This is a genomic window from Pseudophaeobacter sp., from assembly GCF_048267565.1.
Classification (GTDB): domain Bacteria; phylum Pseudomonadota; class Alphaproteobacteria; order Rhodobacterales; family Rhodobacteraceae; genus Pseudophaeobacter; species Pseudophaeobacter profundi.
Genome location: NZ_JBLWXG010000001.1, coordinates 1,080,426 through 1,136,753, shown reverse-complemented (window position 1 = coordinate 1,136,753; position 56,328 = coordinate 1,080,426). Strand labels below are relative to the sequence as shown.

The following is a 56,328-nucleotide window of genomic DNA, read 5'->3' as shown; positions in this document are numbered from 1 at the left end:
ATATCATCATGACGACCGCGCTTTTGGCGATGATCCCGCCAATCTTTGTCGTCATCTCGATGCAAAAGCTCTTTGTGCAGGGCTTGACGGAAACCGATAAATAGGACGCCCTTCAATGGCTGAAATCAAACTGACCGACCTGACCAAATCCTACGGTCCCACTGAAGTGCTGCACCATGTCGAGGGCGAGATCAACGATGGCGAATTCATCGTCATCGTTGGCCCCTCGGGCTGCGGTAAATCCACCCTGCTGCGCATGGTGGCGGGGCTGGAGACCGTCACCTCTGGCGAGATCGCCATTGCGGGGCGCCGGGTGAATGAGCTGGAACCATCCGCGCGTGATATCGCCATGGTGTTCCAGAACTACGCGCTTTATCCGCATATGAGCGTGCGGGAAAACATGGCCTATGGTCTGAAGATCCGCAAACTTTCCAAGGCCGAAATCAACAAACGGGTGGAAGAGGCGGCGGATATTCTGGAAATCCATCAATACCTTGACCGCAAGCCGCGGCAATTGTCTGGCGGTCAGCGCCAGCGGGTGGCTATGGGGCGGGCGATTGTGCGCGACCCGCAGGTGTTCCTGTTTGACGAACCCCTGTCAAACCTGGATGCCAAACTGCGGGTGCAGATGCGGCTGGAAATCCGCAAGCTACAGCAGCGTCTGGGGGTGACCTCGATCTATGTGACCCATGATCAAGTCGAGGCGATGACCCTGGGTGACCGCCTGATGGTGCTGAACGGCGGCTATGTGGAACAGTTCGGCACCCCGATTGAACTCTATGATCGTCCTGCTTCGGTCTTTGTGGCCGGCTTCATTGGCAGCCCGGCGATGAATTTCCTGCCCGCCACCGCCGAAGAAGATGGCCTGTTGCTGCCCTCGGGCATCAAACTTGTCGCGGGCCTGGCGCAGCGCGGGCAGGTTTTGTTGGGTATGCGCCCGGAACACCTGATCCCGGATGCAGCCGGCCCGATTGCGATTGAGGTCGAGATGGTCGAACAGCTGGGGGCAAATACCCTGCTGCACGGCACGCTGAGCGGCACGGATCATGCCATGGTTGCCTCGGTCTCTGGTCATGTCAGCGCCGAAATGGGCACGGTACACCGCTTTGCGGTGACGCCAGAGCTGCTGCATCTGTTCGATCCTGAAACTCAAAAGCGATTGGAGGCCTGATGCGCTATCCCCAGCTTGCGGCTTTTTCGCGTCAGGAGGGCATCATTCGCGTGGTGGGCCACCGGGGCGCGCGCGGGGTCATGCCGGAAAACACCATGGAGGGGTTTGACTTCACCCTGAGCTGCGGCGTGCGCCTGTTGGAATTCGACGTGGTGGTCACCCGCGACACTGTGCCAGTGATCACCCATAATCACCGGCTGACGCGTTCTATTGTGCGCGATGCGGCGGGGCAATGGCTGCGTGGTGATGAACCCAAAGTGGCGGATCTGGACTGGGCAGATCTGGCCCAGTTGGATGTGGGGGGGCTGGATGGCAGCAGTGACTATGGTCAGCACTTTCCGGATCAGGCCTTTCTATACGGCGCGCACATTCCGCGTCTGCGCGATCTTTGCGCGCGGGTTGCCCAGCCGGGATATCAGGATGTACATCTGATGCTTGAGATCAAGTCAGACCCGGCCGAGCTGAAAGACGCGGCAGCGCGCGTCAGGGTAGTGGACGCTGTGGTGCAAGAGGTGCGTGCCTTTGACCTGGCAGAGCGGACTTTGATGCATAGCTTTGACTGGTCGCTCTTGGCGGAATGCGCCCGGCTTGCGCCGGAAATTCCGACCTCTTTCCTGACCCAGTTGCCGCAGAATGTCGCCGATGCCGTCGATGCCGATGAAGACAGTGCCATGCCGGACTGCCCGGATTTGACGGCTCCGGGGATCAGCCCGCCTGATCTGGTTGCCAAGGCGGGCGGGGCGCTGTGGTGTCCCCATTATCTGGATGTGACTGCGGCGGATGTACGCCGTGCGCAGGCGTTAGGGCTGCTTGTCGCTGTCTGGACGGTGAACGAGGTGGCGGATATCGATCGAATGATCGCCCAGGGCGTTGATGCGATCATTTCGGACTATCCCGGCCGTGTACAGCGTAGGCTCTTGGCGCATGGGGTGGGGTGGGGCGCAGGGCCTGCGGTCTGATCCTGCAGCGTTTTGCGGTCTGCATGGGGTATCAAGCACCGCATAACACTTTGAAATCGTTTGCTGCAAATCCGCGTTCGCCAAGGTGGATGTGGTGCGAAACGCTTTAGGCGCGAAACCCCGCCTCGCAAAAGTCGAGCAGCGCTTCGGTCAGGTCCTCGGCTGTTTCGGCCTGGGACAGGTCGGCGATGCGCCAGCGTGAGGTGCACAGAGACAGCATGGCAGAGACCATAAAGACAAAGCAGGCACTGATTTTCTGTGGATCCGCTTTGGGTAAGGTCTCTGCGATCTCTGCCAGGAATACCCTGGCGGTTGGGTCAAAACAGTTCTGGGCGATCTGTTGCCAGCGTGGATCCGACGACACATGCGCAATCAGGCGCCCATAAGCCGACCAGTGGGCACCACCATGCAGGATCTGGTGGATGAAGGGCGCAAGGAAGCAGTGCAGCACCTGGCGCAGGGGCAATGCCACCTCAGCGTCTGATTGGGCCTGTGCTTTTGCAGCTGCCAACGCCTGTAGTCTGAGGTTGGACAGCTCTTCCGCACGCCTGGCCACCACCGTGGCAAACAGCGCTGCTTTGCTGCCGCCGTGATGGCTGACCAGCGCCCCTTGCACCCCGGCAGCGCGCGCGATGTCACGAATCGACGCCCCTTCAAAGCCACGGTCTGCAAAGAGCTGTTCGGCTGCATCAAATATTCGGTCTCGGGTGGCGAGAGAGCGCTGGCTTGGCGCGCGCTTGCGCTGATTTTCGGGTACTTTTTCTGTCATGTCAGAATTACCTTGCCCTATTTTTAACAGTCGTTCAATCTAAATGGGTATCCAGCGGGTACCATTTGGGAGGATGATGAATGACGGCAGGGCCAGAGGCAGCGCAGGGCAGCGCTGTCAGAGCAAAATATGCGCTGATCGGGGCCGGGCCAATGGGGCTGGCCATGGCCAAGGTGCTGAAGCAACAAGGCATTCCCTTTCAGGGATTTGAACTGCATTCAGATGTGGGTGGCCTGTGGGACATCACGGCACCGCGCTCTACCATGTATGACAGCGCGCATCTGATTTCGTCCAAGACAATGACAGAGTTTGCCGATTTCCCGATGGATGAGGGAGTGGCCGAATACCCGTCGCACCGCGAAATGCGCCGATATTTCCGCGATTTCGCCCGGCATTTTGATCTCTATCAGCATTATGCGTTTTCCTGCGAAGTGCTGTCCTGTGTTCCGCTTGGGGCTTCGGGGGCGGGCTGGCGCCTGACCTGGCGCGATGGAACTGGGGCAGAACATAGCGATGTTTTCGCCGGTGTTCTGATCGCCAATGGCACCCTGGCCGAACCCAATACCGTGCAGTTCAAGGGCGACTTCAGCGGTACACAGATCCATTCTGCCCAGTATCGTGATCCGCGCCAGTTTGCCGATAAACGGGTGCTGATCGTCGGCGCAGGCAATTCCGGCTGCGACATTGCTGTCGATGCGATCCACCATGGCAAAAGCTGCGATATCTCTATGCGGCGGGGCTATTACTTTGTGCCCAAGTATGTTTTTGGCAAGCCAGCCGATACTCTTGGCGGTGCCATTCGCCTGCCCATGTGGCTCAAACGTCGGGTGGATGGAATGATCCTGAAATGGTTTGTGGGGGATGCGCAGAAATACGGCTTCCCCAAGCCCGATTATGCCCTCTACGAGAGCCACCCAGTGGTGAATTCGCTGATCCTGTTTCATGCCGGTCATGGCGATCTGACGGTGCGCCCCGATATTGATCGGATCAGCGGCAAGACCGTCTATTTCACCGATGGCAGCCAGGGGGACTATGACATGATCCTGACGGCCACCGGATATTTGCTGCACTATCCCTTTATCGACAGGGAGCTGCTGAACTGGCAGGGGGCGGCACCGCATCTCTATCTCAACTGCATGCACCCAGAACGCGATGACCTGTTTGTGCTGGGCATGGTCGAGGCCTCGGGGCTGGGGTGGCAGGGGCGCCATGAACAGGCCGAGATGGTGGCGCGCTACATCACCGGGATTGGCGATAAGGCACCTGCGGCGCAGCGGTTGCAGGCCACCAAAGCCACCGATTTTGCGCGGGCAACAGGCGGTATGCAGTATCTCAAGCTTGCCCGGATGGCCTATTACGTCGACAAGGCGACCTACCGCAAATCCGTCACCGGCTGGATCTCGGCGTTGACGCAGGGGGGCACATGAAGGATCTTGACGCCGTTGTATTGAATTTCAGCGCCTCTAGCCTGCTGCTGATGAATGCCATTCTGGCGATTGTCATGTTCTCGATCGCCCTGGATCTGAAAACCAGTGATTTTCACCGCCTTCTGCGGGCACCAAAGCCGGTCCTGACCGGGTTGATTGCGCAGTTTCTCCTGCTGCCGGGCCTGACCTATCTGCTTATCCTTGCATTGCAGCCGCAGGCGTCTATTGCGCTGGGGTTGATCCTGGTGGCGGCCTGTCCGGGGGGGAACATCTCTAATTTCATCACCCACAGGGCCGGGGGCAATGCGGCGCTGTCGGTGTCGCTGACGGCCTTTGCCACGGTTGGGGCCATTGTGATCACGCCGCTGAACATTGCCTTTTGGGGGCAGCTATATGCCCCGGCGCAGGCGATCTTGCAGCGGGTGCATATTGATCCGGTGCAGGTGGGTGTCACCGTCTCTTTGATGTTGATCCTGCCGCTGGTGCTGGGCATCGTGCTGAACAATCGCCGTCCTGTCCTGGCCAACCGGGTCAGGCACCCGCTGCAGAACCTGTCGATGCTGATTTTTCTGGCCTTTGTGGTGCTGGCGCTGGCGGCAAACTGGGGGTTTTTTCTGGACTATGCGCAATATGTCGGTGCCCTGGTTGTGGTGCATAATGCCCTTGCTCTGGCGACGGGCTATGGCGCAGCGCGGCTGGCCGGGCTGTCGTCCTATGATCGGCGCGCGATCACCATTGAAACCGGCATCCAGAATTCGGGCCTGGGGCTGGTGTTGATCTTTGGCTTTTTCAACGGGCTGGGTGGCATGGCCGTGGTGGCGGCCCTTTGGGGGATCTGGCATGCTGTCTCTGGCCTATGCCTGGCCCATTTCATATCCCGTACAGAGGCGCAGCTATGACCAAGATTTTGATTACCGGCGCCGCCGGGGATGTGGGCTCGGCCCTGTTGCAGGAACTGGCCGCAAGCCCCTATGAGGTGGTCGCAACGGACCTGTACCGTCCCGCAAACCTCCCAGCGGGCATGCGTTTTGTACCCATGGATATCCGCGCCGGAGCACCGGGCCTGGTTATGGGGGATGAAAAGCCGGATGTGGTGATTCACCTGGCCTCGATTGTGACGCCAACCAGCCGCGCCTTTGCCTATTCGGTGGATGTCGAGGGCACGCGCAATGTGCTGAATGCCTGTCTCTTCCACCGGGTCAAGCGCCTGGTGGTGACGTCTTCGGGGGCGGCCTATGGCTATCACGCCGACAACCCGATGCCCCTGGTCGAAAGCGACGCGCTGCGCGGCAATGCGGAATTCGCCTATGCCGACCACAAGCGCCAGGTCGAAGAGATGCTGGCCAAGGCCCGCACCGAATCCCCAGAGCTGGAGCAGGTGGTGCTGCGGGTGGGAACAGTGCTGGGCGCGGGGATGGAAAACCAGATCACCGCGCTGTTTCACAAACCGCGCCTGTTGGCGCTTTTTCGCAGCGAGAGCCCCTTTGTCTTCATCTGGACACAGGACCTGGCCCGGGTCCTGAAGCGCGCGATCAAAGCTGCCCCGCAGGGGATCTTCAACGTCGCTGGCGATGGAAGCCTGGGCGTTTCCGATCTGGCGCGGGCGTTGAACAAGCCGGTTCTGCGCTTGCCGGCCTGGGGGGTGAAACTGGCGCTGGCGATTGCGCACCCGTTGGGCCTGTCGCGCTATGGCCCGGCGCAGGTGCGCTTTTTGCAATACCGGCCGGTGCTGGACAATACCAAGCTGAAGCGGGATTTTGGCTATGTGCCAGAGCTGACGAGCGCCGAGGTTTTTGCGCTGTGGCAAAAGGCCGCCGGGCTATGAGCGTGCCAGATGGGCCGGGAAAGACTGCTGTCATCACGGGCGGTGCGGGCGGGCTGGGTCTGGCACTGGACGCAGGCCTGCGGGCACGTGGCTGGTCGACGGTGCTGATTGACCTGCCGGGGCCGCAATTGCAGGCGCTGGCCCCATTGCCCAACCGCCGGACCTATGGCTGCGATCTGACTGATCGGGCGCAGCTGCGTCGCCTGTGCCAAGAGATTAGCAGCACCCAGGCGTCGATTGATCTGGTGATCTATAATGCTGGCATCACCTGGATTGGTGCCAGCGCTGATCTCAGCGATGCGGCCCACAGAAAGGTGTTCGACATCAACTATTTTGCCGCCACTGATATGGCGCAGGCGCTACAGGCGGATCTGCGGCGGGCGGGCGGCACCCATCTGGCGATTTCCTCTGTGGCGGGATTTTGCCCGCTGTACCACCGTACCGCCTATGCCGCTAGCAAACACGCGCTAGAGGGGTTTTTCAAATCCCTGCGCTGCGAGGAAAAGCCATTTGGCGTGCGGGTGGTGATTGCTGCGCCCAGCTTTATCGCCACCAACCTTGGCCGCCCAGAGGGCGCAGATGCACAGACGCAGGCAGCAGTGGCAGGCCATAGTGGCATCGCCCGTCCCGGATCCGCAGCGGATGGGATGGACTATATGAGCCCGGAAAGCGCGGCGCAGCATATCCTGACAGGGCTGGACCGGCGGCGCGATTTCCTCCCCGTCGGCCGTGTCGCCCGCCTCTCGGCGTTGCTCAACCGGTTTTTCCCCCGGATTTTTGCGGCGGTGATGACAGGCAGGATCGCGCGGTGACCAACCACAGGCGAGGGGCGCCCCCCCTGGCGGCGCGCTCTTTGCGGCAGGCGAGCTGCGTCTTGCTTTATGTGGACGGGCAGAATACTTCTCATTTTTGTTTAAATTAGACTATTGATTTGGCATTGTACCGGACTTTTGAGGGACACCCGTGATACATTTTGGAGCCCAGTTGCGGGCGGGGCTGATGCGGCGGGCCGACCTGCCAGCCCTTATTTGCAATGATCTTGGCCCGCTGAGCGGCACCACTTGCCTTGCGGCGATGGATCAGGTGCGCGCGGGCCTTGCCGCTGCCGGTCTGCCAGCAGGCAGCCGTATTGCCATCATTGCCCCCCAGCCGCGCCATGCGGCACTTGCCTTTGTGGCCTGCCTGCAGAGCCATGTGGCAGCGCCGCTGAACCCCGACTATACGCGCGATGAATTTCTATTTTACCTCAAGGATCTGCAGCCCGGTCTGGTGCTGCTTGGCGCGGGCGCAACGGCGGCGGCCGAGGCGGCTGTTGCCAGCTGTGGCCTGCCCAGCTTGCGCCTCGGGGATGAGGTGTTTCAAGCCGCGCCACAGGTCACAGCAGCCCAAAAGGTCAGCCAGATCGGGGCGGTGGGTGGCAATCTGCCTGCGCTCTCGGCGGCTGATGCACCTGGGCTGATCCTGCATACCTCTGGCACGACGGCGCGCCCCAAGATGGTGGCCCTGTCCCAGGAAAACCTTGCCAGCTCCAGCGCCAATATCGCAGAGTCGCTGCGGTTGAACGATGAGGATATTTCGCTCTGTGCTATGCCGCTGTTTCACATCCATGGCCTGATGGCCTGTTTGGGGGCGGCGCTTGTGGCGGGGGGCGCTGTAGTTCTGGCCGGGCGGTTCCAGCCAGAGCGCTTTGTCGACTGTCTGCTGCGGCATGGGCCCACCTGGTTTTCGGCCGTGCCGACCCTGCACCTGGCGCTGATGCATCATCTTGATCAGCGCGCCGCGCCGATGGATCATGCCCTGCGCTTTATCCGCTCTTCTTCGGCGCCGCTGCCGCCCTCGGTCATCGCCCGGCTGGAGGGCTATTTTGATGCGCCGGTGATCGAGGCCTATGGCATGACCGAGGCAAGCCATCAGATCGCCAGCAACCCCTTGCCGCCTGCGGTGCGCAAACCCGGCACCGTGGGGCAGGCCTTTGGGACATCTGTTGCCATTCTGGATGACCAGGGCACCGCCTGCGCTGCTGGCGTGGTTGGCAATGTGGTGATAACCGGCGCAGGCGTCACGCCCGGCTATGTCGAAAACCCAAGCGCCAATCTGGAGGCTTTTCAGCCGACGGGTTTCTGGACCGGTGACCTTGGCGCCTTGGATGAGGATGGCTATCTTCGCCTGACCGGGCGGTGCAAGGAAATCGTCAACCGTGGCGGGCAAAAGATCTCTCCGCGCGAAATCGACGAAGCGCTGATTGCTATCCCCGGCATCACTGATGCGGTGGCCTTTGCCCAGCCCCATGCCAGCCTTGGCGAAGATCTGTTGGCGGCGGTCTGTCTGGCGCCGGGCACGGATCTGACAGGCGAAGCGATCCGGTTGCGCCTGTTTGAACGGCTGGTGGATTACAAGGTGCCTAGCCAGATTGCCGTGGTTGATGCGATCCCCGTCGGGGCCACCGGCAAGCGCCAGCGCCTGCAGATGTGGTCTGCCCTGCAGGGGCATTTTTCTGCGCCAATGCGGGCCCCTGTGACGCCTGTTGAAATCATCCTGTGCGAATTTACCGCTGAAATTCTGGGTCAAGAGCGCATAGGCCTGGATGATAACTTCTTTAATTTGGGCGGGAATTCCATTCTGGGTGTTGAACTTTCCGTCACCCTCGGCGACCTGCTTGGCTGCTATATTCCGCCCACTGTGATCTTTCGCCACCCCACCCCGGCAGGCCTGTCCGCATTTGTGCTGGGTCGGCTGAGCGATCAGGATCTGGCACAGCTGGATCAGGTGGTGCGCAGCCTCGCCGAGGTGGACGAGGTCGCAGAGACATGACGGTCGCAATTGACGGGTCCGCGCCTGATCAGCGGGCTGAGGCCGCTGGGAAGCGGGCGGCGCTGTTGCGGACCCGGTTGCAGCAGCGGCAGGCCCCCAGCGGGCATCAAGCCATTGCGCAGGCCTTCCGAAGTGCAGGGATCACCCATGTCTACGCGCTGCCGGGCAACCCGATGTATGCCACCCTTGGCGCCTGTGCCGAAAGCGGGCTTCAGGTCATTGGCTGTCGCAGCCAGTCCGGCGCGCTGAGCGCGGCACTGGCGCATAACTATCGCTGTGGGGCGTTTCGGGCGGTGGCGCTGTGCTCGCCCGCGCCGGGGGTGACCAATTCGATCACCGGCCTGTCTGATGCCAGGGGCAACCACTGGCCCATGGTGTTGATTACGGCCCTGATGGGGAATGCTCCCGATGAAGGCCCCGGCGAGAATGGTGAGCCTGGGCCAGATACCGATGCACATGCCGCCGGGCCGCAGGCCAATTTCCAGGATCTTGATGGCGCTGAGATCGCTGCTGCTAGCTGCAAGGCGGTGGTACGGATCACGGCGCGGGATGGGCTGGCGGCTGGGGTCTTGCAGGCGGTGCAGCTGGCGCAAAGCGTCCCTTGCGGGCCGGTCTTTGTCGAGGTGCGGGCGGGCTTGCTCAATCTTCGCCAAACAGATGTGGCCCCCGTTCCGTTACCTGCTGCCCCGGCTCAATGCGCTTTGCCGCCGGATCCTGCTGTTGTGGCAGGGGTGGCTGCGGCACAAAAACCGCTGCTTGTCCTGGGCGAGGGGCTGCGCTGGTCCCGACCGCTGACGCCGGATAAGACTCGCCGCCTGCAGGCTCAGGTTGACAGGCTTCAGCTGCCAGTGCTGGCCAGCCCGATGGGGCGTGGTCTCTTGCCGGATCGCCACCCGCGCAGCACCTTTATGGCGAAGGAGAAAGGGCTGGGGAACTGTGACCATCTGCTGCTCTGTGGTGCGGATCTGGATTGGCGCTTTGGCGGCCAGTTCCCGCATTCTGCCCAGGCGCGGATTGACCGAATTCTGCCCGATATTGATGTGTTGCTTGCCCTGCTGGACGCGGTGCCGGAGGCCGCGCCCTCTTCGGTGGTTCACCGTAGCGCCTGGGCCGCTGATCTGACCCAGAACCATCTTTCCGCCCTGGCCAGGTTGGGTCGGCAGGCAGATCCCGGCAGCGCGGCGATGCAGATGAACCGGCTCTGTGCCGCCCTGGGCCGGTGGCTGCCCGAAGAGTCGCTGAGCATCATCGACAGCGGCCTCGGGCTGGCGGCAGGGCATCTGCTCTGGCCGGTGCAGCAGCCCTTTTCTCGGATGACCCTGGGGCAGAATGGCACCATTGGCCTGGGCATTCCCTTCGCCTTGGGCAGCGCAATGGCGCAGCAGGACCAGGATGCAGACCGTGCAGTTGTGGCGCTGGTGGGGGATGTCGGTTTTGGGCTGTCGTCAAGCGAGTTGGAAACCGCTCGCCGACATGGCGCTCGCCTCGTTGTCGTGGTGGCGGATAATGGCGGTATCAATGGCCGCGCCTTTCAGGACAATTGGTTCCCGGGTGAAGGCAGCCCGGATGTGCTGCGCTATCATCAGCAGGTGGATTATGCCGCCATTGCGCGTGGTTGGGGCGCACGTGCTGAGGTGACCCCGACGCCACAGGCCCTGCGGCAGGCGCTAGGCAGCGCGCTGGTGGCCGAGGGGCCGACAGTGATTTCGGTGCCGATGGCAGAATGTTTCCCACAGGGGCAGACCGAGGAACAGGAAGATGGGTGACGCGCAGGGCTCTTTGCGCCAACGGCTGCGCGGTTTGTTGCGCCAGTCCCGGCGGCCATCGGCAGAACAGATCCGTCGCCCCGCCGGTGATGTGGTGGTGCCAGCGCCGCTTGTGCAGCAAAACTTCTGGTGCCTGGATCAGTTCGCGCCCGGTCAGGGGCTGGCAAACGTGAACAGCGCCTGGCAGATCGAAGGGGCGTTTCAGCCAGAGGCCTGCCATTCTGCGCTACAGCGCCTGACCTCCAAATACGATTGCCTGCGGTGCAGCCTGTTCGAACAGGGCGACGAATTGCAGATGATCGTCAAGGAACACCAAGAGCCAGATTTTACCCTGGTCGATCTGCGCCAGAACGAGACAGAGCTGGCGGCGCGTATGGCGGCTGAAAGCCAGCGGCCCTTTGCTGATGGGGTGGGGCCCTTGCTGCGGCTGCGGGCCTATCGGTTGGCAGATCAGCGCTGGCTGCTGCATCTGGTCTATCACCACGCCATCCTGGACGGCTGGTCGCTGACCCAATTCTGCCAAGAGCTGGGGCAGCTCTATGCCCAGGATGCCGAGGCGGATCTGGTGCCGCAGCGCCCGGCCTATGATTTTGCCGATCACGCCAAAGCGGCGGGCCAGGTGGGCAAAACTCCGACCGCGCGGTCGGCATCCCAATCGGGCCTGCAACTGCCCTATGACTACGCACCGCCTGCGGTGCCGTGCTATCAATGCAAATCCACGCCGGTAATAATTAATGCCGCCAGCCGCGCCGCCGTAGAGAGCCTGGCCGCAGAGCTGAGCCTCTCGCCGGGGGCGGTGTTGCTGGCTGCCCTGCGTCTGGCCCTGTTCCGGATTTCGGGGCAGCGCGATTTTTGCCTTGCCAATACAATGATGAACCGCAATGCGCCGGGCCTGAACTCCATGCTTGGTGCCTTTGTTCAAAGCCTGCCAATTTGCAATGCTCTGCCGCGCGGGATCAGTTTTGCACAGCTTTGCCAGGGGGAGCAGGTCTCTCTGACCGAGGCCCTCATAGGTGCAGAAGACCGGAACCAAGACCAGCCCCCCGCGGAAGTCCCCTGTAACGTTCTGCTGAACTATCGTGGCTTTGCCACTGGTACGCTGGCCCTTGCGGGCTGCGAGGTCAGCCCATATGCGCAGGCCAGCAGTGCCAGCCCCTTTGCCTTGGTGCTCAATCTTGAAAATACCGCGACTGGCTATAGGGGCGAGTTGCTGTGGCAGGCAGCGCGCTTTGAGGCAGGAACCTGTGGGCGGATCGTGGCGCAGATCCTGGCCAGCCTTGCCGCTGGGCTAAAGGTGCCAAACGCGGCGATTGACGAGGATGCGGCTGAAATAGCCGCTGCCGCTGCCGGTTCCTGCTCTGCTCTGCCTGGCCCGTCGTTCAGCCAGCCGCCTGCTGCGACGCCTGACGGCCCGGTCCCCGCAGTGGGGCAGTTGCTAGAGCAGGCCTTCGCTCGCTGGCCAGAGCGCCGCTCGCTACGCATGACAGGCGATGATCCCGCAGCGCAGCCCTGGCGCTACCGCGATCTGGATCTTGCCAGTGCCGCCTGGGCCAATGCTCTTTTGCAGGCGCCGGGTGGGCCTGGGGATCTGGTGGCGCTGGCGCTGCCACGGGGGCCGGAATTCGTCGCGGCGTTGATTGGTATCCTGCGCAGCGGGCGCGCCTTTTTGCCCCTGTCGCCGCAGGATCCGCCAGAGCGGTTGAAACGCATTTTGCACAGTGCCCAACCCAGCCATGTGATCGCCGAGGCGGGGCTGGCGCAAGCGCTGGGGGTGGCGCCCCTATTGCCCCTGCCGCCAGAGGCAGACGGGGCGGCGATGGCGGTGCCCTTTGTCCGACGTGAACCCGAGGATCTGGCCTACGTGATGTTCACCTCCGGTTCTACCGGGGTGCCAAAGGGCGTGGCCATCCCGCATCGCGCCCTCGCCAACCACCTGGCCGGAACCTGCGCCGTCTTTGCGCCCCAGCCGGGGGATCGTCTGCTCTCTGTCAGCAGCACGACCTTTGACAGCATCCTCCATGAGGTGCTGTTCCCCTTGGTGAGCGGCGGTGAACTGGTGATGGTGCCAGAGGCGCTTCGCCGTGATCCCTGGCACCTGTGCGACAGCCTGAAACGCAGCGCGCCACATCATTTCTTTGCCACCCCCTCGCTGTGGCGCATGCTGCTAGAGGCCGGGTTGCCGAGCCTGCCGCACCTGCAGGCGCTGATCGGCGGCGAGACGATGAGCCCGGCGCTGGCTGCGCGGATCCTGCCACAGGTGGGGCGGCTCTATAATGTCTATGGCCCGACCGAGGCCACGGTCTTTACCACCTGGAAACAGGTGCTGCCTGCGGCCTGTGAGGGCGCGGGCAGGCGTCCTGTCGGCTCTGATCTGGGGCAGCCCTTTCCAGGCTATAGTGTTGCCATCATGGATGAAAATGGCCAAACGACCTGGCCTGGTGCCATGGGAGAGATCTGGATTTCAGGTCCCGGGATCGCAACCGGGTATTACGGGGATGCAGAACGTAGTGCCCAAAGCTTTGTCTCCACCGGTCTAGCATCTGGCGAGGATGTGCAGGGGCGCCGCTGGTATCGCAGTGGTGATTTGGGGCGGCTGCAGCTGGAACCGGGTTCTGGGGGGCAGCAGCTTGCCTATCTGGGGCGACTGGATGACCAGGTTAAAATCAGCGGCCAGCGGGTCGAACCGGCGGAGATTGAAAACCTGATCCAGACCAGTGGCCTGGCCTCGCAAGCTGCGGTCGTCGCCGCCGGAGAGGCCGGGCGCAGGGTTCTGGTTGCCTTTTATGTCACCCAGAACGGCAGCGCCGATATGGATGCGGGCCGGGCGGGCGATGCAAGCGCAGCCCTGCGGCACCATCTTCAGGCCAATCTGCCCTCGACCTGGGTACCGGGGCTGCTGCTGCCCTGCGCCAGCCTGCCGCTAAATGGCTCGGGTAAAATCGACCGTGCCGGGCTGTTGCGCCAGGCGCAGGAGGCGCTGAAGGGGCAGGGGCAAAGCCCGTCGCTGGATCCTGATTTGGCCCCTGTGGTGATCCAGGCCTGGGAACAGGTCTTGGGCCGTATGCCGACAGGTGACAGGCAGGATTTCTTTGCCTCTGGCGGAACCTCGCTGTTGATGATCCGGCTGTTGGCGCTGATCCGTGCGCGCACCGCCTGCCATCTGCCAGTGGCCGAAGCCTTTGGCGATCCGACCCCGGCAGGGTTGACGGCCCTGTTGGATGCGGCCGCGCCGCTTGATCTGCATGAGGCGCTGATTTGTGCCAGGCAGGGGGGGGCGGCAGATCCGCTGGTGATGCTGCCCGGTCTGGTGGATACGGGGCCAAACCTGACGGATCTCTTGGCGCATGGGCCGCCGGATCGTAGCGTCTATCAGCTGCAGCGGTCAGCAACCCTTGTGTCTGATGCAAAAGTCAGTTTTGCCGATCACACCCGCTATTTCGCCAAGGTCTTGCACCAGGGCTTTGCGGCTGATGGGCTGCATCTGGCCGGGTTTTCCTATGGCGGTGCCGAGGCCTTTGAAACGGCGCGCCAGCTGGTGGCGCTCAAGGCGCCGCCTGCCGGGCTGACGGTCATTGATCACGGGCTACGCTATTATAGGCCCCAGCCGATCAATCCCACCTGGACGGCCGCTTCGATTGCGGCAGAGACCCGGCGTCGGGCGCATGGGCTGCGGGTGTTAAACGCAAATATGAGCCTGGTGCGGGCAGAACGCCCGGGCCTGGTGTCGCTGGCAATGATCGCCCTCGGCTGGGAGGATTTTGTCAGCGGTGAGGTTGCCGTGCATGTGCTGCCCGGTGGGCATGCCGACATGCTGCATGCGCAGGCCGCGCAAACCATGCAGGTGATCAGCGGCCAGGTGCAGCCAGAGTTCCTGGTTGCCAGCTTGCCGGGGGCGGCTGATCGCCGGCGGGTCGTGCGTCTGATCGCAAAGAGAAAATACAAGGCGGCGCATGATGTGATTTGTGGGGTCAGCCGCGAACATGCGCACCACCCCTGGTCGGTTCTGATGGCGGATCGATTGGGTCGGCAGCTAGGGCGGGATCCTGATGGGCTGTTGTCAGACTGGATTGAAACGGTCCCCGAGGCGGTGCCGCCGGGGGTGCCGGAACTGGCTTGGCACGCGGGCCGTGCCGAGGTGCAACTGCGGCTGGGGGCTAGGGAAGAAGCGCTGCACACGCTGCAATCGGCGCGGGCCTGCGTCGCTGCAGCGGTCAACGTGGCAGGGCGGGGCGATGCGCGCACCGCGGCCCCCTCCGGCGCGATCATCCGCAATCTTGAGGTCTGCTATGGCGATGTGCTGCAACAGCTAGGTCGGTTTGAAGCGGCAAGCGCGGTGCTGGAAACTGCCGCTGACCAATATGGCTATACGCCCAGGATCTGGCGGCTGCTGGGGCTGAGCCTGGCGAAACAGCAACACTACGCCAAGGCCTTGCCGCTGTTGCAGCGGGCGGCGGTCGCCCCCAAGGTAAATGAAGAGGTGCAAACCTGGCTGGCCCGCGCGGTGCAGGCGGTTGAGGGCTGACGGGTTCTGCGGCCTGCGCCTAGGACGCGGGAAAGCGAAACGCGGCGCAGCCCTTCAGGGCGGCACCATCGTCGAGGATGCAAAACACCGGGGCGGTGATCTCGGGGAACTGTGGGTCCGGGCGGGTGAATTCTGTCAGAAAATCGCCCTGGGCCGGGCTGGTCAGCAGGTTGCGCGCCACGGTTCCGGCAAAGAACAGCCCGCCACGTGGCAAGAACCCTTTCAGCAGATTGCGGCACAGCAGCGCCAGTAGCCGGGCATAAAAGCGCAAAAAGGCGGTGCAGGTTGCATCGTCCTGCGCCTGCATGATCTCAGGCCCACTTCGGGGGGGGCTGTCTGGGGCAAAGGCTGCAAAGAGCGCAGAAAAACCCCGGCCGGAAAAGCAGCATTCCACCGTTTTGAACGGGGCCGCCCGCGGGCCGATTTCCGCAACCATGGCCTGATAGAGATCCAGCGGCAGCGCCACATGTCCATATTCTGCCCTGGGGCAGATCACGCCGGTGTCGCTGGCAATGACCGGGCTGATATTGAACCCGGTGCCAATGCCGATGACCAGTCTCTGGTCCTGGTGGCTGGCGTCGGCGCTGGGATGGATCTGCGCCAGATCCGCGCCTTGCAATCCCGGTAGGCTATGGCCCAAAGCGCTCAGGTCATTGAACAAATGCACCCTGTCCTGGTGAAATTCCTGTCGTAGATCCTGGGCGGATATATACCAGTCGCGATTGGTGACCCTTACGGTCTGATCGGCCACAGGCCCGGCAGCGGCCAGGACGATTTCACGGATTTCTGGCTGGCCCTGATCCGCCAGGTAGTGGCGCAACAGGGCAGAGAAACTGGCAAAATCATCATTGCGATATCTGCACAGGCTCTCGGGTGGCTGTCCCACCGTTGTACCGGAAACCAGCGCCAACCGGCAGTTCGTCCCGCCCAGATCTGCAATCAGTCTTTGTGTCGTCAATTCAAGCGCTCACCTGTAGCGGGGGCAAAGAAGGAAACCTTGGCCAGATCAAAGGCGAGATCCAGCATCGCGCCGGGTTGCGCCTTGGTTTCAGCATGTAGTCGCGCCGTGACCTGTTTGCCGCCCAGTTGCGAGACCACATAGGTATCGGCACCGGCGGGTTCTACCAGATCAATGCGACAGGGGGAAGCCTGCACGGCACGGCCACTGTGAAACCCGGCCTTGGCAATGTCTTCGGGGCGCAGGCCCAGAATGACATCTGCGGGCAGTTCGCGCTGCAGCTCGCTGTGCAGGATCATCGGGCTGCCGTCAGGGCGGGCGATTTCGATCTGCAGCCCATCCTTGTCGCGGCGGGTTCGGGCCGGGATCGAACCTTTGTTGAGGTCAAAGACCTTCTGGAAGTTCTGCCCGACGAACAGCTTGGCCAAGAGCGCCTGACCCTCTGTTTTGTCGCTGCCGGTGACATCGAACATGGCAAAGCTGTCGACATTGTACAGGAACCTCTCTCCCGGTGCTGAAGCACAGAGAAAACCCTTGCCCGCAGCCAGAGCCGTCGGCGACGGAAGAAATATCGGCCAGCAGGCCTTCTTCGTACCATTCCTGAATGCCGGGGCCTTTCAGTTGCACCGCAGCGCCGTCATGGCCGCATCGCCACCGCCGCTGACCACTGGCATATCGGTCCAGGTGCCGCCGTTGGCCATGACAGTGCTGCAGGACGGCAACGGATTTTGCCTCGCCGCCGGATGTCCACCAATGCTGCCCCATGACCCGGAGGGCAATACAGGCCGCAGAGGCCCGCCCGCCTGTCGCTGCTGCCCTATCCCTTGACCCCGCCATTAAGTTGGCTTTGACCCTGCCGAAATTCAGGGCTATTTGCAGCGGCGAGACTCTCGTATTACGCACAAGGACTTGTTTGTCTAAATGCAGCTTTGCTAGGTTGCGGTATTGTTTGCTGTATGCGGATTTGTAAAAAATAGGGGAAATAATTAACGTTTTTTCCCTAGGAATTCATAGATACGCTTTTGGGTGTGGTGGTATGACTCTGTGGTAGAACCTTCTGAAAAACCCGTTTGGGGGCTGGTAAGGGCCACTTACACTCTTATTGTCATTGCATTTTTGGTAATCTTGGCTGGCGGATATTATTCCGAGCAAAAGAACGCTGAAGTTCATGACCGGGCTTTGCGCGCAGAGGTGCGGCGCGAGGCAAATCGAATCAAATCAAATTTCGAAGGCGCCTTGAATAGCGATATTCAGGTGGCGCGCGGCCTGGTTGCGGTGCTTTCGGCTGAACCAGATATGAACCAGGAGAGGTTTTCTGAGCTGTCCGAGCGGGTGATTGGCGCCAATACCAGTATCAGCCATATTGCTGCTGCCCCTGATATGGTGGTGTCAATGATCTACCCGCTTGCGGGCAATGAGGAAGCGCTTGGTCTGGATTACAATCATACCGAAAGCCAGCGGGCGGTTGTCATGCGGGTGCGTGACACGGAAGAGCTGATCTTGACCGGCCCCGTCCCGCTGGTGCAGGGCGGCAATGCGCTGCTTGGGCGCTTTCCGGTTTTTGCTGGCACGGGTGAGGGGCGGTACTTCTGGGGGATCGTGTCCTCTGTGATCAAAACGGAACCCTTTTTTGCCAGGCATGGTCTGGAGTCAGAGGACCTCGGGATCGAGGTGGCCCTTATTGGGCGCGATGGCATGGGATCCAAGGGGGAGCAGTTTTACGGAGATCCCGATATCGTGACGGACAGGCCGGTGCGGGTGGATGTCTTTTTACCCGGCGGGTCCTGGCAGATCGCGGCGCGGCCAAAGGGCGGTTGGGAAGCACAGCAAGGCAATCCCTGGCCCTGGCGCGCAGTCCTGTTTGTGGCGGGAACCCTGATACTGGTTCCGATATATACCGCCGGGCGGTTGTCTGCTGCGCGGCGCGCCATCATTAGCACTCTGCGCGGCCGCGAGCATGAATTGGAAACCATCTCTCGGAGGTTGGAGGTCGCGGTGGAGATATCGCAGATCGGCATTTGGGAGGTGAACACCAAGACAGGCGTGGTGATCTGGGATGCGAACCTGCGCAAGATGTATGGTCTTGGTGCTGATGATCCTGTCCACTTTGGTACCTGGGAAGCCCATCTGCATCCCGATGATCACAAACGGGCCGTGCAAGAGCATAGGGATTCGTCACATGCGGGGGGCAGCTACGCATCGGAATTCCGCATCTTGCTGCCCACGAATGAGGAAAAGCACATTCGCGCCATGGGCACCGCCTATGTGGATGGGGATGGATGGCTGCGCATGATCGGCGTCAATATGGATGTAACCAGCGATGTGCATCTGCGTGAAAAGCTGATCGAGGCGAATTCAGCCCTGTTGCAACGCAACAATGAACTGAATGACGCCAAAATCGCTGCCGAACGGGCTGATCGTGCCAAATCGGAATTCCTGGCCAATATGAGCCACGAAATCCGTACGCCGATGAATGGTGTTTTGGGTATGGCGGATTTGATGGCAAATTCGGACCTTGGCCCACAGGAACGGCAATACCTTGATACGATCAGGGATTCCTCTAATGCGCTGCTGAAGATCATCAATGATATCCTGGATCTGTCACGCCTTGAATCCGGCCAGCTGGCGATCAACCCGGTTGATTTCGACCTGCGCCACTGTGTGGCCGGGGCGGTCAACCTGCTGCGCCCCAAGGCCCGCGAAAAGGGGCTGTGGGTCTCGGTTGAGTTCGCCGATGATCTGCCGGACCGGGTGCATGGCGATGATGGGCGGCTGCGGCAAATTCTGGTCAACCTAGTTGGCAATGCGGTGAAATTCACCGCACAGGGCGGCGTGGACATAAAAGTTGGCTGCCTGAAAGAGGATCCCTATCAGCTGCACATCTCGGTCGACGACACCGGAATCGGCATCTCTGACAGCCAGGCGGAACATATCTTTGATCGCTTTTCACAGGCGGATGCGGCCATCACCCGCGCCTTTGGCGGCACCGGGCTGGGGCTGACGATTTCCAGCATTCTGGCGCAGCGTATGGGCGGCGGCATAGAGCTGTGCCGCCAAAAGGAAAAAGGCTCTCGCTTTCGGGTTGCGGTGAATTTTGACAAGCCAATTGGCCCCAAAAGCAATTCTGCCGTCGACGCCCTGCTGGATACTGCGATATTGGCGGGCTGTCGGGTGCTTTTGGCTGAGGACAACAAAACCAACCGCCTGCTGGTGTGCAAATATCTGGAAGGGGTGGGGATCCACCTTACCGAGGCCCACAATGGCCGCGAGGCTGTGACCCTGTGCAAGCAATCTCTGCCGGATATTATCCTGATGGATATGTCGATGCCAGAGCTGGACGGCCTGGCCGCCACCCGCGAAATTCGCGCGCTCGATATCGCGCAGCCGCAGATTGTTGCCCTGACCGCCAATGCCTTTGATACAGATCGCGACGCCTGTCTGGCGGCTGGTATGGATTATTTCCTGCAAAAGCCCATTTCCAAATCGCTGCTGCTGCAAAGCCTCAGCATGCTGCGGGTTGGCCAGGAAACCCGGCAAGGTCTGTCAGGCTAACCCACAGTCCTTGTCGGCCCCATCTTTTGCCGGTCCCCCCCCTCACTGTGCCAGCCAGGCACTGACTGCGGCCTTGGCCTCTGTGCAGGCCTGGTCAAGGCTGGCGCCTGCGGCCAGGGAACAGGCCAGCGCCGTGGCCAGGCTACAGCCGGTGCCGCGCTTTTGCAGGGGCAGACGTGGCGCGGCATAGGCGCGATGGCCCTGTGGGGCCTGGGGGCTGAACAGGTGGTCAACGCTGCAATCACCGTCGGCATGGCCCCCTTTGATCAGCACCGCAGCAACCCCTTTCGCCTGTATGATCTGCGCTTGGCGCCGAAAAAGCACCAGATCGTCTTGCGGTGGTTCTTGTGTGGAAATGCATTGATTTTCAGTATTTCGCAGCATTGGCGTCAGCCCGCTCAGCCGGGCGCTTTCCTCCAGATTGGGGGTCAGAAGCGTGACCCGGCGCAGCAGCGGTGTCAGGCTGTCCAGCGACATCAATGTGCCGCCAGAGCTGCTCTTGAGCACCGGATCCAGCACAATGGGCAGGCCCTCGGGCAGGGTGTCTGCCAGGTGGCGCGCTGCCTCGGCACTGCCAATCATGCCGATTTTCACCGCCCTTGGCGCGGTGCGTTTGTCGTCAAAGGCGGCGCGGATCTGGGCCGAGATGATCTGCGGCGGCACCGGGTGGATGGCCTGCAGCGCCTGATTGGTCTGCACGGTCACGGCCGTCACCACCGGCACGACCTCGCAGCCCAGGGTGGTGGCCATGGCCGTGTCGCGGCTCAACCCGGCGCCACCGCTGCTATCGGTGCCGGCGATGACAAGAACGCGGTTCATGCGATGGCTCCGGCAGCGATAATTTCGATCTGTGCAAAGCCGCGCGTCTGCAGATCACGCGCGACCCGCCAGGCGCGCAGCCCCGAACGGCAGCACAGGACGATCGGGCGGTTGGGGCAGAGATCAGCCGCCGCGATCTCTGTGGGCAGGATGCGGCGGGCCTGGGCGGTGATCAGATCCGGGGACTCTGTTTTGGGACGCAGGTCGATGACCTGGGCCTCTGGGGCGATCAGTGCCGGGCTGGTAAAACGCAGCGGGGTGGCGGGTTCGTCGGCGCCGTCAAAGCGAAAGCTGCCCAGGCTAAGATTGGCCATATCCATTTGCATCAGCTGCCCCAATGGCGAAGGGGCGTGATGCAGCAGAACCTTCAGTGCCATCTGCGCCTGCAGCGCGCCAATCATGCCAACCACAGGCCCCATCACACCACCGCTGGCGCAGCTGGCGGCGGTCTCGGGCAGGTCCGGGAACAGCGCCCGCAGCGAGGGCGCGCCAGCGCAAAAGCCGCCGACATAGCCACGCTGCCCCAGCACCGAGGCGGATATCAGCGGCAGCGCCCGCTGCAGGCAGGCATCGGACAGAATATAGGAGGTGGCAAAATTGTCAGCGCCATCCAAGACAAGATCGACCTCTGTCAGATGCCGGTCAACAGTGTCGGCTGTCAGGGCGGTTTCCTGCACTTGCAGCGCCAGATCAGGGTTGCGCGCCATCAGATGATCGCGTGCCGCTGCCACCTTGGGGCGGCCGATGTCCTGCATGGTGAACAGGGTCTGCCGGTGCAGATTGCTTTGCTCTACCTGGTCGGGGTCCAGCAGGGTGATGTGGCCGATGCCGGCGCCTGCCAGATATTGCAGCGCCGGTGCCGCCAGCCCGCCGGCCCCAACCACCAGGATATGGGCGCGCGCCAGCATTGCCTGCCCCTGGGGGCCAACTTCGGGCAGCATCATCTGGCGGGCATAGCGCGACATCAGGCGCAGGCCTTGGCCCATTGGCGGCAGCGGGCTTCGGGGTCTTCGGCCTGTTGAATATCGGTGACCACGGCGGCGCTGTCAGCCCCGGCGGCAAAGACCCCCGGCAGGCGATCAGGTGTCAGGCCACCGATGGCCACCAGCGGCGTTGCCCCGGCCAGGGCTTTCCAGCGGCTGACACGATCCAGCCCCTGTGGGGCCCATTTCATCTGTTTCAGCAGCGTCGGATAGACCGGCCCCAGCGCCACATAGGCAGGATCCTGCGAGAGGGCGCGCTCCAGCTCGGCCTCATCATGGGTGGACAGCCCATAGCGCACCCCGGCGCGGCGCAGGGCGGCAAAATCAGCTTCGGCCATGTCTTCCTGACCGAGGTGAACAAAGTTGCAGTTGAGATCCAGCGCGATTTCCCAGTGATCATTGACCACCAGCTGCGCATCATGCACGGCGCAAAAATCGCGGGCGCGGGCGATCTGGCGGCGCAGCTCTGGCTCTGGCGCATCCTTGATCCGCAACTGCACCAGCTTGGCCCCCTGCGGCACCAAAAGCTCCAACCGGCCCACATGGCCGACGATCAGATAGAAACGTTGCATCGGTTTTTGCTCTTTCATGTCAGCTCTGCCAGTCCCAGAACCGGGGTTGAGGGCACCGCCATGTCGCGGCGTGGCATCGGGTCTGCCACATATCCAAGGCGGCCGGCCTCAACCGCCAATGCCATCGCGCGGCCCATCGTTGCCGGATCGCCTGCCTTGGCGACCGCCGTGTTAAGCAATACCGCATCCATGCCCAGCTCCATTGCCTGCGCCGCATCTGAGGGGCGGCCGATGCCGGCATCGACGATCAGCGGAACATTCGGGAAATGCGCCCGCATCGCCCGCAACGCATCCGGGTTGCGCAGCCCCTGACCCGATCCGATCGGCGCGCCCCAGGGCATCAGCACTTCGCAGCCCGCCTCCAAGAGCTTTTCCCCCACCACCAGATCATCCGTGGTGTATGGGAAAACCTGAAATCCGTCCTCAGCCAGAATCCGGGCCGCGTCCACCAGGCCAAAAACATCCGGCTGCAAGGTGTCGGCATGGCCGATCACCTCCAGCTTGATCCAGGCGGTGTTGAACAGATCGCGCGCCATATGGGCGGTGGTCACCGCCTCCTGCACCGAATGACAGCCGGCCGTATTGGGCAGAATATGGCAGCCAGCCTGTTGCAACCCCTGCCAGAACCCAGCACCGTCGCCATCGGCGGTTTCCCGGCGCAGCGAGAGGGTGATGATCTCTGTGCCGCTGGATGTTATCGCCTCTGCCAGCACCGAGGGCGCGGGGTATTGCGCGGTGCCAAGCAGCAGCCGGGAGGTGATTTCCGTGCCGTAGACTTGCATTTCAGCCTCCCTGCATCGGGGCCAGCACTTCCAGCCGGTCACCATTGGTTAACAAAACATCACTGCGTTTCGCGCGCGAAACAAAGACCCCGTTGAGGGCGGTGGCAATCGCCGGGCTGGTAAAGCCCAATTCGCAGAGCGCGGCCTCTAGGGTCTGGGCGCGCACCTCATGCGCTTGTGCGTTCACGATGATCTGCATCTGCGGTCTCCTGAAAGAACTGGGCGGCCAGCTGTTGCGCCAGGGCCGGGGCCAGAAGGTAGCCGTGGCGGTAGAGCCCGTTGACATGGGTGGTTTGGCCCAGCTGGGTCAGGCGGGGCATATTGTCTGCAAAGGCGGGGCGCAGCCCGGTGCCGGTCTCGATCACGCTGGCCTCTCCCAGGGCGGGATGCAGGGCAAAACAGGCCCCCAGCAGCTCTAGCAGAGAGCGCAGGGTGATCTGTCGCCAGGAACTGCTCTCGATCATGGTGGCGCCGATCATGTAGATGCCCTTGCCGCGGGGCACCAGATAGACGGGGATGCGCGGGTGTAGCAGGCGTAGGGTGCGGGTGATCTCGACCTCGGGGGCCTCGATCAGCGCCATCTCGCCGCGCACCGGACGCAGCCCCGGCAAAGGGGCCGCCATGCCGCGACAATCCACATCCACATGGGCGGGCGCCGGGGTGCCATAGCGGATTTCGACCCCTAGCGCCTGCACTGCCTTGCTCAGGTCGATGAGGGCCTGGCGCGGGTCAAGATGGGCTTCGTCTTCAAAGAACAGCGCCTGGGCAAAGCGCCCGGCCAGCGCGGGTTCTAGTTGGGCCAGCTCTGCCGCTTCGATCAGGCGATGATTGGTGGTGCGGCGGGCAAAGCGGGTCAGCTCTGCCCGGTCGCGGGGCGGGGTCAGCACCAGGGTGCCACGGTCCTCGACCTTGGTGAACTGGCGCCACCAGGCCTTGGCGCCGATGCCAAGGCGGACCACCTCTGGCGCGGCGCTTTCGCCTTCGCACCAGGGGGCCAGCATGCCGCCGGCATACCAGGAACAGGGATTGTCCGCAGGATCCGCCCCGGTCTCGTATAGCGTCACCTCTGCGCCGCGGCTTGCCAGCTCATAGGCGCTGGCAAGCCCGGCGACACCGGCACCGGCAATGGTGATCATTCTGCCGGTTCCGCCTTTGTATCGGCTGCGGGCACATAGAGTTCACCGCCTTGGCGGAATTTGGCGGCCATGGCCTCCATGCCTTCCTTCTGGGCCTCGGCGCGGATGTCATGGCTGATCCGCATCGAGCAGAATTTCGGCCCGCACATGGAACAGAAATGCGCCACCTTATGCGCCTCTTTCGGCAGGGTCTGATCGTGGAAGTCGCGGGCAGTATCGGGGTCCAGCGACAGGTTGAACTGATCCTCCCAGCGGAATTCAAACCGGGCGCGCGACAGCGCATCATCGCGACGCTGGGCACCGGGCATGCCCTTGGCCAGATCGGCGGCATGGGCGGCGATCTTGTAGGTGATCACGCCGACCTTCACATCGTCACGGTCCGGCAGGCCAAGGTGTTCCTTGGGCGTCACATAACACAGCATGGCGCAGCCAAACCAGCCGATCATCGCCGCGCCGATACCCGAGGTGATATGGTCATAGCCCGGCGCGATATCGGTGGTGAGGGGGCCAAGCGTGTAAAACGGCGCCTCGTGGCAGCACTCCAGCTGCTTGTCCATGTTTTCCTTGATCTTGTGCATGGCGACGTGGCCGGGGCCTTCGATCATCACCTGGCAATCCTTGGCCCAGGCGATCTTGGTCAGCTCGCCCAGGGTTTCCAGTTCGGCAAACTGCGCCGCGTCATTGGCATCCGCGATCGAGCCGGGGCGCAGACCATCGCCCAATGAGAACGAGACATCGTATTTGCGGCAGATGTCGCAGATCTCCTCAAAATGTTCATAGAGGAAGCTCTCTTTGTGGTGGTGCAGGCACCATTTGGCCATGATCGACCCGCCGCGCGACACGATCCCGGTGACGCGTTCCACGGTCATCGGCACCATATGCAGCCGCACGCCGGCATGGATGGTGAAGTAATCAACGCCCTGTTCGGCCTGTTCGATCAGGGTATCGCGGAACACCTCCCAAGTCAGGTCCTCGGCAATGCCGTTCACCTTTTCCAGCGCCTGATACATCGGCACGGTGCCAATCGGCACGGGGGAGTTGCGCAGGATCCATTCGCGAGTGTTGTGGATGTTGCGGCCCGTGGACAGATCCATCACTGTGTCAGCGCCCCAGCGGATCGACCAGACCAGCTTGTCCACCTCTTCCTCCATCGAGGAGGTGACGGCAGAGGTGCCCATATTGGCGTTGATCTTGACCAGGAAATTGCGGCCAATGATCATTGGCTCGATTTCGGGGTGGTTGATATTGGCGGGGATGATGGCGCGGCCTTCGGCAACCTCCTGGCGGACAAATTCCGGCGTCACGTAATCGGGGATATTGGCGCCCCAGTCGTGGCCGTCGCGGTGGCAGGGCGATGTCTCGCGCAGCTGGTTTTCGCGGATGGCGATGAATTCCATTTCCGGCGTGATGATCCCGGCGCGGGCATAGGCCAGCTGGGTCACCGCCTTGCCGTCCTTGGCGCGCAGCGGCGCAGGTTTCACCGGGAATTCCGGCGTCAGCCGTTCGCCAGATACAAAACCGTTGTCGGCCGAGGTGATTTCGCGGCCCTGGTATTCTTCGACGTCCCCGCGGGCCAGGATCCAATCGCGGCGCAGCTGGGCCAGCCCCTGGCGGATATCGGTCTGCTGGTCCGGATCGGTATAGGGGCCAGAGCTGTCATAGACCGGCAGCGGTGCTTCGCCAGCGGTGGGGTGGGTGGCAATTTCGCGCATGGGCACGCGAATGTCGGGGTGGATTTCACCGGGCACATAGATCTTGCGCGATGCGGGCAGGGCACCGGTGGTTACCTCTGGGGTGATCTTTGGCGGGCTTACGTTCATTTTGGTGCTCCTCGAGCCAATACTCAAAAAAGTCACCAGATGAGGCTTGGCTGGGAGGCTCGGAGAGGGTGTACGGCCCTCCCGGTTCGGGCGCACAGCCAAAGGGGGTACAGTCCCTGTCGCGGCGCGTCCTAGCTTCCTACGCCAGTGTCAACTGGGTCAGGTTCTAAGGGTCGCGTCACCGGGCAGATTGCTCTGTCCTGTCAGCCTCTCAGTCCCCTTGGTGGGACTCCCCTGCGTGGGTTAAGACCTAGGGGAGGCGACGGGTTGCCGTCAACTGGTATTTTGATAGATAAAATATAATATTATAATTCAATATCTTGATGGGTATTCTGCGGATTAATTCCGCGTTGCGGCATAAATCCTTTGTGCTGGCTGTATAATTATCTATAAAAACGAAAGCCATCTGGCCCAAGACCGCAACACCCGATCTTCAGGAGAGCCCATGCTGGACGCCGCCCCAATTCGAACCAACTGGACCCGCGCAGAGGCGGAAGAAATCTACAACAAACCCTTCATGGATCTGTTGTATGAGGCCCAGTCGGTGCACCGTCTGCACTATGATCCCAATCAGGTGCAGAAATCCAAACTGCTGAGCATCAAGACCGGTGGCTGCGCCGAAGATTGCGCCTATTGCTCGCAGTCGGCCCGCAACGGTGCCAAGCTTTCGGCCAGCAAGCTGATCGAGGTGGAGCGGGTGATCGCCGAGGCCAGGAAGGCCAAGGCAGGGGGCGCGACGCGCTACTGCATGGGGGCGGCCTGGCGCTCGCCCAAGGATCGCGACATGGCCGCACTTGAGGCGATGATCGAAGGCGTCAAGGATCTGGGGATGGAAACCTGCATGACCCTGGGCATGCTGGATGACAGCCAGGTCTTTCGCCTGCGCGACGCCGGGCTGGATTATTACAACCACAATATCGACACCTCGGAACGCTACTATTCCGAAATCATCACCACCCGCACCTTTGCCGACCGGATCGACACCCTGAACCGGGTGCGCGAGGCGGGGATGAAGGTCTGCGCCGGTGGCATTGTTGGCATGGGTGAACAGCAGATGGACCGCATCGACATGCTGCTGGCGCTGGCCACCCTGCAGGAGCACCCGGATTCGGTGCCGGTCAACATGCTGATCCCCATGCCGGATACGCCGCTGGCGGATGTGCCCAAGCTGGACCCGATTGAATTTGTCCGCACCATCGCGCTGGCGCGGATCCTGATGCCGAAATCCCATGTGCGGCTTTCGGCTGGGCGCACCGATATGTCGGATGAGCTGCAGGCGATGTGCTTCTTCGCCGGGGCCAATTCGATCTTTGTCGGCGACACGCTGTTGACGGCGGACAATCCCGAAGAGGACAAGGATCAGATCCTGTTCGACCGCCTTGGCATCACCGCCATGGGCGTGGGCTGCGATGGAAGCCAGCGATGAGCGCCGATATGACCGCTGGCATGACCGCAGAGACGCCGCCGCTGTTTCCCGGTCATGCGGCAGACCTGCAGAATTTGCGCCAGCGCGGCCGCTATCGTCAGCTGATGCCACGGGCGGGGCATGATTTTTCCTCTAATGACTATATCGGCCTGGCGCAGTCTGCGACGCTGAAGGCCGCCGCCCATGCCGCCCTGGATAGGGGGGTATCGGTTGGGGCAGGCGGGTCGCGTCTGTTGCGGGGCAATGACAGCGAACATTGCCTGCTGGAGGCCGAGGCCGCTGCCTTTTTTGGCAGTGAGGCGGCGCTGTTCATGGGCGGGGGCTTTAACGCCAATCAGGCGATTTTCTCGACCCTGCCGCAGCGTGGCGATCTGGTGCTCTATGATGCGCTGATCCATGCCAGCACCCATGACGGCATGCGTCTGGGGCGGGCTGAAATCTGCAAATTTGCCCATAACGATGTGGCGGATGCCAGCCGTCATATTGCCAAATGGCGCGCGGGTGGCGGCAGTGGTCAGATCTGGATCGCCATCGAGGCGGTCTATTCGATGGAGGGCACGCGGGCCCCCCTTGCGGCCTTTGCCAAGCTGGCTGAGGCTGAGGCGGCGATGCTGGTGGTGGACGAGGCCCATGCCACCGGGCTGTTTGGCGATCTGGGGCGCGGGCTGGCACATGACATCGCCCATTTGCCCCGGGTGTTGACCCTGCATACCTGCGGCAAGGCGCTGGGGGTATCGGGGGCTTTGATCTGTGGTGCGCAGGTGTTGATCGAATTTCTGATCAACCGCGGACGCGGCTTCATCTTTGCCACCGCGCCTTCACCGCTGAATGCGGCGCTGGTGCGGGCGGCGCTGGTGGATCTGGCAGGGAACCCGGCGCGGCGCGACCGGGCCTGGGAACGTATCGAACACGCCCAGGCCGAGGCGGCGCGGCTTTGCGGGCTGGTGGGGTTTGAAAGTCAGATCCTGCCGGTGATTCTGGGGCAGGATGAACTTTGTATGCAGGTGGCCAAAGGTCTTCAGGATCAGGGGTTTGACATCCGCGGCATTCGCCCGCCCACGGTGCCTGCGGGCACGGCGCGGTTGCGGATTTCACTGACCGGAAGTCTGAGCAAGCCGGTGATCACCGATCTGTTCGAACGGCTGGCGCCCGTGTTGCAAGATTTGTCGCCCGCTGGTGCATCCAAGGCTGACCCGGCCCCAGATCCGGCGCTAGACCAGGTGCGCAGCGCATGAGTGCCCTGGTGGTGACCGGCACCGATACCGGCATTGGCAAGACGGTGTTTTCCGCCGGTCTGGTGCAGGCGCTGGGGGCGCGCTACTGGAAACCGGTGCAGGCGGGGCTGGAAGAGGCAACCGACAGTGAGGTCGTCGCCCGCCTGTCCGGGCAAGAGGTCCTGACAGAGGGGTATCGCCTGCACTTGCCAGCCTCGCCGCATCTTGCGGCCGAGGCCGAAGGGGTGGAAATCGACCCGGCGCAGCTCTCCCTGCCTGCCTGCGATGGGCCATTGGTGGTCGAAGGTGCTGGCGGGGTGATGGTGCCGCTCAATCGCCGGATGCTCTATCTGGATCTCTTTGCGCGCTGGGGGGCGCCGGTGATCCTGTGCGCGCGCACCCAATTGGGCACCATCAACCATACGCTCTTGTCGCTGCAGGCGCTGCGGGCGGCGGGTTGCCGGGTTCTGGGGGTGGTCTTCATCGGTGCGCCCGAACGGGAGGTCGAGGATAGTATCTGCCTGTTTGGTAAGGTGGTGCATCTGGGGCGGCTGCCGATGATCCCCGGATTGGGGGAGGCTGCCGCCCGGCCGGGTCGTGCGGCCGGGTCTGACGCTCTGGCCAGGGCCTTTGCGACCCATATCAAGCTTGATCTGATCCGGGAGGTTCCGTGATGGGGGGAACTGATCTTACGCAGCTGGAATTCGACCAGCAGCACCTCTGGCATCCCTATACCAATGTGGCCAAACCCGGCCCGACCTTTGTGGTGAAAGAAAGCGAAGGTGTCTATCTGACGCTGGAGGATGGCACCCGGCTGATCGATGCCATGTCGTCCTGGTGGTGCATGATGCATGGTCACCGCCACCCGGCGATCACCGGGGCTATTCATGATCAGCTGGATCGGCTGCCGCATGTGATGTTTGGCGGGCTGACCCATGATCCGGCGATTGATCTGGGGCGTAAAATGTTGGCAATCACCCCGGCCAGCCTGACGCGGATCTTTTACTGCGACAGCGGCTCTGTCTCGGTAGAGGTGGCGATGAAGATGGCGGTGCAATACCAGCACGCCATGGGTTTCGCCGGGCGCAGCCAGTTCGCCACCGTGCGGTCCGGCTATCACGGCGACACCTGGAAAGCGATGAGCGTTTGCGACCCGGACACCGGTATGCACCACCTGTTTCAGGGGGCGCTGAGCGTGCAGCATTTCACCCCGCGACCGCCCATCCGGCTGGGCGAAGACTGGATCGAGGATCAGGCGCTGAATGGTATCGGCGCGCTGCGGGCGCTGCTAGAGGCCGGGGCGGAGAAAATCGCCGGCTTTATTCTGGAACCCGTGGTGCAGGGCACCGGCGGTATGTATTTCTATCATCCTGAATATCTGAACCAGGCGCGCGCGCTTTGTGATGAGCTGGGGATCTTGCTGATCTTTGACGAGATCGCCACCGGATTTGCCCGCACCGGAGAACTGTTCGCGACTGATTTCTGCGCGGTGGAGCCGGATATCATCTGTCTGGGCAAGGGGTTGACCGGTGGCCATATCTCTTTCGCCTGCACCCTGACCAATGACCGGGTGGCGCTGGGCATTGGGGGCGGCAATCCGGGTATCTTTATGCATGGGCCAACCTATATGGCCAACCCCCTGGCCTGCGCGGCGGCCCTGGCGGCGCTGAATGTGCTGACAGGGCAGGACTGGCGCGGTCGGGTCGCGGCGATTTCTGATCAGCTACAGCAAGAGCTGGCACCCGCCCGTGCATTGTCCAAGGTCCGCGATGTGCGGGTGCTGGGGGCGATTGGCGTGATCGAAATGCAGCAGCCTGTTTCGGCGGATGCCGCCCATGCGCTGGCACCTGAAATGGGGGTCTTTCTGCGCCCCTTTGGCAAGAATATCTACACCATGCCCCCCTTCATCACGACGCCCGCCCAGCTGAGCAAGATCACCGCAGGCATGCTGCGGCTCGCGCAAGACCTGTAGCGTCGCGCCTGGGGCAACGCCCTTCCCCCCTTGTCGCTGTCCTGTTGTGGCGAGGGGGATTGGCCCATAGGTTGGCTGCAGCAGGCCAAGAATCGAGTCGGCGCTTGCCTTGGCGCGGTGGTGCTAAGGCGGCTTGCCCGGCGAATGGGCAGGGTTGGATTGTTCCTTCGTTCAAGAAATTGAATGAACAATCAAAAAAACCTGCGAAGTCCGCCGTAAAACCTCGACAAAGCGTCGCAAACCGTTCAAACACTTGTGGCAGGCCCGGTCACACTTGGTGCAATGCCGAGGGCCGCCCCCCGAGGTCACGCGGCACCGTGGTGGTGTCAACGAAATCCTTGGGGCGTGTGAACCGCTGGGTTCCATCAAACTGCGCCCGGCCTATCCTAGCGATTGGCGGGCAAAAACAGGGAAATCAACAATGAAAACGACGACATTTGCATGTGTTTTGAGCGCGGCATCATTGGCCGCTGGCATGGGGCAGGCGGCTGAATTGGGCGCGGTCGACAAGCCGATCAAACTGGCAATCAATGAATGGACCGGCCAACATGTTTCGACCCATATTGCGGGTGAAATGCTTAAGGCGGCGGGCTATCAGGTGGAATATGTCACTGCGGGCATGATGAACCAGTTCCAGGCCATCGCCGATGGTGAAATCCACGCCACAATGGAAATCTGGTCTTCCAATGTGTCGGACCAATATGCCGAAAAAATCACCGAGGGCACCATCGTCGAACTGGGCGATCTGGAGCTGGCGGCCAAGGAAGGCATTGCCTATCCGGCCCATGTGGCGGAACTCTGCCCCGGTCTGCCTGCCTGGGAGGCGCTGAAAGACTGCGCGCCGCTGTTTGCTTCGGCGGAAACTCTGCCAGCGGGTCGTCTGGTGGATTACCCTGCCGATTGGGGCACCCCTGGTGCTGATCGCATGACCGGCCTGGCGCTGCCGTTCAAGGCGGTGCCTGCGGGATCCGAGGGGGCTTTGATTGCCGAGCTGCGCGCCTCGACCGAGCGCAAATCGCCGCTGCTGATTACCTTTTGGCAGCCGCATTGGGCGATGTCTGCCTATGATGTGAAATTTGTCGACCTGCCGGTGGGCGAAGAGGCCTGCTTTACCGACCCGGCCTGGGGGCCAAACCCGGATGCGGTGAATGACTGTGATTTTGCACCGTCTCGCATCTTCAAGGCCGCCTGGTCCGGCACGGCTGAAACATGGCCTGCGGCCTTTGAAATCCTGTCGAACTACACCCTTGCAGTGGAAGATCAGCAACCCATGATGGGCGCGATTGATGTCGATGGCGGCGAGGTCACAGAGGTTGTTGCGGCCTGGATGGCTGCCAATGAAGACAGCTGGCGCCCCATCGTCGACGCCGCGACCAAGTGAGCGAGGCAACTGCCGTGACCGGGTCTGAAACCCCCGCCATTTCCTGCCGGAATCTCTGGCAGGTCTTTGGCGACAATGCTGACAGCGCCCTGAAACAGGCGCTGTCACAACATAAAAGCGCCGATGCGGTGTCGCAGGCGCTGCGTGCCAAGGGGCTGGTTCCTGCGGTGCAGGACGCCAATTTCGATGTCAAGGAAGGCGAGCTTTTCGTGATCATGGGCCTGTCCGGTTCCGGGAAGTCGACCCTGATCCGCTGCATCTCGCAGTTGCTGCCGGCCTCGGGTGGGGAAATCCGCATCGAGGGCGAAGACATCGTCTCGGCCAGCAAGGCACGGCTGATCGCGCTGCGGCGCAAGACGCTGGGCATGGTGTTTCAGCATTTTGGTCTGTTTCCCCATATGACGGTGGCCGACAATGTGGCCTATCCGCTGCGGGTGCAGGGCATCAAGCGCAAGGCGCGGCGGGCCAAGGCGCAGGAGGTCATCGAACTGGTGGGGCTGGCAGGGCGCGAAGATCGCTATCCGCGGGAATTGTCGGGCGGGCAGCGTCAGCGGGTTGGCATCGCCCGATCCTTGGTAACCGATTGTTCGGTCTGGTTTCTCGATGAACCCTTTTCGGCGCTGGATCCGCTGATCCGCCGCCAGTTGCAGGATGAATTTCTTGATATCCAGGCCAAGCTGAAGACCACCATCGTCTTTATCACCCATGATATCAACGAGGCGCTGAAACTGGCAGATCGTATTGCCATCATGCGCGATGGCAAGATCGTGCAGATCGGCACGCCCGCCGATATCGTGCTGAATCCGGTGGACGACTACGTGCGTGAGTTTTCCAAGGATGTCGCCAAGGGGCGTCATGCCAATGTGGCCTCTGTCATGCAAAGCCCGGACGGCAACAGCTATGGTGTCGATGATCCGGGGCTGCGCCGCGACATGACGCTGGATGCGGCGCTGGCGCGCTGTATGGATCTCTATGATCCTGTGCCGGTGCGCGACAGCGATGGCACATTGGTTGGGGTTATCAATCCGGCTGACCTGGCAGCTGCCCTGCAGGTGGAAACAGATCATGTCTAATGCGCTTGCGGCCCGCGGGCTTGGCAAAGGTGCCCTGGCGGCGCTGATCGCGGGTGTCGTCGGGGCGTTCTGTCTGCTGTTCGAGGGGCTTTGGCCCTGGCTGAGCAGCTATCCAAACGACTGGGTGCTGCCGACCAGTGATGCTGTCGGCGGCGCGGTCAAAGGCGGGCTCGACTACCTCAAACCTGCCGCGCGGGTGTTTTCGACCCTGATGGCCTATCCGATGACGGCGGCGAATACCGTTCTGGCTGTGCTGCCCTGGCCCTTGCTGATTGCCGCCACCGTGGCGCTTGGCTGGCGGTTGGGCGGAGTCAAGATGGCGGCCATGGCGGCGATCGGGCTGGGGCTGGTGCTGGCGTCCGGCTATTGGCAGCAGGGGATGAACACCCTGGCGCTGGTTGCGGTTTCGGTGCCGCTGGCGCTGCTGGCGGGGGCAATGATTGGCATCTTTGCCAATGAATTCCCGCGCTTTCGCGCGCCGGTACAGGCGCTGCTGGATGTGATGCAGACGGTGCCGACCTTTGCCTATCTAACGCCTTTGCTGGTGCTCTTTGGCTTTGGCCCTGTTGTTGGGCTCATTGCCTCGGCGATCTATGCGGCACCGCCTATGGCGCGCAATGTTCTGCTTGGGCTGCAACGGGTTGAGCCAGAAGTGAAGGAAGCAGCGGTAATGTCCGGGGGCACCCGGATGCAGCAGTTGTTCCAGGTAGAGATCCCGGCGGCCAAGGTGCAGATCATGGTGGGGGTCAACCAATGTCTGATGGCGGCCCTGTCGATGGTGATCATCGCGGCCGTCATTGGCGGGTTCAATGACATCGGCTGGGAAGTGCTGCTGACCATGCGCAAGGCGCAGTTTGGCCCGGCCATGTTGGCAGGGTCGGTCATTGTGATCTTTGCCATCCTGATCGACCGGATGAGTGCCACCCTGGCGCAGGAACGTCGTCGGCTTTGGGATGGGCGTATTTCGCTGGCGATCCTGCTGCTGGGGCTGGTTGTTAGCCTGGTCTTCTGGCGCTCGCTTGGCCACCCGGACAGCTATCGGCTGCTGGATCCGCTGGCGAATGGGCTGGACAGTTGGCTGACCGATTTCACCCGTGCCAATGCAGAATTGCTGACCAACTTCAAGAATGGCGTGATGTTCTATGTGCTGTTGCCGCTGCGCATTGGCCTGGATCAGGCGATCCTGCCCTTCACCTGGGGGTTTCAGTGGACCTCGGGGATGAGCCTTGGCTTTTATGCGGTGGCGGCAGTTGTGGCCTTGGGGCTGGCGCTGCGTGGGCAGCCTACCCTGGGGTTGGTGGTCTTGATCGCTGCGGGCATTCTGGAGACCGGCGTGTCCCAACTGCCCTGGCCCTTTGTGTTGATCGGTGTTGGCGCGCTGTCCTGGGTGGCAGGGGGCTATCGTCTGGCGCTGCTCTCGGTGGTGCTGCTGTCGACCATCCTGGTTTCGGGCCTGTGGGACCGCGCCTTGCTCTCGCTCTACCTGTCGGGGGCTGCGGTCTTTGCCTGTGCGGTGCTGGGTGGCGGTATCGGCGTGCTTTGCGCCGTTTCCCCCATGGTCTGGCGGCTGGTGCGACCAATCTGCGACATGCTGCAGACCATCCCGCTGTTTGTCTTTCTTATCCCGGTGCTGATGGTGTTTCAGATTGGCGAGTTCTCGGCCTTTCTGGCGATCATCGCCTATGCCATCGTGCCGATGATCCGTTACACACGGCAGGGGCTTATCGCCACCCCAGATGAGATGATCGAGGCTGCGACGGCATCCGGTGCGACGCGCTGGCAGATGATGCGCGATGTGCGTGCGCCCTATGCGGCGCCCACGATCCTGCTGGGGCTGAATCAAACCATTCTCTATGCCTTTGCCATGCTGGTGATTGCGGCGCTGATCGGCACCACCGGCCTGGGCCAGTCGATCTATCTGGCGCTGGGGCAGGCGGATGTCGGGCTGGGCATTTCTGCCGGGGCGGCCATGGCGATCCTGGCGCTGATTGCCGACCGGATTGTTCAGGGCTTTGCCGAAGAGCGCAAAAAGGCGCTGGGGCTCTAGCCTCCGGCTGCCAGCATACCCGCGCCGCCGCCGCATTCGTGCCGGGCGGCGCGGCAATTCCGCCTCTGGTATCGGGGGGGAATTGCGGGTAGCACTTGAGGCATACTTCCAAATCACTGATGAGAGGGCTTTTGATGCATCTGGCCTATGTCATGACCGAAACCCGTGGCGGCACCGACCGGCTGCTGAGCAGCCTGGCCGAGGCGCTGGACGCCAAAGGCATTGCGCTGGCGGGCATTGTGCAAACCAATACCGAATGTAGCGATGACACCCTGTGCGACATGGATGTGCGGGTGTTGCCCGACGGCGAGACCATTCGCATTTCGCAATCCCTGGGCGCTGGTGCTCGTGGGTGCCGTCTGAACCCAGAGGCGCTGGAACAGGCGGTGGGGCAGGTGACCAGCAGCCTGCACGCAGAGCCCCGCCCAGAGGTTCTGATCGTCAATAAATTTGGCAAGCACGAAGCCGATGGCCGCGGTATGCGCCCGGTGATCGCCGAAGCTCTGTCGCAGGGGCTGGTGGTGGTGTCGGGGGTGAACCGGATGAATGTAGAGGCCTTCAAGGCCTTCTCGGATGGTATGGCAGTGCAGGGTGCTGCCGATCTGGACGGGCTGGTGGCCTGGGTTGAGGCCGCACTGGCAAAAGACGCGGCATGATCGGGGCAGGGCGCTCACCGGGCCTGTTTTCTGTTTTTTCCTGGTGACTTGGTTTTCCTGCTGATGTGGACTGCCTAGGCTATTGGCCTGTCTGACCTACTGGTCGGGCAGGCGTCCAAGATGGATGAGAGTCAGAGAACGCAGATCGGGGCAGGTCGACGGAACGCGATTTTCTGCCGCCCAGATCAGTGGGATCATTTTTCAGATCATCTTCGTTGAATGTCTCGCCATTTCCATCCACAGTTCGGGAGGAAATGGTGGGCGACCCTGGAATCGAACCAGGCGTGCGTCTCCGCGAGGGAGTTACAGTCCCCTGCCACACCTTGCGGCCTGTCGCCCACTGTCAGGTGAGTGTTGCACCTAACGTGAAGGCGTGATTACTAGCGCCACCGAGGGGCGTCAACCGAAAATCACAAGTTTTTTTGCCCTGACCTGAAATTCCTTTTGCCGGAGAGATCTATGTCCAAGAAACCCACCAAAAAGCCCCAGTGGGTGATTGAAAAGGAGCAGAACAAGAAGGCCGGCGGAGAAGAGACTGTCTGGCTCTTTGGGTTGCACGCGGTGCGCGATGCCTTGCTGAACCCAAAGCGGGAAAAACTGCGTCTGATCGTGACCTTGAATGCCCAGAACAAGCTGGAAGAGGCCATCGCCGAGTCGGGGATCGAGCCGGAACTGGTTGAGCCGCGCAAATTCAACGCACCGCTGGATCCGAACTCGGTGCATCAGGGGGCTGCACTGGAGGTGAAGCCGCTGAACTGGGGCTCGCTGTCGGAAAACTGCATCGGTGCCGAACTGCCGCGGGTGATTTTGCTCGACCGGGTGACCGACCCGCATAATGTCGGCGCCATCCTGCGTTCCGCCGAGGTCTTTGGCGCCAGTGCGGTGATTGGCACCCGGCACCATTCAGCCCCGGAAACCGGCGCGCTGGCCAAAACCGCATCTGGCGCGTTGGAGCGCCAGCCCTATCTGCGGATGCGCAACCTTGCCGATACCATCACAGAGCTGCAGAACATGGGCTATGTGGTACTGGGTCTGGACGGCGAGGCAGAGCAGACGATCGAGAGCTGCCTGGAAGGGCGCAAGGATCTGCCGGTTGCCTTGGTTCTGGGGGCGGAAGGTCCCGGCCTGCGGCAAAAGACCAAGGAAACCGTAGATCATCTGGTCAAAATCGACGCAGCGGGCGGATTTGGCTCGCTCAACGTCTCAAATGCGGCGGCAATTGCCCTATATGCATCCCTAGAGCGGTCCTGAGAAGCCGCCAGCATTTAGGGGAAGGGACGGCCAGACAATGTCACAATGCGGTAGCCATGGCGGCAAGATATTAAGCTGTTGTTATTGCGGCGTGCAGTCGGCCTTTTTGCCGGTTGCCGCCGCGCAGCGATCCGGGATGTCTGCGCTGATCTGCAGCACCTGCGGCGCGCCTCTGGCCGCCCAGAAAGCGCGCCCCCTGACCCCCGGCAAAGGCGCCAGCCTGCCAAGCGCGACAAGATTGCCCGCTGTTTCGGCACCAGCGGCAGGCGCTGGCCTCCCCCCCGGTCGAAGCAAGCCGCAGAAGAAAAGCAAGGCAAAGAAAAGCACCAAGAAGAAAGTCCAGCAGGCCAAATATGCGCAGCCCGTGCCGCGCAGGGGAAAGCCGGTCAAAAAGCGCAAGGGCCTGTTTGAAAAACTGCTCTCCGAGGCGGTGGATCTTGTGGAAGATATTTTCGACTGAACGCCTGGCGGATCCAGGCGCATGGCCCATCTGCCGTCGGACCTAGCGCGTGATCACATCTGTGTAACCGGGCTTTGCAAAGCCACGGTTCTGAGGCAGGTTCAAGCCGTTCCACGTTCTGCCTTTGGAGGCTCTCTTGGTGTTTCGCCAGATATTTGCGGCCCTGGTCGTTTTTGTACTGACTGCTCCGCTCCCGTTGCGGGCGGATTCGCCGATTTTTTCTAGCCGCGATGGTCTTGCACTCGGGGGGTATGATGTTGTGGCCCTGGTCGAGGAAAGAGGCACCATCGCCGGGCTGCAGGACTTTGCCCTGATGTGGAAAGGCGTTGTATGGCGCTTTGCGACATCGCAGAATCAGGCCAGGTTTGAGGCCAACCCAAGGGCCTATGCGCCTGTTTTTGGTGGCTATTGCGCCTATGCCATGTCGCAGGGCCACCTGGCGATAGGCGATCCGCATATGTCCTTGATGCGCAATGGGCGGCTTTATCTGTTGAACAATCCGTCGGTGCGCGACATCTGGCTGGAGGCGGCCCCGCAGCTGTTGGTGGCGGCACAGGCGAATTGGCCGATGGTGCTGCGCGACTAAGGCGGATTTGAGCCAAAACTAAAAAAGATCCGACGACATCTTTTTTTTTACTGTTGCCATACTACATCTATTGGGACTGCGGGGTGGAACCTCCGTAGATCTTTTTAATGTCCCTCGTTCCATACCTTGCGCCTGGATCTCTGCGATCCGGGCGTTTTTTTGTCTTGCGCGTCGGTCCCGGGCCTAGGCGCTGCGCTACGGGTACGCTAGGTCTGTGGGATGACAGAATATACCGACAGCCATTTGAAAGCGATTCTGCAGCGCAGCCACACCATTGCGGTGGTTGGGGTATCGATGAACCCGGTGCGCCCCAGCTATTATGTGGCGCGCTATCTTGGCCTGAAAGGATATCGGGTGATCCCGGTCAATCCTGCCCATGCTGGCAAGCGTCTGTTTGGTGAACTGGTGCAGCCCAGCCTTTCGGCGATTGTGGATCCGGTGGATATGGTTGATATCTTTCGCCGCTCTGAGGCGGTGCCGCCCATTGTCGAAGAAGCGCTTGAGCATTTTCCGGCGTTGAAGTGCATCTGGATGCAGATCGGGGTAGAGCATGCCGCTGCCGCTGCCATGGCTGAGGCACGTGGCGTCGATGTGGTGCAAAACCGCTGTCCCAAGATCGAATATCAGCGCCTCTTTGGCGAACTGCGCATGGGTGGCTTTGCCACCGGGATCATTTCCTCAAAACTGTAACATCCAGCCGCGGCGGTGGCTCCGGCCCGTCGGGCTGGCATCACGGATGCCAGCCTCCCGTTGGGCCCAGCCGGGCCTGCGGCCCGGCAAGGCAGGAAAAAGCGGCTGAGAAGCGTCTGAGGGGCCGATCTGCCCCTCAGAGCGCCGGTCCGAGTTTGTGAAAGCTGCTGCCTCAAGGGTGAACCGCGCCAGGGCGCGACCGCCCAGGGGCGGCCCTTGACCCAGCCCTATGGCTGCGAGGGGGCTGGAAATGGCGGGCCTTAGGTCTGGGGGCGGGCAGCTTTTTCGGCCAGGCCGCTGATGTTCTGGCGTTTGGCCAGCTCCTCCAGGACCGTATCCAGGGTGACATTCCGCGCGGCCAGCATCACCAGGAAGTGGTAGAGCACATCCGCACCTTCGCTGGCCAGTTTGTCGGTGTCGCCCTTGACGGCCTCGATCAGGGCCTCGATGGCCTCTTCGCCAAATTTTTCGGCGCATTTTTCCGGTCCCTTGGCGAGCAGCTTGGCCGTCCAGCTGCTGTCGGGGTCTGCGGATTTTCGCGCCTGGATGGTGGTTTCTAGATCGTGCAGGATGCTCATGTCAGCCTCATGGGGATACCGGCGGCGGCCATGTGTTGTTTCGCCTGCTGGATGGAAAATTCGCCAAAGTGAAAGATTGACGCGGCCAGCACAGCGCTGGCACCGCCCTTGGTGACGCCTTCGACCAGGTGATCGAGAGTGCCGACGCCGCCAGAGGCAATCACCGGCACATTGACCGCATCGGAAATTGCGCGGGTCAGCGGCAGATTGAAACCGGATTTCGTGCCATCGCGATCCATTGAGGTCAGCAGGATTTCCCCTGCGCCCTTGGCCACCACGGTGCGGGCAAAATCGACCGCATCAATGCCGGTTGCGCGACGTCCGCCATGGGTGAAGATTTCCCATTTTCCGGGACTGACGGTCTTGGCGTCTATGGCGCAGACGATGCACTGGCTGCCAAATTGTTCGGCGGCCTCGGCAATCACGTCGGGGCGGGCCACGGCGGCAGAGTTGAAAGAGACCTTGTCGGCACCTGCCAGCAGCAAAGCACGCACGTCTTCGCGTGTACGCACGCCGCCGCCAACGGTCAGTGGCACAAAGCATTGTTCGGCAGTGCGGCGCACCACGTCAAACATGGTGCCGCGGTTTTCATGGGTGGCATGGATGTCGAGAAAGGTGATTTCATCGGCACCGGCGGCGTCATAGGCCTTGGCCGATTCCACCGGGTCGCCCGCATCGCGCAGGCCGATGAAATTGACGCCTTTGACGACGCGGCCGTCGGCCACATCCAGGCAGGGAATGATGCGGGTTTTCAGCACGTCATTGCTTCCTTTTGCTGGTCTTGTGGTCAATGCCACGCCCCGCGGAAAAAGGCCAGTGCAAGCAGATCGCGGCGCAGGCCAGGGGAGGGCCGCCTGGTCGGTTCAGACCCGTTTCACCGCATTGCGGACGATGAGCACATGAAAGGGCATGATCAGGCGCAGATAGAGGCGGCCAAAGCGGTTTTTGGTTCGCACCCAGGTGGCAAAATAGATCTGGCCTTCCTGTTTGAGAACCGAGATGCGAAAATCCAGGTGCTTGTCGTCCAGCCCCAGGATCAGTTCATTGTCCGACCGGTTGACAAGCGGGAAAAACCCGATTTTTTCGGGGCTGGTGATCTCGGTATTCAGGCCAAAGGGGGTAACCAACAGATTGCGCAGGCGCATCAGGGCGGAAACCCAGGCAGGAAATTTGAAGGCACGTTCGGCGGCCTCTTCCAGGGGGCGGTCGGTGGAAGAGGCGTAGCAATCGACAAAATCGCCTGGCTGAATGCCCGCGGGCTGCTGGAACAGCAGGCTGGATGACGGCAGCGCTGTTGCCCTGACCTGTCCCATGTGGATCAATCCCTTAGGACGTCAAGGGCTGCGACCAGATCGATGGCGCCATCATATAGCGCCCGGCCAGAGATGGCCCCGTTCAGCGGCGCGCCACAGCTTTTCAGATCCTTCAGGTCCTGCAGGGATGACACCCCGCCGGACGCGATCACCGGGATCGAAACCGCATTGGCCAGATCGGCGGTGGCCGCCACATTGGGGCCTTTCATTGCGCCGTCGCGCATGATGTCGGTGTAGATGATGGCGGCGACGCCTGCGTCTTCAAAGCTGCGGGCCAGATCGGTGACCATGACATCGGTTTCCGTTGCCCAGCCCTTGGTGGCGACGCGGCCATTGCGCGCGTCAATGCCGACGGCGACCTTGCCGGGGAATTCGCGCGCAGCCTGGCGCACCAGATCGGGGTTTTCCACTGCGACAGTGCCAAGAATCACCCGCGCCAGGCCCTTGTCGATCCAACGTTCAATGGTTTTCATGTCGCGAATGCCGCCGCCCAGCTGGGCCGGTACATTGCATTGTTTCAGAATTTCCTCGACCGGGGCGGCATTGACCGGTTCTCCGGCAAAGGCGCCGTTCAGATCAACCAGGTGCAGCCAGTCGCAGCCCGCGTTGACGAATTCCAGCGCCTGGGCGGCGGGGTTGTCGTTGAAGACGGTGGTCTTGTCCATGTCGCCATGCAGCAGGCGCACGGCCTGGCCATCTTTGAGATCGATTGCGGGATAGAGGATCATATGCGCAGCCTTTGTGATCTGGGGCGCCGCCAGGGCTGGCCACGCCTGTTGGGCGCTGTTTTGCACGGGCTGGCTGTGAAATGCAACGCGACCTAAAGTCAGGCTTGCCTGAAAAGCCGTCTCTGCGCCACTGTGGGGGCCAAAGGGGGCGGTTTTGCGCTGCACCCGGACCTATACGACCGCAGAGGCAGACAAAAATGGGAGAGACGCGATGAAACGGTTTATGGCAACTGCACTGACCAGCCTGGCCCTGGCTACGCTGACCAGTGCCGGAGCGGCCCTGGCGGATCCGGTTTTGGGCACCTGGAAGACCCAGCCGGATGATGGCGCCTATGCGCATATTGAAATGACCCGCTGTGGCGCGGCGATCTGCGGCAAGATCGCGCGCACCTTTACCGATAGTGGCGAATATGCATCGCCCAATATCGGCAAGACCCTGGTGATCGATATGGTGGCGCAGGGGGATGGCCACTACACCGGAGAAGTATGGCGACCGTCAAATGACAAGATCTATACGGGCAAGATGGATCTGGACGGCAATTCCCTGGCGCTGCGCGGCTGTGTAGCGGGCGGGTTGATCTGTTCCAAACAGGCCTGGTCACGGGTGAAATAGGCGGCAGAACCGGCGCGGCGGTGAACCATGATCCGGGGAAGACGTGACCTGTGCGATCCTGGTTGGGGCTAAAGCAGCCCCAGTTGCACTGGCAGTGGCACAAAACCGCGCTTGAGCAGGGCATCGCGTTGCGCGTCAAAGCCCTGCTGCGCTTCTTGCTGTTGCAGGAAATAGGCGCGGCTTTCCTGTCCGCCTGGGGCGCCGATCGGGCCCTTGGCCTGTTCCAGGCACCATTCGCCAAACAGCGTCTGGCTGAGCCTGAGAATGCAGTAGCGGTGGCGGCCATCCACATAGTCGAATTTTTCAAGTCGGGTCTGCACGGGCGAAATTTGAACCTGTGATTTGCGGGACTTTACCTATGCCCGCAAAGCCGCCCCCTGTCCATTGCCGAGATCGCGCTGCGTTATGCGCTGAGCTTGGGGGGGGAAGTTGGGCAAGAGCGCCAGCGCTGCGGCTTTGGGAGGCCATCGTGCAATTAGGTATTTAGGGTAAGATGAAATCAGCGCAGCGACCAATTGCCATTGGTGTCTTTGCGATGCAGGCCTTGGCGCCTTCAGGGGGTCCAGCGCAGGAAGTTGCCAATCATCCGCAGCCCGACCGCTTGGCTTTTTTCCGGGTGGAACTGCATGCCCAGCATGGTGTCGCGGCCAATAACGGCGGTGACATCGCCGCCGTAGTCCACATGGGCCAGCCGCTGGGCATCGGCGCTGGCGCGGAAATGGTAGGAATGCACAAAATAAACGTGATCCCCTGAAGCAATGCCTTCAAAAACCGGGTGGGCATTGTCAATCACCAGATTATTCCAGCCCATATGCGGCACCTTGAGGCTGGCATCTTCCGGGGTGATTTTCACGACATCGCCCGCGACCCAGTCGAGGCCGGGGGTCTCGCTGTATTCATGGCCCGTGGTGGCCATCAGCTGCATGCCGACACAGATTCCCAGGAAGGGGCGGCCCTTTTGTTCCACCGCTTCCAGCATTGCCTCGTAGATGCCTTTATGGCCTCGCAGTTCTGCGGCGCAGGCCGGGAAGGCACCGTCACCGGGCAGGACCAGCCGGTCGGCACGCGCTACCACATCGGCATCCGAGGTGACGATGACCTCTCCGGCATCCATGTCCCGTGCCATCCGTTGAAAGGCTTTTTCGGCGGAATGAAGATTGCCGGATTCATAGTCGATGATGGCTGTCAGCATGGGGGCGTTCCTTGGTGAGAGGCCTTTGACCTCTCTCTATTTGTGCCAAAGGTCAAGAGTGGCGCGATGGGGCGGGTGATTTGGCGCGGCGCTGCATCAGTTCGGATCTGGCGCGGCGGTGCCAATCTGGTTGAGCAGGGCCATAACGGGAGCAAAGAGAGCATGGTGATCGGAGCGACCGTTTCCGGGGCCAAAGATGCCTGCCAGAAACAGATGCGAAAAGCCGTGGATCAGCGACCAGACCTGGGTTTCGACGATCCGGGGGTCAGTGCCGTTGGGCACAAAGGGGGCGCAGGTCTCGCGCAGAACACCATAGGCGGTGGTCTCACCTGCTTTCAGGTTGTCCGGATTCTGCGGCAGCGCCCCACAAGAGAAGATCAGCGCAAAAAGCGCTGGGTTTTCCACCGCAAAATCCAGATACCCCCTGCAGAGCGAGAAAATGCGGCCCTCGGGGTCCTGGGGGCCCTGGGCGCGACTGTGCAGGAGGTGACGACGAAAGCGGTCAAAGCCTTCCTGGGCGATGGCTGCGCGCAGCCCGGCCAGACCATCAAAATGATGGGCCGGCGCCGCATGAGAGACTCCGGCGCGGGCAGCGCAGCGCCGCAGGGTCAGCTGGTCTAGCCCCGATTCGGTCAGGATTTCGATACCGCTCTGGATGAGCGCGGCCGCGAGATCGCCGTGATGGTGCGGTTTCTTGTCTGTCTGGTTGTTCATTTGGCCAGGGTAACAGCCATCTTGACAGCGTCAAGTCGCTGTGATTTTGACTATGTAAAGTTTACACTGTCAAATTGGAGATAATATGCTTGTCCGACCTTCCCTGATCCGTCTGCGCAGCGCCGTCTCTTGGGGCTTGTCTATCTTGGTCGCCCTGGCGTCCTGGCGGTTCTTGTTTCTGGGGGTAGAGCAATCAATGCCCTTTGTTGCCTATCACGCGCAGGTGCGGCCGCTGGGGTTCTATGCCCATATCGGCCTTGCACCGGTGGCGCTGGCCTTGATGCCGTTTCAGTTCTGGATCGGGCTGCGGCAGCACCGCCCGCAGCTGCATCGCTGGATCGGCCGTATCTATGGCGTGGCGATCCTGCTGGCGGGGCTGGGCGGCTTGCAGATGGCATTTGGCACCACGGCGGGGCCGGTTGCGGGGCTGGGGTTTGGCCTGTTGGCGATTGCCTGGCTGGGGAGCACCGGCCGTGGCATCTGGCTGGCGTGGCAGGGGCGCATTGCAGAACACCGGGCCTGGATGATCCGTTCTGCCGCTTTGACATTTGCGGCGGTGACGCTGCGGCTCTATCTGCCGCTGCTGTTTGTCACCTTGGGTGAAACAGCGGGCTATAGTCTGGTGGCCTGGGCCTGCTGGCTGCCGAATCTGGTCGTGGCGGAATGGATCTTGCGGCGCAACCGATCACTGCTGGCCGCCGCCTGATCTGACGGCGGGATCGTCCCGCCGCCGCCATTCGCCGTTGTGAGTTGAAACCGGGGCTAGAGCGCCCCTTTGGTAGAGGGGATGGCATCTGATTTGCGCGGATCCGTTTCCACTGCCAATCGCAGGGCGCGGGCCACAGCCTTGAAGGCGGCTTCGACGATGTGGTGGCTGTTAAAGCCATGCAGCTGGTCGATGTGCAGGGTGATGCCGCCGTGGGTGGCGAAGGCGGTGAAAAACTCGCGCACCAGCTCGGTGTCGAAGGTGCCGATCTTCTGGGTCGGGATGTCAACATTCCATACCAGAAAAGGGCGCGCCGACAGATCCAGGGCGCAGCGCACCTGGGCATCATCCATTGGCAGGTGGCATTCGCCATACCGCCGGATGCCTTTCTTGTCGCCAAGCGCCTTTGCCAGCGCCTGCCCGAGGGCAATGCCGGTGTCTTCGACGGTGTGGTGATCATCAATGTGATAATCGCCTTTGGCGCGGATGGTCATGTCGATCAGCGAATGACGGGCCAGCTGGTCGAGCATATGGTCAAAAAAGCCAACGCCGGTCTGATTGTCATATGAACCCGCGCCATCGAGAGTGATCTCGACCGTGATTTCGGTTTCGGCGGTCTGTCGGCTGATCTTGGCGCTGCGCATGGGGCATTCCTTCGTGTCTGCCTGGCACTTATAGGGTGGAGAGGGGGGCTGGCTCAAGGGCTTTGCGATGGCCTGCGGATTGGGGGCTATTTGCCACGGGCAGGCCATTGCGCCGGGCGGCTGTGCGTGCCAGCTTGGGCGGGAAATCAGTTGCTCACACCAGATCAAAAGGGGCGCCCATGTCGACCTGCGTATTCATCCAGATCCGTTGCAAACCCGGTTCCACCTACAAGGTGGCCGAGGATATCGCCCTGCGCGAAATTCACTCTGAACTTTATTCTACCAGTGGCGAATATGACCTGCTGATGAAGCTGTATATTCCAACGGATGCCGATGTGGGGAAATATATCAATGATCACTTGCTGGTCATCCCTAATATTGAACGCTCGCTCACCACCATGACCTACAAGGTCTTTTGACCGCGGATAGATCCGCCCCCAGAATGTAGAAACGCCCCAGAGTGATCCGGGGCGTTTTTTATTGCTGTTTTCTGGCGGCGCCGACGATCAGTTGTCCAGGTGGCCAGCGGCCTTGAGGCTGTCATAGCTGGTATCCAGGGCGATTTTGACCCGTGCCAGCATATCGTCGATTTCAGCCTTGGTGATGATCAGCGGCGGACAGAAGGCCAGGGCATTGCCCGCAACGGCCCGCAGGATCACGCCGTTGTCCTGACAGGCTTTGACAGCGGCGGCACCGCCTTTGCCGCCGGCAATTGTCGCGCCGGTGGTTTTGTTGGAGACCAGTTCCAGCGCCGCAATCAGCCCCTTGCCGCGCACCTCTCCCACCAGCGGGTGGTCGGTAAAGATGCGGCGCAGCTCTGCCTGCAGGTAATCGCCAACCTCGGCGGCGTGACCAAACAGGTTGTCGCGCTCGTAGATCTCCAGCGTTTTCAGGGCGGCAGCGCAGGCAGCGGGGTGGCCGGAATAGGTATAGCCATGGCCAAAGACGCCAACCTCATTTGAGGGCGCCACCATTTCCTTGTACATCCAGCCGGGGATGACGCTGGCAGAAATCGGAAAATAGGCCGAGCTGAGCTGTTTGGCAAAGGTCATCAGGTCGGGCTTGATGCCCATGGTGGTGCAGCCAAAATCGGCGCCGGTGCGACCAAAGCCGGTGATGACCTCATCGGCCCAGACCAGAATGCCATGTTTGCGCAGCAGCGCCTGCAGTTTCTCATAGTAGCCCTCTGGTGGCACAATCACGCCCGAGGCACCGGTGATGGGCTCCATGATCATCGCGGCGATGGTGTCGGGGTCTTCGGCCAGGATCTGCTGTTCAAGATTGTCGAGGATCCGGTCAACAAACTGCGCTTCGGTCTCGTTGCCCTTGCGGCCGGTGTAATAATGGGGCGCATCGGTGCGCAGGATGTGCAGCGCCTCTACGGGGGCGTCAAAATGCGCCAGATTGGCGGGCAGCGAGGTCAGCGACCCGGCCGCCACGGTAACGCCGTGATAGCCGCGCTCGCGGGTGATGATCTTGCGCTTTTCCGGTTTGCCGATGGCATTGAAGTAATAGCGCAGCATCTTGTAGTGGCTGTCATTGGCATCCGAGCCAGAGTTGCCAAAGAAGATATGCGCGTCTTCCACCGGCACCATGGCGGCCAGCTTGTCGGCCAGATCAATCAGAGGCTGATGGGTCTTGCCGCCAAAGGAATGGCTAAAGGGCAGGGTGTTCAGCTGGGCGGTGATGGCCTCGATCACCTCTGTGTTGCTATACCCCAGAGAGGTACACCAAAGCCCAGCCAGGCCTTCGATGTATTTATTGCCTTCGCTGTCAAAGACATAGATGCCTTCCCCGCGGTCCAGGCACATGGTTTCGGTCGCTGTGAGATTGGTGGTCGGATAGACGACTGGGGCCATTGCTGAATTCCTCTTGTGATGCGCCTGCCTTGCGGACAGGGGCGCAGATAATCAATGGGCGCGCGGCGGATGACTCGGCGCGCCTGGGCCAGCATTGGCCTGTTTTCAAACAGAGGTCAAAGGAATTTGATCAAAAGTTCCGCGACCCTTTGTGCCAATCCGTGCCTGTGCCTGCCTGCGCCTGGGCGGCAATGGCCGGGGGCTGGGCAGCAGTGGTCAAGGTGGGGCCGTTCATCTGCGGTGGGAGCGCCACAAAAAAGGCCGCTGATGCGGTATGCATCAAGCGGCCTGTTTGATCCAAATGGAGCGGGCGAGGCGATTCGAACGCCCGACCCTAACCTTGGCAAGGTTATGCTCTACCCCTGAGCTACGCCCGCGCTACATTTGGTGAAGCGGTATTTAGGCAAAGCCGGGCGGGGCCGCAAGGGTAAAATGTGCTGCCGAGAAGAGTTTTTATCCGGGGGAAGCAAGGAGGCGTGGTGCCCCAGATGTCAGGCCGTCAGCAACCAGGCAGTCAGCAATCGGGCAGCCAACAAACAGGCGCCACAAAAAAGGCCGCCGATGCGGATGCATCAAGCGGCCTGTTTGATCCAAATGGAGCGGGCGAGGCGATTCGAACGCCCGACCCTAACCTTGGCAAGGTTATGCTCTACCCCTGAGCTACGCCCGCGCTGCATTTGGTGAAGCGGTATTTAGGCAAAGCCGAGCGGAGCCGCAAGAGGAAAAATGCGCCAAGGGCAGAGATTTATTATGTCCCGGTGTTGTGCGGCAGCGGGGGCAGGCGAAACCCTGCCTGCTGCGCCAGCCGGTGCTGCTGCTCGGTGCGCGGGCGGCAAGAGATGAACTCGGAACTGCTGCAACCTGCCAGCCCCAGCGCCTTGATCAGCTGGCTGTCATAGTGGCCCGAGAGCAGCAGAATGCCCTCCCGCTCTAGGTGGTCGCGGGTGCCGCGCCCGTTGTCGGATCGGATCCGGCGCATGAAATCCTTTTGCTGCGCCACCGCCTCGACCACATCACGGGCGATGGGGGTGTTCTGGATCAGCCGAAACAGGCAGGCCATGCGGGCATTGCCGGTCTGTGCCGAAAAGATTTCTGCCACCTGGTCCGGGTTCTGGCAGCGCCAGAAATTCGCCGGATAGTCATGATCACACAGCAACCAGAGGATATGGCCAAAGCCGCTGGCCGAAACCGCCCCCTTGCCATCCTTGTTCTTGCCCTGGGTCAGATAGGCCGGGCGGGCGACAATCAGGCCCAGATAGCAGCGGGCGCGCTGTTCGTCGGCGGCCACCAACAGGCAGGGCTGATCCAGCGCTTCGGTTGGAATCATCCAATTGCTGCCCATCGTGTTCTTGATATCGACATCGCGGCCCAGGATCTGGGTATCCAGCCGCCCGCGCGGCAGGCGCAGCAGGGCGCGCAGCTCGATCTCGACGCGGGTGCCGATATAGGTCTTTTCGGTTTTCTCCAGCTCTTCATAGGCGCGCCGCCCGGTTTTGGGCGTCATGATCACATCATCAATGCAGCGGCGCAGCAGAACGGGAAAGTCCTGCTGCAGCACCAGCACGCCGCCGGCGCGGGCGGTGATTTCTGTCGCCAGTTCGGTCAGCAGATCATAATCCGCATGGCCGGGCACAATCAGGCTATCGGGCAGTTTCTGCTTCATCCTGGGCCGTTTCCGCCCTCGGGGGCGTTGTGCGGGATATCAGGCGCGCACGGCATGGAGCTTGGGCTTGGCGATGGCGGCTTTCAGTTGCAGCGCGACGGCCTCGGCGACCGGCGGCGGGAAGGCATTGCCGACCTGGCGGTAGGCATTGGTTTTGGCCCCGGTGAAATGCCAGGCATCGGGAAAACCCTGAATGCGGGCGACCATGCGCACGGTCAGCCGTGGCATATCATTGTGAAAGGGATCGGGGGCCTCAACGGCGATGGTGCGCCCCTCAACCCCCAGGGACGCCCAGGCGCGCCGCGCCCGTGTCGGGCCCAGATCCGGGCCGCCATGTTTTTTGGATCCACCAACGATGGTGGGGGCAATTTCATCGGCCTGGGCGGCCCAGTCTTTGGCCCCGCGCCAGCCGCGCGCCTGCATCAGGTCCAGCAGGGTTTCCCCTACGGTGCGCGGATTGTGGGGCAGCGGTTCGGGCCAGGCAAAATCGCCGGCAAATTCGCGCCGCAGCGCGATGATCGCCACGCGGGGGCGCAGCTGTGGTACGCCGTAATCCGATGCATTCAGCAGTCGCCAGTCGGTTTCATAGCCCAGTTTGGCCAGCTGCCGCTTCAGTTTTTCACGGTAGTCGTGAAAGGCGGCATCCAGAAAGCCGCGCACATTTTCGATCATCACCGCGCGTGGACGGCTGGCATCGACGATATGAATGGCGTCATCAAACAGGTTGCGTTCGTCCTTTTCGCCCAGCTGTTTTCCCGCCACGGAAAAGGGCGGGCAGGGCAGGCCACCGGCCAATAGATCAATGCCCCTGTAGGCACTGGCGTCCTCTTTGAACAGCCGCACATCTTCTTCCAGCACGTTCCAGTTGGGGCGGTTGTGGCGCAGGGTGGCGCAGCAATGCTTGTCTATTTCCACCAAGGCAGTGTGATCAAAACCGGCTCGTTCCAGCCCAAGCGCCTGGCCGCCAGCCCCGGCGCAAAGTTCCACGGATGTGAGCATGTCGTCTTGCCTGCCTGTTGCTGTTTTGCGTTCTGGATCTGTTCCTAGGCGGAAAGCTGATTCCGCGCAAGCTCTTGCTAGGGTCTCTTATTGCAACGCGAAAGGCCACCCCAAGATGGGATGGCCTTTTCGTTTCCAAATGGAGCGGGCGAGGCGATTCGAACGCCCGACCCTAACCTTGGCAAGGTTATGCTCTACCCCTGAGCTACGCCCGCGCAACATTTGGTGACGCCGACCTATGCATTCCTGTCCTCGCCCGCAAGTCAAAAATGCCGCTGCGGCGCGAAAAAAAGTCAAATCCCGCGACGGAAGCCGGGCAGACCTGCGTTTAGGTCAGAGGGTGCCCTGCGACAGGGGGGAAATCCTGCGCCCCAGTCGCGGGGCGCGACAAGACAAGATGACGAGAGTGGAGCGATACATGCGTAAGACCAAAGACACCCTGCGGCTCACAGCCTTGGTAGCGGCGATCACTCTGGGGCTTTGCGTGCAAAACCTGGCAAGTCCGGGCGGGCGATGGGATCCGCGCGCAGCGTTGGACCTGCCTGAGCAGCAGCCACATTGGCTGGCCTCTCCGGTCAGGGTTGAAACGCTGGCGCCCTATCTGGGCTAGGGCTGCGCGATATATCTGCTGCCCCCGCAGGTAAGGCGGAGGCAGCTATTCGTTTCGCGGCGGATCAGTCCAGATCTTCCAGTTCAACCAGCAGATCCTTGGCGTCGATCTGGGTGCCGGGCTGAACATGCAGGGCCTTGACGCGGGCGCTGCGTTCGGCGTGCAGACCGGTTTCCATTTTCATCGCCTCGATTGTCAGCAGCATATCGCCTTCGTGCACCTCCTGGCCAAGCTGCACCGCAACAGTGGCAACAACGCCGGGCATCGGCGCACCGATGTGGTTGGCATTGCCCAGCTCTGCCTTGGGGCGGCTTTCGGTCGTGGCCTTGACCAGGCGGTTGGGCACACGGATGACACGGGGCTGGCCGTTCAGTTCAAAGAAGACTTTGACCTCGCCCTTTTCATCGGTTTCCCCCAGCGCCTGCAGGCGGATTTCCAGCGTCTTGCCAGGGTCGATTTCTGCGGTGATTTCCTCGCCCGGTTCCATCCCGTAAAAGAAGGCCCGCGTGGGCAGGGCGCGTACTGGCCCGTACTGGCGGTGGCGGCCCATGTAGTCGAGAAAGACCTTTGGATACATCAGGTAGCCGTTGAGATCCTCGTCATCGACCTCTTTGCCTTCCAGTTGCTGGCGCAGCTCGGCGCGGGTTTCCTCCAGATCGACGGGGGGCAGATGGGCGCCGGGGCGGCTGAGGTTGGGCGCTTCGTCCTTCAGCACCTTGGCGGTGATACCTGCGGGGAAACCACCGGGAGGCTGGCCCAGATTGCCGCGCATCATGTCGATGACACTATCGGGGAAAGAAACCTCGGTTGCGGGGTCTTCCACCTGGGCGCGGGTCAGGTTCTGACTGACCATCATCAGCGCCATATCGCCAACCACCTTGGAAGAGGGCGTCACCTTGACGATATCGCCAAACATCTGGTTCACATCCGCATAGGTCTGGGCAACCTCATGCCAGCGGTCTTCCAGACCAAGGCTGCGCGCCTGGGCCTTGAGGTTGGTGAACTGTCCGCCGGGCATCTCGTGCAGATAGACCTCAGAGGCGGGGGCCTGCAGGCCGCTTTCAAAGGCGGCATACTGCGCCCGGACCTGCTCCCAGTAGCCAGAGATTTCGCGGATTTTTGCGATATCCAGACCAGTGTCGCGATCGGTGTTGCGCAGGCCCTCGACGATGGAGCCAAAGCAGGGCTGCGAGGTGCCGCCAGAGAAGGCATCCATCGCCACATCCACCGCATCCACGCCGGCATCGGCAGCGGCCAGAATGGTGGCCCCGGCAATGCCCGAGGTGTCATGGGTGTGGAAATGGACCGGCAGGCCGACTTCTTCTTTCAGCGCCTTGACAAGCTGACGGGCGGCTGCGGGTTTCAGCAGGCCTGCCATGTCTTTGAGGCCCAGCACATGGGCGCCTGCGGCTTCCAGTTCGCGGGCCATGCCGACATAGTATTTCAGGTCATATTTGGCGCGGTTGGGGTCAAGGATATCGCCGGTGTAGCAGATGGTGCCTTCGCAGAGCTTGCCGCTGTCGACCACCGCATCCATGGCAACGCGCATGTTTTCCACCCAGTTGAGGCTGTCAAACACCCGGAAGACATCAACGCCGGTGACCGCCGCCTGGCGGACAAATTCCTGCACCACATTGTCGGGGTAGTTGGTGTAGCCCACGCCATTGGAGGCGCGCAGCAGCATCTGGGTCATCACGTTGGGCATGGCTTCGCGCAGGTCGCGCAGCCGCTGCCAGGGGCATTCCTGCAAAAAGCGGTAGGCCACATCAAAGGTCGCCCCGCCCCAGCATTCAACCGAGAACAACTGGCTGAGATTCTGCGCATAGGCGGGGGCCACCTTGATCATGTCATGGCTGCGCATCCGGGTTGCCAGCAAGGACTGGTGACCATCGCGCATGGTGGTATCGGTCAGCAGCAGCTGACGCTGGGCTTTCATCCAGTCGGCCACCGCCTGGGCGCCTTTTTGCTCCAGCAGGTTGCGGGTGCCAGAGGGCAGGGGCGCCGGATCCACATGGGGCGCGCGCGGCTCTTTCAGGTCGGTCGGCGGCGCGGCGCGGCCTTCGGTTTCCGGGTGCCCGTTGACGCTGATATCGGCCAGATAGGTCAGCACCTTGGTGCCGCGGTCCTGGCGTTTGGCAAACTGGAACAGCTCGGGCGTGTTGTCGATGAAGGTGGTGGTATAGCTGTTGTCGAGGAAGGTCGGGTGTTTCAGCAGGTTCTCGACAAAGGCGATATTGGTGGAGACGCCGCGCACCCGGAATTCACGCAGGGCGCGGTCCATACGGGCGATGGCTTTTTCGGGCGTTGGAGCCCAGGCTGTGACCTTGGTCAGCAGGCTGTCATAATAGCGGGTGATCACCCCGCCGGCATAGGCGGTGCCGCCATCCAGACGAATGCCCATGCCGGTGGCCGAGCGATAGGCGGTAATACGACCATAGTCGGGGATAAAGTTGTTCAGCGGGTCTTCGGTGGTGACACGGGTCTGCAGCGCGTGACCATTCAGGCGGATCTCTGCCTGGCTGTCTTTGCCGGTGGCCTCGGCAATGGTCTTGCCCTCGGCGATCAGGATCTGGGCCTGCACGATGTCGATGCCGGTCACCTCTTCGGTGACGGTATGTTCCACCTGCACCCGAGGGTTCACCTCGATGAAGTAGAATTTACCGTCGTTCATATCCATCAGGAATTCAACGGTGCCGGCGCATTCATAGTTCACATGTTTGCAGATCTTGCGGCCCAATTCGCAGATCTCAGCCCGCTGCTGTTCAGACAGATAGGGCGCAGGGGCGCGTTCAACCACTTTCTGGTTGCGGCGCTGCACCGAACAATCGCGTTCAAACAGGTGATAGATCTCACCGTGCTTGTCACCCAGGATCTGCACCTCGACGTGGCGGGCGCGGGTGATCATCTTTTCCAGATAGCCTTCGCCATTGCCAAAGGCGGCTTCGGCCTCGCGCCGACCTTCCAGCACCTTTTCTTCCAGCTCGTCAGGGCCGTGAATGGGCCGCATGCCGCGCCCACCGCCGCCCCAGGACGCCTTTAGCATCAGCGGATAGCCGACCTCTTCGGCCTCTTTGGCAATGGCCTTCATATCATTGCCCAGCACCTCGGTGGCGGGAATGACCGGCACGCCGGCCTCAACCGCGACGCGACGGGCCGAGGCCTTGTCGCCCAGGGCGCGCATGGTTTCGGCCTTGGGGCCGATGAAGGTGATGCCGTTGCGCGCGCAGGCATCAACAAAATCGGGGTTTTCCGACAACAGCCCATAGCCGGGGTGGATTGCATCGGCACCGCATTCTTTGGCAACGCGAATGATCTCGTCGATGCTCAGATAGGCGGCGACGGGGCCCATGCCCTCGCCAATGCGGTAGGCTTCATCCGCTTTGAAGCGGTGCAGACCCAGTTTGTCCTCTTCGGCATAGATGGCAACCGTGCGCTTGCCCATTTCGTTGGCTGCTCGCATGACGCGGATGGCGATTTCGCCTCGGTTCGCAATCAGGATCTTTTTGAAGTCAGGCATTGTGGCTCCTTGGGCAGTGTTGTGGGCAAGTGGTTTGGCGAAGTGTTAGGGGCTTCTTAGCGGTTGGTATAGACGTAGTTCTGGGTATCTGCGGCCTGATTGCGCTCTCATGCGGTCAATTTCCGTCTCTTTTGCTGCAGCTGCGGCATTTGGCCGCCAGTCCCGGCAGTTCCGCTAGTCCCGGCAGCGCCTTGGGTCAGGTCAACAGGCCAGGTCAGCAGGTTGATATCAGGGCAGCCCGGTCAACGCAGGAAGCCTGCGGACTTTCAGCTTGCGCAGCTCGGCAAGGTTTTGCAATCCCAGTTGCCCCATGTTGGCTTCAAGGTCTTTTGACAGAACCTCGATCAGATGCTGTGGTCCAGCAGAGCCTAATGCTGCAAGTGCGAAATGAAAAGCCCGCCCCAGCATGACAAAGTCGGCCCCAAGCGCTAGGGCACGCAGGATATCCAGTCCGCCCTCTATCCCACTGTCAAAGATCAGCGGCAGTCGGGTTGCGGCGCGCAGTTCTGGCAGGGCTTCGATACTGGCGGGGGCGGCGTCAAACTGACGCCCTGCATGGTTGGAAACCCAAAGCGCATCGACACCGATCTGTTCCAGCGGCGCGGCGTCTTCCGCCCGCAGCACGCCCTTGATGACAAAGGTCCCCTGCCAGGCCCCGCGCAGCCATCTTACATAGTCCCAGTCGGGTGAGGTGCGCAGCAGATAGCCAATATGCGCCGTCGAAGACAGGCCGCCGCTATTATCGGTGACATATTTATCCAATGTGCGCATATGGGGCATCCCGCCCTCATGTCGGTGCTGGTGGGCCATGCCAAGGGCCCAGCGAGGTTTGCGCATCACCTGCGCCAGCAGGCGTGGCGTCAGGCGCGGCGGCTGCGTCAGGCCTGAACGCACCTGACGTTCGCGTCGCGAAGCCACCGGCACATCGACGGTCAGCACCAGGGTCGAAAACCCCGCCCGGCGCGCCCGATCCAGCATATCGCTGCGAATGGTCTCGTCCTTGGGCGGATAGAGCTGGAACCAGGCCTCTGGTCCCAGATGCGGTGCCAGATCCTCGGGGGATTGGCTGGCCACGGTGGACAGGGAGTAGGGGATACCTGCTGCGGCACCGCAGCGGGCCAGGTGGCCCTCGGCATCGGGCCAGATCAGCCCCGACATGCCAAGCGGTGCAATGCCAAAGGGCAGCGGCAGGTCGCGGCCCATAAAGCGGGTGTTCAGCGCCACCTCTTGTTCCCCATGCAGGATAGAGGGCATGAAGCCGATCTGATCCAAGGCACTGCGATTGCGCCGTTTCGTGGCCTCTTGGCCGGTGGCACTGTCAAGATATTCCCAGACGAATTCGGGCAGGCGGCGCTGGGCGGCAGCGCGCAGATCCTCAAGGCCGGGGTATGTTTGATGCAGATCCATGCGGCATTGATAGGCGGTGGCGCGCAATTGGCAAGAGGGCGGGGCAATCGCGCCATGACGCCGCCCTGAAAACCGGGTTTGGCGGGCATCGGCAAGGCCTGCGAACATAATGCGAACGTCCTCTTTTCTCGCAGATTGAATCACGCTAGTATTACGGACATGAGCAGTTTTGATGAAATGGACGCCTTTGAAGGCGCCTCCCTGTCGTCGCGGGCCATGGCCGCCCGTCCCAGCCCCTATCTTGAGGGGCTGAATCCTGCCCAACGCGAGGCAGTTGAATGTCTGGATGGTCCGGTCCTGATGCTGGCGGGCGCGGGCACCGGCAAAACCAAGGCGCTGACGGCGCGGATTGTGCATCTGCTGAACACGCAGTCGGCGCGGACCAATGAAATCTTGGCGGTGACCTTTACCAACAAGGCCGCGCGCGAAATGAAAGAGCGGGTCGGCAAGTTGCTGGGCCAGCCCGCCGAGGGCATGCAATGGCTGGGAACCTTCCATTCGGTCTGTGTGAAACTGCTGCGACGCCATGCTGAACTGGTTGGCTTGAAGTCGAATTTCACCATTCTGGACAGTGACGATCAGATCAGGCTGCTGAAGCAATTGATCCGTGCGGCGGATATCGACGAAAAGCGCTGGCCGCCGCGCATGCTGGCCGGAATCATTGATGACTGGAAGAACCGCGCCCTGACACCGGACAAGTTGTCGGCTGCTGAGGCTGGGGCCTATAACCACCGTGGCCCCGAATTCTATGCCCAGTATCAAACGCGCCTGCGCGAGTTGAACGCCGTTGATTTTGGCGATTTGCTGCTGCATGTGGTGACGATCTTTCAGACCCATGGCGATATTCTGGCGCAGTATCAGCGCTGGTTCCGTTACATCATGGTAGACGAATACCAGGATACCAATATTGCCCAATATCTATGGCTGCGGCTGCTGGCAGGCGGGCACAAAAACATCTGTTGCGTTGGTGATGATGACCAGTCGATCTATGGCTGGCGCGGTGCCGAGGTGGGCAATATCCTGCGGTTTGAAAAGGATTTTCCCGGCGCCAAGGTGGTCCGGCTGGAGCAGAATTACCGCTCGACCGAACATATTCTGGCGGCTGCCTCCGGCGTGATCAGCGGCAATTCGGGCCGCTTGGGCAAAGAGCTATGGAC

Annotated in this window: 50 protein-coding genes, 4 tRNA genes and 2 pseudogenes (2 of these 56 running past the window's edge); 28 read left to right on the top strand and 28 right to left on the bottom strand. The window is 61.6% G+C overall.

Going from position 1 to position 56,328, the window contains the following annotated elements; genetic code table 11:
• The 3 genes in view from ugpE to ACN0VH_RS05315 are tightly spaced (at most 11 nt apart) and all read left to right on the top strand, a layout consistent with a single transcriptional unit that may run on beyond the window.
• Positions 1–104 carry the end of a sn-glycerol-3-phosphate ABC transporter permease UgpE gene (ugpE, locus tag ACN0VH_RS05325; protein WP_278921098.1) on the top strand. 748 nt of this gene lie to the left of the window's left edge, so only the last 104 of its 852 coding nucleotides appear in the window; its start codon lies off the left edge, out of view; its stop codon occupies positions 102–104.
• 11 nt (positions 105–115) lie between these two features.
• A complete protein-coding gene (locus tag ACN0VH_RS05320; protein ID WP_278921097.1) occupies positions 116–1,171 on the top strand; it encodes a sn-glycerol-3-phosphate import ATP-binding protein UgpC in 1,056 nt (351 codons plus the stop codon).
• On the top strand, positions 1,171–2,130 hold the full coding sequence (locus ACN0VH_RS05315; RefSeq protein WP_417699783.1) for a glycerophosphodiester phosphodiesterase family protein: 960 nt from the start codon (positions 1,171–1,173) through the stop codon (positions 2,128–2,130). The genes ACN0VH_RS05320 and ACN0VH_RS05315 overlap by 1 nt, the downstream gene beginning before the upstream one ends.
• A 106-nt stretch (positions 2,131–2,236) precedes the next feature.
• Here the strand turns inward: ACN0VH_RS05315 and ACN0VH_RS05310 are convergent, their stop codons facing one another.
• Positions 2,237–2,899, bottom strand: coding sequence for a TetR/AcrR family transcriptional regulator (locus ACN0VH_RS05310; RefSeq protein ID WP_417699782.1), 663 nt, complete (start codon positions 2,897–2,899; stop codon positions 2,237–2,239).
• Positions 2,900–2,979: 80 nt separating this feature from the next.
• Here ACN0VH_RS05310 and ACN0VH_RS05305 point away from each other — a divergent pair, with 80 nt between their 5' ends.
• The 7 genes from ACN0VH_RS05305 (at position 2,980) to ACN0VH_RS05275 (ending at position 15,250) form a co-directional block, all read left to right on the top strand.
• A complete protein-coding gene (locus ACN0VH_RS05305; protein ID WP_417699781.1) occupies positions 2,980–4,326 on the top strand; it encodes a flavin-containing monooxygenase in 1,347 nt (448 codons plus the stop codon).
• Positions 4,323–5,225, top strand: coding sequence for a bile acid:sodium symporter family protein (locus ACN0VH_RS05300; protein WP_417699779.1), 903 nt, complete (start codon positions 4,323–4,325; stop codon positions 5,223–5,225). Before ACN0VH_RS05305 ends, ACN0VH_RS05300 begins: the two co-directional genes overlap by 4 nt.
• The gene (locus ACN0VH_RS05295; protein ID WP_417699778.1) at positions 5,222–6,151 is read left to right on the top strand and encodes an SDR family oxidoreductase; all 930 of its coding nucleotides are present in this window, start codon (positions 5,222–5,224) and stop codon (positions 6,149–6,151) included. Before ACN0VH_RS05300 ends, ACN0VH_RS05295 begins: the two co-directional genes overlap by 4 nt.
• Positions 6,148–6,963 (top strand): SDR family NAD(P)-dependent oxidoreductase, encoded by an 816-nt coding sequence (locus ACN0VH_RS05290; protein WP_417699777.1) that lies wholly within the window; start codon positions 6,148–6,150, stop codon positions 6,961–6,963. Before ACN0VH_RS05295 ends, ACN0VH_RS05290 begins: the two co-directional genes overlap by 4 nt.
• 151 nt (positions 6,964–7,114) lie before the next feature.
• The gene (locus ACN0VH_RS05285; protein WP_417699775.1) at positions 7,115–8,962 is read left to right on the top strand and encodes a non-ribosomal peptide synthetase; all 1,848 of its coding nucleotides are present in this window, start codon (positions 7,115–7,117) and stop codon (positions 8,960–8,962) included.
• Positions 8,959–10,728, top strand: coding sequence for a thiamine pyrophosphate-binding protein (locus ACN0VH_RS05280; RefSeq protein WP_417699774.1), 1,770 nt, complete (start codon positions 8,959–8,961; stop codon positions 10,726–10,728). The genes ACN0VH_RS05285 and ACN0VH_RS05280 overlap by 4 nt, the downstream gene beginning before the upstream one ends.
• Complete coding sequence (locus ACN0VH_RS05275; RefSeq protein WP_417699772.1) at positions 10,721–15,250, top strand: amino acid adenylation domain-containing protein; 4,530 nt, start codon at positions 10,721–10,723, stop codon at positions 15,248–15,250. The genes ACN0VH_RS05280 and ACN0VH_RS05275 overlap by 8 nt, the downstream gene beginning before the upstream one ends.
• Before the next feature lie 19 nt (positions 15,251–15,269).
• Here the strand turns inward: ACN0VH_RS05275 and ACN0VH_RS05270 are convergent, their stop codons facing one another.
• From ACN0VH_RS05270 to ACN0VH_RS05260, 3 genes and pseudogenes are all read right to left on the bottom strand, one after another.
• The gene (locus ACN0VH_RS05270) at positions 15,270–16,208 is read right to left on the bottom strand and encodes a glucokinase (RefSeq protein WP_278921087.1); all 939 of its coding nucleotides are present in this window, start codon (positions 16,206–16,208) and stop codon (positions 15,270–15,272) included.
• Positions 16,205–16,576, bottom strand: a pseudogene (locus ACN0VH_RS05265) (TOBE domain-containing protein); the annotation flags it as partial. The pseudogene ACN0VH_RS05265 and the gene ACN0VH_RS05270, both read right to left, overlap by 4 nt.
• Positions 16,562–17,045: pseudogene (locus tag ACN0VH_RS05260) on the bottom strand (hypothetical protein); the annotation flags it as partial. The pseudogenes ACN0VH_RS05260 and ACN0VH_RS05265, both read right to left, overlap by 15 nt.
• Positions 17,046–17,444: 399 nt before the next feature.
• Between ACN0VH_RS05260 and ACN0VH_RS05255 the strand changes: the two are divergent.
• Complete coding sequence (locus tag ACN0VH_RS05255; protein WP_417699771.1) at positions 17,445–19,760, top strand: ATP-binding protein; 2,316 nt, start codon at positions 17,445–17,447, stop codon at positions 19,758–19,760.
• Between the two features lie 42 nt (positions 19,761–19,802).
• On the opposite strand, the gene thiD is transcribed toward ACN0VH_RS05255, so the two are convergent.
• The 7 genes from thiD to thiC are packed head-to-tail and all read right to left on the bottom strand — an operon-like array spanning position 19,803 to position 25,872.
• On the bottom strand, positions 19,803–20,579 hold the full coding sequence (gene thiD / locus ACN0VH_RS05250; RefSeq protein WP_417699770.1) for a bifunctional hydroxymethylpyrimidine kinase/phosphomethylpyrimidine kinase: 777 nt from the start codon (positions 20,577–20,579) through the stop codon (positions 19,803–19,805).
• Positions 20,576–21,544, bottom strand: a complete 969-nt coding sequence (locus tag ACN0VH_RS05245) for a HesA/MoeB/ThiF family protein (protein ID WP_278921084.1) — start codon at positions 21,542–21,544, stop codon at positions 20,576–20,578. The genes thiD and ACN0VH_RS05245 overlap by 4 nt, the downstream gene beginning before the upstream one ends.
• Complete coding sequence (locus ACN0VH_RS05240) at positions 21,544–22,134, bottom strand: thiamine phosphate synthase (RefSeq protein ID WP_417699768.1); 591 nt, start codon at positions 22,132–22,134, stop codon at positions 21,544–21,546. Before ACN0VH_RS05240 ends, ACN0VH_RS05245 begins: the two co-directional genes overlap by 1 nt.
• Before the next feature lie 14 nt (positions 22,135–22,148).
• Positions 22,149–22,916 carry a thiazole synthase gene (locus ACN0VH_RS05235; RefSeq protein ID WP_417699766.1) on the bottom strand — a complete coding sequence of 256 codons (768 nt, stop codon included), beginning with the start codon at positions 22,914–22,916 and terminating at the stop codon, positions 22,149–22,151.
• Position 22,917: 1 nt separating this feature from the next.
• The gene (gene thiS / locus ACN0VH_RS05230) at positions 22,918–23,115 is read right to left on the bottom strand and encodes a sulfur carrier protein ThiS (protein ID WP_232400364.1); all 198 of its coding nucleotides are present in this window, start codon (positions 23,113–23,115) and stop codon (positions 22,918–22,920) included.
• Positions 23,084–24,052 carry an FAD-dependent oxidoreductase gene (locus tag ACN0VH_RS05225; protein WP_417699765.1) on the bottom strand — a complete coding sequence of 323 codons (969 nt, stop codon included), beginning with the start codon at positions 24,050–24,052 and terminating at the stop codon, positions 23,084–23,086. The genes thiS and ACN0VH_RS05225 overlap by 32 nt, the downstream gene beginning before the upstream one ends.
• Positions 24,049–25,872: a phosphomethylpyrimidine synthase ThiC gene (gene thiC, locus ACN0VH_RS05220; protein ID WP_278921080.1), complete on the bottom strand. Its 1,824-nt coding sequence runs from the start codon at positions 25,870–25,872 to the stop codon at positions 24,049–24,051. The genes ACN0VH_RS05225 and thiC overlap by 4 nt, the downstream gene beginning before the upstream one ends.
• Before the next feature lie 445 nt (positions 25,873–26,317).
• Between thiC and bioB the strand changes: the two genes are divergently transcribed.
• The 8 genes from bioB to ACN0VH_RS05180 all read left to right on the top strand — a co-directional run bounded on the left by bioB (position 26,318) and on the right by ACN0VH_RS05180 (position 35,641).
• The gene (gene bioB / locus ACN0VH_RS05215) at positions 26,318–27,298 is read left to right on the top strand and encodes a biotin synthase BioB (RefSeq protein WP_417699764.1); all 981 of its coding nucleotides are present in this window, start codon (positions 26,318–26,320) and stop codon (positions 27,296–27,298) included.
• Positions 27,295–28,533 (top strand): 8-amino-7-oxononanoate synthase, encoded by a 1,239-nt coding sequence (locus ACN0VH_RS05210; protein ID WP_417699763.1) that lies wholly within the window; start codon positions 27,295–27,297, stop codon positions 28,531–28,533. The genes bioB and ACN0VH_RS05210 overlap by 4 nt, the downstream gene beginning before the upstream one ends.
• Positions 28,530–29,186, top strand: coding sequence for a dethiobiotin synthase (gene bioD / locus ACN0VH_RS05205; RefSeq protein ID WP_417699761.1), 657 nt, complete (start codon positions 28,530–28,532; stop codon positions 29,184–29,186). Before ACN0VH_RS05210 ends, bioD begins: the two co-directional genes overlap by 4 nt.
• Positions 29,186–30,484: an adenosylmethionine--8-amino-7-oxononanoate transaminase gene (bioA, locus tag ACN0VH_RS05200; protein ID WP_417699759.1), complete on the top strand. Its 1,299-nt coding sequence runs from the start codon at positions 29,186–29,188 to the stop codon at positions 30,482–30,484. The genes bioD and bioA overlap by 1 nt, the downstream gene beginning before the upstream one ends.
• 421 nt (positions 30,485–30,905) lie before the next feature.
• The gene (locus ACN0VH_RS05195; protein WP_417699757.1) at positions 30,906–31,865 is read left to right on the top strand and encodes an ABC transporter substrate-binding protein; all 960 of its coding nucleotides are present in this window, start codon (positions 30,906–30,908) and stop codon (positions 31,863–31,865) included.
• 14 nt (positions 31,866–31,879) lie between these two features.
• Positions 31,880–32,938: a quaternary amine ABC transporter ATP-binding protein gene (locus ACN0VH_RS05190; protein WP_417699756.1), complete on the top strand. Its 1,059-nt coding sequence runs from the start codon at positions 31,880–31,882 to the stop codon at positions 32,936–32,938.
• Positions 32,931–34,985, top strand: coding sequence for an ABC transporter permease (locus tag ACN0VH_RS05185; RefSeq protein WP_278921074.1), 2,055 nt, complete (start codon positions 32,931–32,933; stop codon positions 34,983–34,985). Before ACN0VH_RS05190 ends, ACN0VH_RS05185 begins: the two co-directional genes overlap by 8 nt.
• 134 nt (positions 34,986–35,119) lie before the next feature.
• Positions 35,120–35,641 (top strand): DUF2478 domain-containing protein, encoded by a 522-nt coding sequence (locus ACN0VH_RS05180; protein WP_278921073.1) that lies wholly within the window; start codon positions 35,120–35,122, stop codon positions 35,639–35,641.
• 255 nt (positions 35,642–35,896) lie between these two features.
• Here the strand turns inward: ACN0VH_RS05180 and ACN0VH_RS05175 are convergent.
• A tRNA-Tyr gene (locus ACN0VH_RS05175) sits at positions 35,897–35,980 on the bottom strand.
• 120 nt (positions 35,981–36,100) lie between these two features.
• Here ACN0VH_RS05175 and rlmB point away from each other — a divergent pair.
• The 4 genes from rlmB (at position 36,101) to ACN0VH_RS05155 (ending at position 38,628) form a co-directional block, all read left to right on the top strand.
• Positions 36,101–36,892 (top strand): 23S rRNA (guanosine(2251)-2'-O)-methyltransferase RlmB, encoded by a 792-nt coding sequence (rlmB, locus tag ACN0VH_RS05170; protein ID WP_278921072.1) that lies wholly within the window; start codon positions 36,101–36,103, stop codon positions 36,890–36,892.
• Between the two features lie 136 nt (positions 36,893–37,028).
• Positions 37,029–37,352, top strand: coding sequence for a hypothetical protein (locus ACN0VH_RS05165; RefSeq protein ID WP_417699753.1), 324 nt, complete (start codon positions 37,029–37,031; stop codon positions 37,350–37,352).
• A 139-nt stretch (positions 37,353–37,491) separates the two neighbouring features.
• Positions 37,492–37,938, top strand: coding sequence for a YHS domain-containing (seleno)protein (locus ACN0VH_RS05160; protein ID WP_278921070.1), 447 nt, complete (start codon positions 37,492–37,494; stop codon positions 37,936–37,938).
• Positions 37,939–38,157: 219 nt separating this feature from the next.
• Complete coding sequence (locus tag ACN0VH_RS05155) at positions 38,158–38,628, top strand: CoA-binding protein (protein ID WP_278921069.1); 471 nt, start codon at positions 38,158–38,160, stop codon at positions 38,626–38,628.
• Positions 38,629–38,888: 260 nt separating this feature from the next.
• On the opposite strand, the gene ACN0VH_RS05150 is transcribed toward ACN0VH_RS05155, so the two are convergent.
• From ACN0VH_RS05150 to hisA, 4 genes are all read right to left on the bottom strand, one after another.
• Positions 38,889–39,206, bottom strand: coding sequence for a phosphoribosyl-ATP diphosphatase (locus ACN0VH_RS05150; protein ID WP_278921068.1), 318 nt, complete (start codon positions 39,204–39,206; stop codon positions 38,889–38,891).
• A complete protein-coding gene (hisF, locus tag ACN0VH_RS05145) occupies positions 39,203–39,964 on the bottom strand; it encodes an imidazole glycerol phosphate synthase subunit HisF (RefSeq protein ID WP_417699751.1) in 762 nt (253 codons plus the stop codon). Before hisF ends, ACN0VH_RS05150 begins: the two co-directional genes overlap by 4 nt.
• A gap of 105 nt (positions 39,965–40,069) precedes the next feature.
• Positions 40,070–40,519: a DUF2867 domain-containing protein gene (locus ACN0VH_RS05140; RefSeq protein WP_417699749.1), complete on the bottom strand. Its 450-nt coding sequence runs from the start codon at positions 40,517–40,519 to the stop codon at positions 40,070–40,072.
• A gap of 5 nt (positions 40,520–40,524) precedes the next feature.
• The gene (gene hisA, locus ACN0VH_RS05135) at positions 40,525–41,247 is read right to left on the bottom strand and encodes a 1-(5-phosphoribosyl)-5-[(5-phosphoribosylamino)methylideneamino]imidazole-4-carboxamide isomerase (RefSeq protein ID WP_278921065.1); all 723 of its coding nucleotides are present in this window, start codon (positions 41,245–41,247) and stop codon (positions 40,525–40,527) included.
• 211 nt (positions 41,248–41,458) lie between these two features.
• Here hisA and ACN0VH_RS05130 point away from each other — a divergent pair, with 211 nt between their 5' ends.
• Positions 41,459–41,860, top strand: a complete 402-nt coding sequence (locus ACN0VH_RS05130) for a DUF2147 domain-containing protein (RefSeq protein ID WP_278921064.1) — start codon at positions 41,459–41,461, stop codon at positions 41,858–41,860.
• Between the two features lie 68 nt (positions 41,861–41,928).
• On the opposite strand, the gene ACN0VH_RS05125 is transcribed toward ACN0VH_RS05130, so the two are convergent.
• From ACN0VH_RS05125 to ACN0VH_RS05115, 3 genes are all read right to left on the bottom strand, one after another.
• The gene (locus ACN0VH_RS05125) at positions 41,929–42,180 is read right to left on the bottom strand and encodes a WGR domain-containing protein (protein ID WP_417699747.1); all 252 of its coding nucleotides are present in this window, start codon (positions 42,178–42,180) and stop codon (positions 41,929–41,931) included.
• A gap of 233 nt (positions 42,181–42,413) precedes the next feature.
• A complete protein-coding gene (gene hisH / locus ACN0VH_RS05120; RefSeq protein ID WP_417699746.1) occupies positions 42,414–43,052 on the bottom strand; it encodes an imidazole glycerol phosphate synthase subunit HisH in 639 nt (212 codons plus the stop codon).
• A 96-nt stretch (positions 43,053–43,148) separates the two neighbouring features.
• A complete protein-coding gene (locus ACN0VH_RS05115) occupies positions 43,149–43,766 on the bottom strand; it encodes a TetR/AcrR family transcriptional regulator (protein WP_417699744.1) in 618 nt (205 codons plus the stop codon).
• 85 nt (positions 43,767–43,851) lie between these two features.
• On the opposite strand from ACN0VH_RS05115, the gene ACN0VH_RS05110 reads away from it, so the two are divergent.
• Complete coding sequence (locus tag ACN0VH_RS05110) at positions 43,852–44,472, top strand: DUF2306 domain-containing protein (RefSeq protein WP_417699742.1); 621 nt, start codon at positions 43,852–43,854, stop codon at positions 44,470–44,472.
• 56 nt (positions 44,473–44,528) lie between these two features.
• Here the strand turns inward: ACN0VH_RS05110 and hisB are convergent, their stop codons facing one another.
• Entirely contained in the window at positions 44,529–45,116 is a 588-nt protein-coding gene (gene hisB / locus ACN0VH_RS05105) for an imidazoleglycerol-phosphate dehydratase HisB (RefSeq protein ID WP_278921059.1), read from the bottom strand.
• Positions 45,117–45,295: 179 nt separating this feature from the next.
• Here hisB and ACN0VH_RS05100 point away from each other — a divergent pair, with 179 nt between their 5' ends.
• Complete coding sequence (locus ACN0VH_RS05100) at positions 45,296–45,535, top strand: Lrp/AsnC ligand binding domain-containing protein (protein ID WP_232400394.1); 240 nt, start codon at positions 45,296–45,298, stop codon at positions 45,533–45,535.
• A gap of 87 nt (positions 45,536–45,622) precedes the next feature.
• Here the strand turns inward: ACN0VH_RS05100 and ACN0VH_RS05095 are convergent, their stop codons facing one another.
• The 6 genes from ACN0VH_RS05095 to ACN0VH_RS05070 form a co-directional block, all read right to left on the bottom strand.
• Positions 45,623–46,975: an aminotransferase gene (locus ACN0VH_RS05095; RefSeq protein WP_278921058.1), complete on the bottom strand. Its 1,353-nt coding sequence runs from the start codon at positions 46,973–46,975 to the stop codon at positions 45,623–45,625.
• A gap of 302 nt (positions 46,976–47,277) precedes the next feature.
• Positions 47,278–47,352: transfer RNA gene (locus ACN0VH_RS05090), tRNA-Gly, on the bottom strand.
• Positions 47,353–47,570: 218 nt separating this feature from the next.
• Positions 47,571–47,645, bottom strand: a tRNA-Gly gene (locus ACN0VH_RS05085).
• Between the two features lie 78 nt (positions 47,646–47,723).
• Positions 47,724–48,638: a NaeI family type II restriction endonuclease gene (locus tag ACN0VH_RS05080; RefSeq protein WP_278921056.1), complete on the bottom strand. Its 915-nt coding sequence runs from the start codon at positions 48,636–48,638 to the stop codon at positions 47,724–47,726.
• A 39-nt stretch (positions 48,639–48,677) separates the two neighbouring features.
• Positions 48,678–49,637: a DNA cytosine methyltransferase gene (locus tag ACN0VH_RS05075; RefSeq protein WP_278921055.1), complete on the bottom strand. Its 960-nt coding sequence runs from the start codon at positions 49,635–49,637 to the stop codon at positions 48,678–48,680.
• 140 nt (positions 49,638–49,777) lie between these two features.
• Positions 49,778–49,852, bottom strand: a tRNA-Gly gene (locus tag ACN0VH_RS05070).
• Between the two features lie 203 nt (positions 49,853–50,055).
• Between ACN0VH_RS05070 and ACN0VH_RS05065 the strand changes: the two genes are divergently transcribed.
• Positions 50,056–50,247: a hypothetical protein gene (locus ACN0VH_RS05065; protein ID WP_278921054.1), complete on the top strand. Its 192-nt coding sequence runs from the start codon at positions 50,056–50,058 to the stop codon at positions 50,245–50,247.
• 64 nt (positions 50,248–50,311) lie between these two features.
• On the opposite strand, the gene ACN0VH_RS05060 is transcribed toward ACN0VH_RS05065, so the two are convergent.
• Together ACN0VH_RS05060 and ACN0VH_RS05055 are read right to left on the bottom strand one after the other, a co-directional pair.
• Complete coding sequence (locus ACN0VH_RS05060; RefSeq protein WP_417699740.1) at positions 50,312–53,764, bottom strand: pyruvate carboxylase; 3,453 nt, start codon at positions 53,762–53,764, stop codon at positions 50,312–50,314.
• Between the two features lie 228 nt (positions 53,765–53,992).
• Entirely contained in the window at positions 53,993–55,171 is a 1,179-nt protein-coding gene (locus ACN0VH_RS05055; RefSeq protein WP_417700000.1) for an alpha-hydroxy acid oxidase, read from the bottom strand.
• A 159-nt stretch (positions 55,172–55,330) separates the two neighbouring features.
• Between ACN0VH_RS05055 and ACN0VH_RS05050 the strand changes: the two genes are divergently transcribed.
• Positions 55,331–56,328, top strand: partial view of an ATP-dependent helicase gene (locus tag ACN0VH_RS05050; RefSeq protein ID WP_278921052.1) — the start only. 1,378 nt of this gene lie beyond the right edge of the window; 998 of the gene's 2,376 nt are visible here — the first part of the coding sequence; it begins with the start codon at positions 55,331–55,333; the stop codon falls past the right edge of the window.

Coding starts and splice junctions, on each gene's coding strand:
- hisB (WP_278921059.1), bottom strand. CDS start 45,116: ATGCGCAGCGCCAAGATCAGCCGACAGACCGCCGAAACCGAAATCACG.
- hisA (WP_278921065.1), bottom strand. CDS start 41,247: ATGATCCTCTATCCCGCAATCGATCTCAAAGATGGCCAGGCCGTGCGC.
- ACN0VH_RS05240 (WP_417699768.1), bottom strand. CDS start 22,134: ATGCAACGTTTCTATCTGATCGTCGGCCATGTGGGCCGGTTGGAGCTT.
- ACN0VH_RS05210 (WP_417699763.1), top strand. CDS start 27,295: ATGAGCGCCGATATGACCGCTGGCATGACCGCAGAGACGCCGCCGCTG.
- ACN0VH_RS05280 (WP_417699774.1), top strand. CDS start 8,959: ATGACGGTCGCAATTGACGGGTCCGCGCCTGATCAGCGGGCTGAGGCC.
- ACN0VH_RS05130 (WP_278921064.1), top strand. CDS start 41,459: ATGAAACGGTTTATGGCAACTGCACTGACCAGCCTGGCCCTGGCTACG.
- ACN0VH_RS05290 (WP_417699777.1), top strand. CDS start 6,148: ATGAGCGTGCCAGATGGGCCGGGAAAGACTGCTGTCATCACGGGCGGT.
- ACN0VH_RS05110 (WP_417699742.1), top strand. CDS start 43,852: ATGCTTGTCCGACCTTCCCTGATCCGTCTGCGCAGCGCCGTCTCTTGG.
- ACN0VH_RS05245 (WP_278921084.1), bottom strand. CDS start 21,544: ATGTCGCGCTATGCCCGCCAGATGATGCTGCCCGAAGTTGGCCCCCAG.
- ACN0VH_RS05315 (WP_417699783.1), top strand. CDS start 1,171: ATGCGCTATCCCCAGCTTGCGGCTTTTTCGCGTCAGGAGGGCATCATT.
- ACN0VH_RS05075 (WP_278921055.1), bottom strand. CDS start 49,637: ATGCTCACATCCGTGGAACTTTGCGCCGGGGCTGGCGGCCAGGCGCTT.
- ACN0VH_RS05165 (WP_417699753.1), top strand. CDS start 37,029: ATGTCTGCGCTGATCTGCAGCACCTGCGGCGCGCCTCTGGCCGCCCAG.
- ACN0VH_RS05300 (WP_417699779.1), top strand. CDS start 4,323: ATGAAGGATCTTGACGCCGTTGTATTGAATTTCAGCGCCTCTAGCCTG.
- ACN0VH_RS05065 (WP_278921054.1), top strand. CDS start 50,056: ATGCGTAAGACCAAAGACACCCTGCGGCTCACAGCCTTGGTAGCGGCG.
- hisH (WP_417699746.1), bottom strand. CDS start 43,052: ATGCTGACAGCCATCATCGACTATGAATCCGGCAATCTTCATTCCGCC.
- bioD (WP_417699761.1), top strand. CDS start 28,530: ATGAGTGCCCTGGTGGTGACCGGCACCGATACCGGCATTGGCAAGACG.
- bioA (WP_417699759.1), top strand. CDS start 29,186: ATGGGGGGAACTGATCTTACGCAGCTGGAATTCGACCAGCAGCACCTC.
- ACN0VH_RS05095 (WP_278921058.1), bottom strand. CDS start 46,975: ATGGCCCCAGTCGTCTATCCGACCACCAATCTCACAGCGACCGAAACC.
- ACN0VH_RS05295 (WP_417699778.1), top strand. CDS start 5,222: ATGACCAAGATTTTGATTACCGGCGCCGCCGGGGATGTGGGCTCGGCC.
- ACN0VH_RS05140 (WP_417699749.1), bottom strand. CDS start 40,519: ATGGGACAGGTCAGGGCAACAGCGCTGCCGTCATCCAGCCTGCTGTTC.
- thiD (WP_417699770.1), bottom strand. CDS start 20,579: ATGAACCGCGTTCTTGTCATCGCCGGCACCGATAGCAGCGGTGGCGCC.
- ACN0VH_RS05180 (WP_278921073.1), top strand. CDS start 35,120: ATGCATCTGGCCTATGTCATGACCGAAACCCGTGGCGGCACCGACCGG.
- ACN0VH_RS05225 (WP_417699765.1), bottom strand. CDS start 24,052: ATGATCACCATTGCCGGTGCCGGTGTCGCCGGGCTTGCCAGCGCCTAT.
- rlmB (WP_278921072.1), top strand. CDS start 36,101: ATGTCCAAGAAACCCACCAAAAAGCCCCAGTGGGTGATTGAAAAGGAG.
- ACN0VH_RS05235 (WP_417699766.1), bottom strand. CDS start 22,916: ATGCAAGTCTACGGCACGGAAATCACCTCCCGGCTGCTGCTTGGCACC.
- ACN0VH_RS05155 (WP_278921069.1), top strand. CDS start 38,158: ATGACAGAATATACCGACAGCCATTTGAAAGCGATTCTGCAGCGCAGC.
- ACN0VH_RS05115 (WP_417699744.1), bottom strand. CDS start 43,766: ATGAACAACCAGACAGACAAGAAACCGCACCATCACGGCGATCTCGCG.
- ACN0VH_RS05185 (WP_278921074.1), top strand. CDS start 32,931: ATGTCTAATGCGCTTGCGGCCCGCGGGCTTGGCAAAGGTGCCCTGGCG.
- thiC (WP_278921080.1), bottom strand. CDS start 25,872: ATGAACGTAAGCCCGCCAAAGATCACCCCAGAGGTAACCACCGGTGCC.
- thiS (WP_232400364.1), bottom strand. CDS start 23,115: ATGCAGATCATCGTGAACGCACAAGCGCATGAGGTGCGCGCCCAGACC.
- ACN0VH_RS05275 (WP_417699772.1), top strand. CDS start 10,721: ATGGGTGACGCGCAGGGCTCTTTGCGCCAACGGCTGCGCGGTTTGTTG.
- ACN0VH_RS05195 (WP_417699757.1), top strand. CDS start 30,906: ATGAAAACGACGACATTTGCATGTGTTTTGAGCGCGGCATCATTGGCC.
- ACN0VH_RS05080 (WP_278921056.1), bottom strand. CDS start 48,638: ATGAAGCAGAAACTGCCCGATAGCCTGATTGTGCCCGGCCATGCGGAT.
- ACN0VH_RS05055 (WP_417700000.1), bottom strand. CDS start 55,171: ATGGATCTGCATCAAACATACCCCGGCCTTGAGGATCTGCGCGCTGCC.
- ACN0VH_RS05320 (WP_278921097.1), top strand. CDS start 116: ATGGCTGAAATCAAACTGACCGACCTGACCAAATCCTACGGTCCCACT.
- ACN0VH_RS05305 (WP_417699781.1), top strand. CDS start 2,980: ATGACGGCAGGGCCAGAGGCAGCGCAGGGCAGCGCTGTCAGAGCAAAA.
- ACN0VH_RS05060 (WP_417699740.1), bottom strand. CDS start 53,764: ATGCCTGACTTCAAAAAGATCCTGATTGCGAACCGAGGCGAAATCGCC.
- ACN0VH_RS05100 (WP_232400394.1), top strand. CDS start 45,296: ATGTCGACCTGCGTATTCATCCAGATCCGTTGCAAACCCGGTTCCACC.
- ACN0VH_RS05150 (WP_278921068.1), bottom strand. CDS start 39,206: ATGAGCATCCTGCACGATCTAGAAACCACCATCCAGGCGCGAAAATCC.
- bioB (WP_417699764.1), top strand. CDS start 26,318: ATGCTGGACGCCGCCCCAATTCGAACCAACTGGACCCGCGCAGAGGCG.
- ACN0VH_RS05310 (WP_417699782.1), bottom strand. CDS start 2,899: ATGACAGAAAAAGTACCCGAAAATCAGCGCAAGCGCGCGCCAAGCCAG.